This is a genomic window from Arenibacterium sp. CAU 1754, from assembly GCF_054482635.1.
On sequence record NZ_JBTLRG010000001.1, the window covers coordinates 563200 to 620333 of the forward strand.

The following is a 57134-nucleotide window of genomic DNA, read 5'->3' on the forward strand; positions in this document are numbered from 1 at the left end:
GCGACGGTCTATGCCAAACCCAAGGGCGAACCGCAGGTCGATACCTTTATCACCGGGGTCAGCCAGGACACCTGGATCTTTTTCCCGTGGGATATGGCGCTGCAATATGTCGAACCTTATCGCGGGACCGACTGATCACCAGCCGCCCCACCCTTGCACGTTCTGATCAGGCCGGAGTTTTGCGCTTCGGCCTGTTTGCATCTTTTCCTCCGCGGCGACCGTTGCTAGCGTTCTGCACTGACCGCTTCGGAGCGCCTGAATGACCCAATCCCGTACCGCTGCCACCTTTGCCCCGCCCATCACTGCCGCCCGGCGTTGGCTGGACGGGGTGGATTTCCCGTCGGACCGGCCGCTGATCAACGTGTCCCAGGCCGCCCCGGTCGCCGCGCCCCCCAAGGCGCTGCGCGAACATATTGCCGAAGTCGCGCTGACCGACGATAGCGCCCATCTCTATGGACCCGATCTGGGGCTACCGGCCCTGCGCCAAGAATTGGCCCGCCAGACCGGCGCGCACTATGCGGGCACAGTGACCCCCGATCAGGTTGCCATCACGTCCGGCTGCAATCAGGCCTTTGCCGCCGCGATCAGCGCACTGACCGGTCAGGGGGATGAGGTCATTCTGCCAACCCCATGGTATTTCAATCATAAAATGTGGCTGGATATGTCCGGCGTCACGTCAGTTGCCCTGCCGACGGGGGCCGGCATGCTGCCTGACCCGGACCAGGCGGCGGCGCTGATCACACCACGCACGCGGGCGATTGCGCTGGTTACACCCAACAACCCGGCGGGCGTCGAATACCCGGCCGATCTGGTGCGCGCCTTTTATGATCTGGCCCGCGATCGGGGTATCCGCCTGATCCTCGACGAAACCTATCGCGATTTCGACAGCCGCACCGGTGCGCCACATGATCTGTTTTCCGACCCGGATTGGGACCGCACCCTTGTCCATCTTTATTCCTTCTCCAAGGCCTATCGGCTGACCGGCCATCGGGTTGGTGCCTTGATCACGGCGCCCGCGCTGCTGGATGAGGTCGAAAAATTCATCGACACAGTCACCATCTGCCCCAACCAGATCGCGCAGCATGCCGCGCTGTGGGGGATGCAGAACCTGTCGCAATGGCTGGCTGGTGAACGCCAGGAAATTCTGGACCGGCGCGCCGCCATTACGCAGGGATTCCCAGCGCTGGACACTCAGGGCTGGAAGCTACGGGGCCTTGGCGCCTATTTCGCCTATGTCGAACATCCCTATGACATGCCCGCCGATCAGCTGGCCCAACGCCTGGTGAGCGACGCCGGGGTCCTCCTGTTGCCGGCCACCATGTTCGTTGCCCCCAATGATCCGACCGGACAACGCCATTTACGGATCGCGTTTGCAAATCTGGACCGGGACGGTATCGCAATGCTTTTTGATCGCCTCACATCACTGACTTATTAGGCAATCATCGGACCTTGCCCCCCTGTTGCGCGCATAATAGACAAGGGCGCAATCAACGGCAGATCATCGCCAGCAAGGGGGCACCATGGCCGCACGCGTCAAAAGTTTTTCCAAGACCTTTGTCTGGATCATTATGGGCCTTCTCATCGTCGGTCTGGCCGGCTTCGGTGCGACCAACATGGGCGGCACCATCCGCACCGTGGGCAAGGTCGGCGATCAGGCGATCAGCGTCGATGACTATGGCCGCGAACTGCAGCGCCAAATCCGCCAGTTCGAGGCCCAGACCGGGACTGCGCTGCCGATGGAGCAGGCCCGCGCATTGGGGATCGACCGGTCGGTTCTGTCCAGCCTGGTGACGATTGCCTCTCTGGATCACGAAACATCCGAACTGGGCCTGTCGATCGGGGATGAAAACCTGCAACGCGAAATCCTGGCAGTGCCGTCGTTTCAGGGGATCGATGGCAAATTCGATCGCGAAACCTATCGCTTCGCCCTCAATCAGGCCAACGTGAGCGAGGCCGAATTCGAACAGGATCTGCGCGCTGAATCCGCGCGCACCCTGGTTCAGAACGCCATCACCGCCGGCGTGCGTACCAGCCCGGCGCTGGCCGACATGTTTACGGACTATGTCGCCACGCGGCGCAGTTTCACCTGGGCCCTGATGGGTGAAGATGCGCTTGAAACACCGGTCGCAGAACCTGACGATGCGGCCTTGCAGGCGTATTACGATGCAAACCCCGATCAGTTCACACTGCCGGAAACCAAAAAGCTGACATATGCCCTGCTGACCCCCGCCATGATCATGGATCAGGTCGAACTGGACGAAGCTTCGGTGCGCCAGCTCTATGACGAACGCCGCGATGAATATGAACAGCCCGAACGCCGCCTGGTTGAACGTCTGGTGTTTGCCGATCAGGAGGCCGCCGCCAGCGCGCAGGCCCAGCTTGAGGTCAACGGCACAACCTTCGAGGCCCTGGTCGAAGATCGCGGCCTGTCCCTTGGGGATGTCGATCTGGGGGACGTGACCGTCGAAGATCTGGGCGAGGCCGCTGATGCGATCTTTGCCGCTCAGGTGGGCGATGTCGTCGGCCCGCTGCCGTCGTCGCTGGGCCCTGCCCTGTTCCGCGTCAACGGCATGCTTGCCGCCCGCATCACTACCTTCAAAGAGGTCGAAGGCGAGCTGCGTGACGAGCTTGCCGGTGCGGCCGCGGCCCGGCTGATCGAAACCAATGCAAACGGGATCGACGACCTGCTTGCCGGTGGCGCGACGCTGGAAGAGCTGGCACAGGAAACCGACATGGAACTGTCCACGCTGGACTGGACCACCCAATCGGATCAGGACGCCGCCGCCTATGCCGGGTTCAACGACGCTGCGGCCCAAGCCACCACCGACGATTACCCCGAGGTGAAATTCCTGGAGGATGGCGGCATCTTTGCCCTGCGCGTGGATGAGGTTCTGCCGCCGCGTCCCGAACCGTTCGAACAGGCCCGCGAACGCGTGGCCGAGGCCTGGAGCGCCGATCAGGTGCAGCAGGCGCTGACCGCGCGCGCCAACAAAATCGTGGCCGACCTTGCCACCAATGGCGATTTCACGAACACGGGGCTGGAATTCAAGGTCGAAAACGGCCTGACCCGGACCGCCTTTATTGAACGGACCCCGCCGAATTTCATGAACGAGGTGTTCGAGATGGCCATCGGCGAACTGCGGGTCGTACAGTCCGAAAACGGTGTGATCATCGTGCGCCTCGAAGACGAATTGCCGCCCGAGGAAACCGGCGAACTGGTCAACATGCGCAATGCGATGCAGATCCAGCAGGATCAGGCATTGGCGCAGGCGCTGTTCGCGGCCTTTGCGCGTGATGCCCAGCTGCGCGCGCGCCCACGCATCGATGAACGCGCGCTGAACGCGGTTCAGGCCTCGTTCCAGTAAGGACAGGATTGATGGCCCTGACCCCGGACTTTGACAGTTTTGCCCGCGCCTATGAGGCCGGGGAAAATCAGGTTGTCTACACCCGCCTTGCCGCCGACCTGGATACGCCGGTATCGCTGATGCTGAAACTAACCGGCGCGCGCAAGGATGCGTTCATCCTTGAATCCGTCACCGGGGGCGAGGTGCGCGGCCGCTATTCGATCATCGGCACCAAGCCTGATCTGATCTGGCGCTGCCGGGGCGAAGAGTCCGAGCTGAACCGGTCGGCCCGCTTTGACCCCGACACGTTCGAGGCACAGGCCGGCAATCCGATGGATAACCTGCGTGCCCTGATCGCGGAAAGCCGCATCAACCTGCCCGCCGATCTGCCACAGGCCGCCGCTGGTCTGTTCGGGTATCTGGGCTATGACATGGTGCGCCTTGTCGAACACCTGCCCGATGTGAACCCCGACCCGCTGGGCCTGCCTGATGCGGTGATGTTGCGCCCCTCGGTCGTGGCGGTTCTCGATGGCGTCAAGGGCGAGGTGACAGTGGTGTCCCCCGCCTGGGTCAGCGACGGGCAATCTGCCCGCGCCGCCTATGCGCAGGCCGCAGAACGGGTGATGGACGCGGTGCGCGATCTGGACCGGGCCATGCCCGCCGAAACCCGCGATCTGGGCGAAGCGGACGACATCGGCCCGCCAGTGTCGAACTTTACCCACGAGGGGTACAAACAGGCCGTTGAAAAGGCCAAGGAATACATCCGCGCCGGAGATATCTTTCAGGTCGTTCCCTCGCAACGCTGGACACAGGATTTCCCCCTGTCGCCCTTTGCGCTTTATCGCTCCCTGCGGCGTACGAACCCGTCGCCTTTCATGTTCTATTTTAATTTCGGTGGTTTCCAGGTGATCGGTGCCAGCCCTGAAATCCTTGTGCGCGTGTTCGGAAACGAGGTGACGATCCGCCCCATCGCAGGCACCCGCCCGCGCGGCGCGACGCCCGAAGAGGACCGCGCGCTTGAGGCCGATCTGCTGGCGGACAAGAAAGAGCTGGCCGAACATCTCATGCTGCTTGATCTGGGCCGCAACGATACGGCGCGCGTGTCCAGGATCGGCACGGTGCACCCTACCGAACAGTTCATTATCGAACGCTATTCCCATGTGATGCACATCGTCAGCAACGTGGTTGGCGAACTGGCCGAAGACAAGGATGCGCTGGATGCGTTTTTTGCCGGGATGCCCGCAGGTACGGTCAGCGGCGCGCCCAAGGTGCGCGCGATGGAGATCATTGACGAGCTGGAACCGGAAAAACGCGGTGTCTATGGCGGCGGCGTCGGATATTTCAGCGCCGGTGGCGACATGGACATGTGCATCGCCCTGCGCACGGCCGTGGTGCAGGATCAGAAGCTTTATATCCAGGCCGGTGGCGGTGTTGTCTATGACAGCGATCCCGAGGCCGAGTATCAGGAAACCGTGCATAAATCGAACGCGATCCGCCGCGCGGCGGCCGATGCGGCCCGGTTTGATCACGACGGAAACCGCTGACCCGCCGGATTGGCGACCATTTTCCAGCGCCCGGCATCCGGTCAAATGTTCCCCGATGGCCAGGCAAGCCGAAACATGCGTTCTGCTCCGAACCCACAAAGCCTTGAATTACAAAAGGTTTTCCCAAGAAGCAAACCGGCCTACGACTTTTGGTTGAATTGACCAAAGGGCAACGCATTCTGACCATGCCGGCGCGATATCGCAAAACTGGGAGGAAACGATGAAAAAATTTCTATTGGGCAGTGCCGCGGCACTGATGATGTCCGGAGCGGCCCTGGCGCAATCCGCCAATGTTCCGGACAATCTCGAAAAGCTCGGGAATTTTCAAACGACCGGCGTTACAGAGTTCACGTTTATCGACCAACAGGGTGCCTATGCCGACGGGATCCGGGAAACCCTGAAACGGATTAACCTGCCCGACGGGTTCAAGATCGACCTTTATGCGGTCGTTCCCGATGCCCGCCACATGGCGGTGGGGCCGCAGGGAATCGTCACCTTTGTCGGAACGCGCAAAGACAAGGTCTGGTCGGTGACTGACCGCAACAAGGACCGCGTGGCGGACGAGGTCAAGGATTTCGCCCCGTCGCTGACCTTTGCCATTCCCAATGGCCCCTGCTTTTCTAAGGACGGATTTCTTTATATTGCCGAGCAAAACCGCGTCTTGCTGTTCCCCGCAGCGGAATTTTTCTATGAAAGCCCCGATGTCGCGGCCTTCAACCTTGTGGCCAAGGGCGATCTGATCCCACCAGATGAAGAAAGCTATAACCATACCGCGCGCGTCTGCAAAATCGGCCCGGATGGCAAGATCTATATCTCGCTGGGTCAGCCGTTCAACGTCGCGCCCAAGGAAAAGATGGAGAAATACAAGAAACATGGAATCGGCGGTATCATCCGGATGAATACCGACGGCACCGGACGCGAGGTGTTCACATACGGTGTGCGTAATTCGGTTGGCCATGACTTCCATCCCGAAACGGGTGAACTGTGGTGGACCGACAATCAGGTCGACGGGATGGGCGATGGCATTCCCCCCGGCGAAATCAACCACCAGACCGCAGCGGGCCAGCATTTCGGTCACCCGTGGTTCGGTGGTGGCAGCGTTCGCACCAATGAATATGCCAACGAAGAAGTGCCCGTCGACGTCGTGATGCCCGCGGTGGAAACCGATGCGCATGCCGCCGACCTTGGAATGTCGTTCTATAGCGGGAAAATGTTCCCCGCCGAATACAAGAACGCCATTTTCTCGGCCCAGCACGGGTCGTGGAACCGCACGGATCCGATTGGCGCGCGGGTGATGGTCACCTTCATCGATGAAGAAGGCAACGCGACCACCAAACCCTTTGCCGAAGGCTGGCTGAACGAGGATGGCGAATACCTGGGCCGTCCCGTCGATATCGCGCAGTTGCGCGATGGCTCGATCCTCGTCTCGGACGATCTGGCCGGGGCCATCTACCGGATCAGCTACGGCGAATGATCCGGGTCCTGACATTGGTGCTTGGCGGTCTGATGATCGCCAACGCCGCCCCCGCCAGCGATATGCCCGAGGGCGATCGCGCGGCGGGGCGCAAACTGGCCGGTCAATGCCGTACCTGCCACGGGTTGGACGGCTATGCCAAAATTCCGATTGCCCCGCATATCGGCGGCGAACCGGCCCCCTATCTCGTCGCCCAACTGACCGCCTTTCGGGAGGGAACGCGCGAACATGAAATGATGAGCGTCGTCGCCCGCGGCTTGACCGATCAGAATATTGCCGATCTGGCCGCCTGGTTTTCCGGACATACGGCAACCCCGACCCTGTCCGCCGATCCCGAGGAAGCGCCAGATCTGTGCACAGCCTGTCATGGGGCGGATGGTATCGGTCTGGCCGAGGACGTGCCGAACCTCGCCGCGGAAACGAACATTTACATCGACACGCAACTCAAGGCGTTTCGCAGCGGCAAGCGCACGCATGACATCATGTCCGACATCGCCGCCGACCTGAGCGATGCCGACATCCGCGCGGTCGCAGATTGGTACGCCGCCATCGGCCTGAAGATCGAAATGGTCGAATAGTCCCGCAAAAAAGCAAAACGGCCCGCGCGACTGCGGGCCGTTGTTGTTCCTTTGGCGCTAAGGCGGAAAATGGGCGCCTCAGTTGCCCGCGACCGATTTCTCAAGAACCGCCGAGACCGGGGCCAGCGCCACGCGCGCGGCACGGTCCTGCAAGCCCCACAACAGCAGCGCCGAAACCGTATCGGGCCGCACACGGCCCATCATGATGACGGCCCCCTCCTGCCCGGCGCGGAATGCGGCCTGATCCAGGAAACGCCGCATCACGGATGGCGATTGTTCGGCGCCGTCAAAGTCCCGAAAGATCGGCGCAGCCCGCACACCTTCGCGCACGGCCAACTTTTGCACTGTGTTCAGACCATTGCCCTGCGTGATCAGACCGCGCCCGGTACTGCCGGCAAAGGCCGTGACCTGATCCGACAGGGTCCGGTTGCCCTGAATGCCGGTTCCGGTTCCCTCGAGCATGCCCACAGTTTCGGGCAGCGCCTCAAAGCTGGCTGCAAGGGCCACCTCGGCATCCTGGGCGGTGGCATTTTCCGGCAGGTCGATCAGGGCCACAACTTCGAACCCGGATTCACGATGGCGCGCCATTTTCTCGGCCGCGTCGGGCGCATTGGGATCGACCGCAAAGGTCAGCGGATAGGGAAAATCGCGCAGCGCCTCTACCCCGATGGCATCCTTATCGTCGATCAGCAGAATTGACATCAGTGGGCGATTTTCGGGGTTCTCGAACGGAACGGCGTAGCGTTTCAGCGGCTCAACACCGTCGCCGCCCTCTGCCGCTTTCACCGGTTCCACCGGAGCGACGGCGGTGATCTGACCGGGTTTGTCGCGTTCGGTCAGGGGGACGACACGCTTACCGATCTGGGGGCGCAAAACGTCCGTCGTTTCGTCATCCGTGTCCCCTTCTGGCAAGGCACTGATTTGTGGCGGCTGAAAACTTTGGGCCGGCTCCGCTTCGGGGTCTTCTGCCTCGGCTTCGGGCGCAACGCGGGCAATGACCACCGGTTCGGCCTCTGGCGCGCTGGTGTCCTCGTCCGCGACCTGATCGGACGCCGCCGGTGCATCGCTGATGTCCGGTGTGCCTGCCATTTCGGTCTCGGCCTCTTTCGGCGTTTCCGTCACGGCCGGTTCTTCGGCAACCGGTTCTTGCGCTGGTTCGGTCGAGGCCACAGGCAGGCTTTCGGTCGCGGGCGCGCTGACCACCGGCGCGACGGAGTCGGTTTCGTCGCGCGTCGGATCCGTTTTGGCAGCGATCTCGGGCGCGGCACCGGGCGCATCTGCCTGTTTGCCAAATTCGGTCAGTGTTTCGTTCAGTGTGGGCACCTCGGGGCGGTCCGGATCGTCCTGCGCCACACCCGCACTTGGGACCACGTCGGGCACCTTGGGCGGCTCAGCAGCAGCAGGAACACTGACCGGTGCATCGCCGTCGACCTGAACCTGCGCCGTTTCGGGGGGCTGTTCCGGTTCCGACATGGTCGCCATTGATTCGCTGACATCGGGCTGTTCGGCACTGGTGGTGTCGGCCGTCTCCATCGCCGTCAGTTGGTCGGCTTCATCGCTGACCGCCTCGGGCGCTGCGGGGGCTGCATCCACCAGATCGGCATCCGGTGTTTCAGTGACAGCGACATCGATGTCGGGCGCCTCGTTCACCTGGATGTCGGCAGTTGCGGGGGCTGTGCTCCCTACCTCGGGCCTTGGAGCCAAGGGGGTCAGCAACGAAAAAACGACCACGCCAATGGCGGACACGACACCGCCCCAAATCACTCCACTCAAAAAACCACGCATGAATATCCTGCCTTTTTCAAACTGCCCTATTCCCGCAACTGCCGTCTCGGCGGCCTTGATTGCGGATCGGGTTACGGCCCAAGCGCCCTTGACGCTGCCCCGCATCCCTGAACATGTAGTCGCCGACACTATACTGCGACCGGGGCCTTCGCCTCTAGCCCATATCGACCGATATATAAAATGCTGCTGCTGATCGACAACTATGACAGTTTTACATACAACCTCGTACATTATCTAGGCGAGTTGGGTGCCGACGTTCTTGTTCGGCGCAATGACGCTCTGGATGTGCAAGAGGCCATGGCCCTGCGCCCCGAAGGCATCCTTCTTTCGCCCGGTCCCTGTGACCCGGATCAGGCCGGTATCTGCCTTGCCCTGACACAGGCCGCGGCCGAAACCGGAACACCGCTCATGGGTGTGTGCCTGGGACATCAGACCATCGGTCAGGCCTTTGGCGGCAAGGTCGTGCGCGCCAGGGAAATCGTGCATGGCAAGATGGGTCTTGTGCATCACACGGGCAAAGGCCTGTTTGCCGGACTGCCCTCGCCATTCGAGGCGACGCGCTATCATTCGCTTGTGGTTGAGCGTGAAACCCTGCCCGATTGCCTGGAAATCACCGCCGAACTTGAGGATGGGACCATCATGGGACTGCAACACCGCACGCTGCCCATGCATGGTGTTCAGTTCCATCCCGAATCCATTGCATCCGAACATGGCCATGCCCTGTTGCAGAACTTCCTCAATGAAATGAAGGTCCCGGCATGAGCGACGCGCTGAAACCGTTGATCGGGACCGCAGCCGACCGTCCCCTGTCCCGTGTCGAGGCCGAGGCCGCCTTTACCATCCTGTTCGAAGGTGAGGCCACGCCGAGCCAGATCGGCGGATTGCTGATGGCCCTGCGCACGCGCGGCGAAACGGTGGACGAATATGCCGCCGCCGCCGCCGTGATGCGCTCGAAGTGCAACGCCGTGCGCGCGCCCGAAGGCGCGATGGACATCGTCGGCACCGGCGGTGACGGCAAGGGAACGCTGAACATTTCCACTGCCACCGCCTTTGTCGTGGCGGGTGCGGGCGTAGTCGTGGCCAAGCATGGCAACCGCAACCTGTCGTCCAAATCCGGCGCGGCGGATGCGCTGACGCAGATGGGGCTCGACGTTATGGTCGGCCCGGACGTCGTTGAAAAAGCGCTGAAAGAGGTCGGGATCGGCTTTATGATGGCGCCCATGCATCACCCGGCGACGGCCCATGTCATGCCGACGCGGGCCGAACTGGGCACGCGCACGATCTTTAATATTCTCGGCCCGCTGACCAACCCCGCCGGTGTCAAACGCCAGCTGACCGGCGCCTTCAGCCGCGACCTGATCCGCCCGATGGCGGAAACGCTGGCGCAGCTCGGATCGGACCGCGCCTGGCTGGTCCATGGCTCGGACGGGACAGATGAGTTGACCATCACCGGCGTCAGCTGGGTGGCCGCATTGGAAGACGGCGCCGTGAAAGAGGTCGAACTGCACCCCGAGGATGCCGGCCTGCCGGAACATCCGTTCGAGGATATCATCGGCGGCACGCCCGAAGAAAACGCAACCGCCCTGCGGGCGCTGCTCGACGGGGCGCCCTCGGCCTATCGCGACGCGGTCCTGCTGAACGCGGCCGCCGCACTGGTCGTGGCCGAGGCTGCCGCCGATCTGCGCGAGGGCGTCGCCATGGCCGCCGAAAGCATCGACAGCGGCAAGGCCCGCGAAAAAATCACCGCTTTGGCAAAATTGACGAAAGGCACGGCATGACCGCGACCATTCTTGAAAAGATCAAGGCTTACAAGCTTGAGGAAATCGCCGCAGACAAGGCCGCCAAACCAATTCAGGCGGTTGAGGCCGAAGCGGAAGATGCCGGTCCCGTGCGCCCCTTTGCCGAGGCCCTGTCACAGGCCAGCCGTACCGGCTATGGCCTGATTGCAGAAATCAAAAAGGCCAGCCCGTCCAAGGGGTTGATCCGCCCCGATTTCGATCCTCCCGCATTGGCCCGCGCCTATGAGGACGGTGGCGCGACCTGTCTGTCGGTGCTGACCGACACGCCCAGCTTTCAAGGCGCAAAGGAATACCTGACCCAGGCGCGGGGCGCCTGTTCCCTGCCCGCGCTGCGCAAGGATTTCATGTACGACACCTATCAGGTCGCCGAAGCGCGCGCGCTGGGGGCGGACTGTATCCTGATCATCATGGCCAGCGTCAGCGACGCACAGGCGAACGAGCTTGAAGACTGCGCCATTCACTGGGGTATGGACGCCCTGATCGAAGTGCATGACGAGGCTGAACTGGACCGGGCATCCCTGCTGAAAAGCCCGCTGATCGGCATCAATAACCGCGATCTGAACACGTTCGAAACCTCGCTCGACACAACGCGCAAGTTGTCGAAACTTGTGCCTGCGGATCGCATGATCGTGTCCGAAAGCGGCTTGAACACCCCCGAGGATCTGGCCGAGATGGCGCGCTTTGGCGTGCGTAATTTTCTGATCGGGGAAAGCCTGATGCGTCAGGAGGATGTGGCCTCCGCCACCCGGACCCTGCTGGCCAACCCGCTGACCGCAGGGGGCATGTGATGTCGCTGACCCATTTCGACAGCAAGGGCGATGCCCATATGGTCGATGTCTCGGACAAAGCCGTCACGTCCCGTGTGGCCACGGCGTCTGGTTACATCAAGATGGCGCCGGAAACCTTTGATATCATTTCAGAAGGCCGCGCCAAAAAGGGCGACGTTCTGGGCGTTGCGCGCCTTGCCGGAATCATGGGGGCAAAGAAAACGCCCGATCTGATCCCGCTGTGCCACCCGCTGCCGGTGACCAAGGTTGCAGTGGATCTGACGCTGGATGCCGACTTGCCCGGCGTGCGGATCAAGGCGACGGTCAAGACCACCGGGCAGACCGGGGTCGAGATGGAAGCGCTGACCGCGGTCAGCACCGCAGCTCTGACCGTTTATGACATGACCAAGGCCGTGGACAAGGCGATGGAGATCGGGGGCATTCACGTCACGCTGAAAGATGGCGGTAAATCAGGGCGTTACGAAGCACAATGATCACCGTTTCCGACGCACGCAGGTTGCTGTTCGAACTGGTTGCGCCGCTTGAGTCCGAGATTGTGCCCCTGGCCCAGGCCCATGGCCGTATCCTGGCCCAAGAGGTTACGGCGACCCGCAACCAGCCGCCCTTTGCCGCCTCGTCCATGGATGGCTATGCGCTGAAACGGGCCGAGGTCGAACGCCACGCCATGTTTCAGGTCATTGGCGAATCCGCAGCCGGACATGGTTTTGACGGGACCCTGAAAGCGGGACAGGCCGTGCGCATTTTCACCGGCGCCCCTGTGCCCGACGGCGCCGATTTCATCGTCATTCAGGAAGATGTGGATCGCAAGGGCGATCTGATCACCATCGTCGACGATCCCGGTGACAAGGACAACATCCGCCCCGCGGGCGGGGATTTCGCAATCGGAACGCCGATGTCCGCGCCGCGCCGCCTGCGCCCGCAAGACATTGCCCTGCTCGCGTCGATGAACATTGCCGAGGTTCCGGTCACACGCAAACCGGTGATTGCGCTGATTTCGACCGGGGATGAACTGGTCATGCCCGGCGAAACGCCGGGCCCGGATCAGATCATCGCCTCCAACACATTCGGTCTGCGCGCCATGCTGGACGAATTGGGCGCCGAGGTGCGCCTGCTCCCCATCGCGCGGGATACCGAGGCCTCGTTGCGGATGGCCTTTGGGTTCGCCAAAGGCTGCGATCTAGTGGTGACCATCGGCGGCGCATCCGTTGGCGATCATGATCTGGTCGGCGCGGTGGCCCAGGACATGGGCATGGATCGCGCGTTTTACAAAATCGCCATGCGTCCGGGCAAGCCGCTGATGGCAGGGCGCATGGGCGACGCGGCGATGGTCGGCCTGCCCGGCAATCCGGTGTCGGCGATGGTGTGCGGGCATCTGTTCGTTGCCCCCATGGTGCGCGCCATGCTGGGCCTTGGGGCCACGATGCCAGCGCTGCAAAAGGCCACGCTGGCGGCTGATCTGGGCCAGAACGGTCCGCGCGAACACTATATGCGCGCCGTGATCGAGGACGGCCGCGTCACCGCCTTTGACAATCAGGACAGTTCACTTTTGACCGTGCTGTCCCAGGCCAACGCCCTGCTGGTGCGCGCGCCCCATGACCCGCCACGCGTGGCAGGTGAAACGGTCGATTACCTCCCCCTCTGAGACAGCCGCGGCCTTTGCATACATGCACTGGCATCGCGCGCATTTTGGTGAACCTTGGTAAAAGCGTTGACACAAAACGGGAACATGCATAGAACAAATGTAAACAACCTAGTCCGAGGTATGAGCAATGCTGACCAAGAAGCAATTGGATTTGCTGGAATTTATTCACAAACGGGTGCAACGTGACGGCGTTCCGCCCAGTTTCGATGAAATGAAGATCGCGCTGGACCTGCGGTCCAAGTCCGGCATTCACCGCCTGATCACCGCATTGGAAGAACGCGGGTTCATCCGCCGTCTGGCCCACCGGGCCCGCGCCATCGAAATCCTGCGCCTGCCCGACTCGCTGGGCGGCGACACAGGTGGCTTCCGACCCCGTGTGATCGATGGGGATCGCCCATCGGGGCCGCGTCCGGCCAATGCGGATCCGGTTGAAATCAATGCTGTCGAACTGCCGCTGATGGGCCGGATCGCCGCTGGCGTCCCAATCGAGGCGATCAGCCAGGTCTCCCATCAGGTGGCCGTGCCGGGCAGCATGCTGTCGTCATCCGGCGAACATTACGCGCTTGAGGTCAAGGGAGATTCGATGATCGACGCCGGGATCAACGATGGCGACGTGGTGGTGATCCGCGAAACCTCGTCCGCCGATAACGGCGATATTGTCGTGGCCCTTGTCGAAGATCACGAAGCGACGCTGAAACGGTTCCACCGCAAAGGCAACGCCATTGCGCTCGAGGCGGCCAACCCGGCCTACGAAACCCGCGTCTTCCCCGAGGACAAGGTCAAGGTTCAGGGCAAACTCGTCGGGTTGATCCGCACCTATTGATCTGTCGGCCCCGCGTCATCGGGGCCGCATGTTCCATCGGCGCTGTCCCGACTGGCTGCGCGCCGTGACAATCCCCTCTTTCCCAATCGCAAGGCTGCCAGTGCCTCTGAGGCGGTCGGGATCATAGACATCGCACCCGCCCCGCAGATCAAGCGGCACCGAGGCGATGACCAGTTGACCGGCCGTGCATTCGCCAAACTGGGCCGCGCCGCGTTTGCCGATCACATGCACCACCTCGCGGGGGCCGATCTCGATCTTGCGGACCATGGCCTTGTCGGCCTGACCCGGCCAGCGTCGCGCCGCGTGGCCCTGATCCACCCCGTCGCCATCATTTTCCAGCCAGTTTGTTGCGATGAACCCCGCCCCGCGCGGTTTGCTCAGCGCACGGCCCTTGTCGGTCATCACCCCGACCAACCCGCCCGTGTCGGCCACCAGAACAGCGGGGCGTTCGGCCCCGCCCCAGAGGACAAAGGCCAAAACGGCCGGGGCCAACCCGGCCAGACGCGCCCGGCCCTGCCACAGAATCAACCACAACATTCCCAGCGCGAACATCGGCAACACCCATGGGCCCGGGCTGGCCACAAAGCCCTGCGCCCCGTCAAGGCCCGCTACCCAATGCGCCACGCCCAGGATCCAGCGCAGCCCCAATCCCATCAGATAAAGCCCGATGAATTCCAGCCCCAACGGGGCGAGACACAGCGCCAGAACCGCCGCCGGCACCACCAGCACCCCCATCAGCGGCACCGACACCAGGTTGGCCACAAGACCGTAATGCGACAGGCTGTTGAAATGCGCCGCGCCCACCGGCCCGGTTGCCGCCCCGGCCACGGCCGATGAAATGACGACGCCCAACACCGGCCGCATCCAGCCCGGCGCCTCCGGCAGGTCAGAATCGCGCATCCACCCAAACACCGCAACCAGCGCGGTCGTGGCCGCAAAGGACATCTGGAATCCGGGGCCCAAAAGGGCTTCGGGACGCATCGCCAGAACGATCAGGGCCGCCAGTGCAACGGCCCGAAGGGAAAAGGCGCGCCGGTCTACCAGAACCGCGCATAAAACGACCGAGACCATGACAAAGGCGCGTTCGGTCGCGACATTCCCGCCCGACAGGGCCAGATACCCCGCCGCCGCGATCAGCGCTCCGACGGCCGCTATCTTTTTCACAGGCGCGCGCAGGGCGATGGACGGCACCAGGGCCATGGCGATGCGCAACGCGGCAAAGACGAATCCCGCCAGCAAGCCCATGTGCAACCCGGAGATGGCCAACAAATGCGCCAGGTTGCTGGCGCGCAATGCCGCGAGGGTCGCCTGACCCACGCCGCTGCGGTCTCCGGTGGATACGGCTGCGGCGAACCCGCCGACATCACCAGGGATCAAGGTGCGGATATGGGTCGAAACCGCCATCCGCAGGGCAAAGGTGCGCAGGCCCGCCTGCCCTTCTTCGGCGGGGGTGACGGTCAGAACCGGGCTGCGCGTATATCCGACCGCGCCCAGCCCCTGAAACCAGGCGTGTCTGCGAAAATCGAACCCGTTGGGTTCAACCGGGCCCTGTGGCGGGGCAAGGTGCCCCGTTGTCATGATACGCTGTCCGGGGCGTAATACGACCGCTGCCCCGTGCAGGGAAATGCGCACCCGGTCTGGACGCTCCTTTGGCGCCATCCGGTCAAGAAAAACCTGCGCCAGCGTGACCCGGACCGCGTCCGAGGCGGACCGGTCCAGCGCCACGACCCGCCCTTCGATCGGGCCGTAATACCGCCACTCCAGTACAGGGGCGGCGACATATGCGGCGCGCGCACCGGCAAGGCAAAACCCGGATGCCGCCAGCGCCACCGCCCAGCCAAACGCGGACCAGCCGCCCGGCCAGCGCAGCGCCAATGCGGCCGCTGCAATGCCAATGCCGGCGAGCAGGCCATAGACGGTCCACCCCGGTTCTTCCATCAAGGCAAAATAGATGCCGATCCCGATCGCCAGGAACACCGGCGCCCAAGGGAACAGGTGGCCCCGCTGCGCCAGCAACGCGGTCTCGCCCCGTGTCATGACCCGCACCACCGCGCGCATGCTTGCCCCCTGCCGTTCGGCTCGTTAGACAGGCGCAAACCCTAGTTCCGTCACGGTTACCAAAAGGTAAATTCCCTTCATGTCCGACCCGGTCGTCACCCGTTTCGCCCCTTCGCCAACCGGCTATCTGCATATCGGTGGTGCGCGCACCGCCCTGTTCAACTGGCTCTATGCCCGTGGTCGCGGCGGCAAGTTCCTGCTGCGGATCGAAGATACCGACCGCGCCCGCTCGACCCCCGAGGCGACGGCGGCGATCCTGCAAGGAATGTCCTGGCTTGGGCTGGACCATGACGGCGATGTGATCAGCCAGTTCGAAGGCGCCCCGCGCCATGCCGAGGTTGCGCATCAGCTTCTGGCCGAGGGAAAGGCCTATAAATGCTTTTCGACACAGGAAGAGATCGCCGCGTTCCGCGACGCCGCCCGCGCCGAGGGGCGCAGCACCCTGTTCCGCTCACCCTGGCGCGACGCGGATCCTGACACCCATCCGGATGTCCCGTTTGTTATCCGCATCAAGGCCCCGCAGGAGGGCAGCACCGTGATCCGCGATCAGGTGCAGGGCGATGTCACGATCCGCAACGACCAGTTGGACGACATGGTCCTGCTGCGCGGCGACGGAACCCCGGTTTATATGCTGGCCGTTGTGGTGGACGATCACGATATGGGTGTGACCCATGTGATCCGGGGCGATGACCACCTGAACAACGCCGCCCGCCAGATGATGATTTACGAGGCGATGGGATGGCCCGTGCCGGTCTGGGCGCATATCCCGCTGATCCACGGCCCCGATGGCAAGAAACTGTCCAAACGCCACGGCGCCCTGGGCGCACAGGAATATCAGGCGATGGGATATCCCGCCGCGGGCATGCGCAACTACCTGGCGCGGCTTGGCTGGAGCCACGGGGATGACGAATTTTTCACCGATGAACAGGCCCGCGCGTGGTTCGATCTGGATGGAATCGGCAAAAGCCCGGCCCGGTTCGACCTAAAAAAGCTGGAAAACCTCTGCGGACAGCATATCGCGATCACGGATGATGCCGCATTGCGGCGCGAAATCGTTGCCTATCTTGCCGCGGCGGGCCAGCCTGCGCTTACGGAGACACAGGAAAATGATCTTGAACGGGCAATGTATTGTCTGAAAGATCGCGCCAAGACATTCCCGGAAATCATTGAAAAGGCTCATTTTGTCCTGACCTCACGCCCGGTTGAGCGGGATGAGAAGGCCAACAAGGCGCTGGAAACTGTATCCAATGGTATACTGTCTGAATTGACGCCGCACTTGCAAAGTGCTAGCTGGACGCGTGACGATTTGGAGGCGTCCCTGAACGCCTTTGCCGAGGCACAGGGAACAAAGTTTGGCAAGCTCGCCGGCCCGCTTCGGGCAGCCCTTGCCGGGCGCATGGTAACGCCTTCGGTTTTTGACATGATGCTCATTCTGGGTCGCGACGAAGTGCTTGCCCGCCTGAGCGACGCGACCAGCGCGACCTGACGTTCATATTCGGGTAACGCGGCACCGATACCACCTGTGCTGTGTGATAAACACGCAGCCAGGGTCAGAGCGAGACAGGGAACGCCTGCCCTCGCCCGTACGCAAGAAAGAGGGACATAAATGACCGAATCGACCAAGTCAGCCACGCTAAGCGTGAACGGCAAATCCTATGAACTGCCGATCTTTTCGCCAACGGCTGGTCCCGATGTTGTGGACATCCGCAAGCTCTATGCCCAGGCAGGCGTCTTCACCTACGACCCCGGCTTTACCTCGACGGCAAGCTGTGACAGCACCATCACCTTCATCGACGGCAACAAGGGCGAGTTGCTGCATCGTGGCTATCCGATCGATCAGCTGGCCGAAAAATCGCACTATCTCGAGGTCTGCTATCTGCTGATGAATGGCGAATTGCCCACCGCCGCCCAGCTGGAAGATTTCGAAACACGCATCACGCGCCACACGATGGTGCACGAACAGATGCACAATTTCTTCCGCGGGTTCCGCCGCGATGCGCACCCAATGGCCACCATGGTGGGCGTTGTTGGCGCGATGTCGGCGTTTTATCACGACAGTACCGATGTCAGCGACCCCTGGCAGCGCGAAGTCGCCGCGATGCGCCTGATTGCCAAGGTTCCGACCATCGCCGCGATGGCGTATAAATACTCGATTGGTCAGCCGTTTGTGTATCCGCGCAACGATCTGGATTATGCGGCCAACTTCCTGCACATGTGTTTCTCGGTTCCGGCCGAGGAATATGTCGTGGACCCGATCCTGGCCCGCGCGATGGATCGCATCTTTACGCTGCATGCGGATCACGAACAGAACGCGTCGACTTCGACCGTGCGTCTGGCGTCGTCTTCGGGGGCGAACCCTTTTGCCTGTATCGCGGCTGGTATCGCCTGTCTCTGGGGGCCGGCCCACGGTGGCGCCAACCAGGCCTGCCTTGAAATGCTGCAGGAAATCGGCACGCCCGACCGCATCCCCGAATACATCGCCCGCGCCAAGGACAAGGACGATCCGTTCCGCCTGATGGGCTTTGGTCACCGGGTTTATAAAAACTTCGACCCGCGCGCAAAGGTCATGAAGCAATCGGCTGACGAGGTTCTCGACCTGCTGGGCGTTGACGACAACCCCACCCTGCAGGTTGCCAAGGAACTGGAAGCCGCCGCATTGGCCGATCCGTATTTCGCCGACAAGAAACTGTTCCCGAATGTCGACTTCTACTCGGGCATCATTCTTGAGGCGATGGGTTTCCCCACCTCGATGTTCACCCCGATCTTCGCGCTGTCGCGCACCGTGGGGTGGGTCTCGCAGTGGAAGGAAATGATTGCCGATCCACAGAACAAGATTGGACGCCCGCGCCAGCTCTACCTCGGGGAAACCGAGCGAGATTACGTGGATATCGAAAACCGCAGTTAGATCGCGCGGCGAACGACCAAATAAAGAAACGCCCCGAGCCTAGCTTTGGGGCGTTTCTTATTCGGACACCGATTTTTCTGGCGAAGGTCCCGATCGACAGACGGTCCGTGACACCGCCCCACAGGGGCTCAACGGCCTTCAAAGACCGCTGGACGTTTTTCCATGAAAGCAACAACGCCTTCCTGAAAATCACGTGACGCGCCACACTTGCCCTGCAATTGCGCCTCGGTCGAAAGCTGGTCCTCGAGGGAGTTTTCAAAACTGCCGCGGATGGCCTGCTTGACGGCGGCATAGGCTTGGGTTGGCCCCTTGGCCAGCTGGTCGGCGCGGGCCCGCCAATGGGCGTCAAAGGCTTCGTCTGCCACCGCTTCCCAGATCATGCCCCAATCGTCGGCCTGACGGGCGCTGATCTTGTCGGCGAACAGGGCCGCGCCCATCGCCTTGGCCATGCCCATCTGACGCGGCATGAACCATGTGCCGCCCGCATCCGGGATCAACCCGATCCGCGTAAAGGCCTGCAGGAAATAGGCACTTTCGGCTGCAATCACCACGTCCGCAGACAGGGCAAGGTTCGCCCCCGCGCCGGCCGCGGGCCCGTTCACGGCCGCAATGGTCGGCACTGGGCAGTCATAGATCGCTTCCAGCATCGGCGCGTATTCGTCGCGCAGCGTACGCTCCAAATCCATCTTGGTGGCATCGCCCGTATCGCCCAGATCCTGCCCGGTGCAAAAGGCACGCCCCGCGCCGGTCATAACAATCACCCGGGCTGATTGCGCCGCGTCGCGCATGGCAAAGGCAACCTCGGCCCGCATCTGCGCCGTGAGGGAGTTCATCTTGTCCGGACGATTCAGCGTCAGAACGGCCACGCCATCCGTGATATCCAATGTGATTGTTTGATAGTCCATGTTGCGGCCTCCCGGTATGTATCAGGCGCAACCTGACGCAACCCGACGCAGGAGGGAAGAGAAACTGCGCGTCAATCCTTGAGAATCTGGCGCAGTCGTTCCTGCTCATCCGTGTTCAGTCCGGACTCGGGGCTGTTCGGCGCGCTTGCGCGGCCCCGCAGGTAAATCACCCCCACGCCTGCCGCCAGCAACAGCATCAACGGACCCGCCGCCCACAACAGCCAGTTGGCCCCGGTGGTCGTTGGACGCAGCAGAACGTATTCGCCATAGCGATCGACGATGAACGCAATCACCTCGGCGTCGGTGTCACCGGCGACCAGGCGTTCGCGCAGCAACAGGCGCAGATCGCGCGCCAGTTCAGCATTGCTTTCATCGATGCTTTCGTTGCGGCAGACCAGACAGCGCAGCTCTTTGCTCAGCTCCCGGGCCCGCGCCTCAAGCGCCGGATCCGAAAGCACTTCGTCAGGCTGTACCGCCGCCAGCGGCGCGGCCATCCCGGCCATCAGCACAGCAACCAGCGCCGCCCGCAACAAGGTCACAAGCCGGATCATTCTGCCGGGACCGGTTGCGCTTGATTGCGTGCGCCAGCGGCCACCCGGAACCGCCGGTCGCTCAGCGACAGACCACCGCCAAATGCCATCATCAGACACCCGGCCCAGATCCAGCCGGCCAGCGGCTTGATATAGGTACGCACGACCCAGCCGCCATTGTCCTGTTGATCCCCCAGCACCACGTAGACGTCGCGCAGGAACCGGTAATCGATGGCCGCCTCGGTGGTCGGCATGCGCGCCACCGGATACAGCCGTTTTTCCGGGTTCAGTTCGGCAATCGGGCTGCCGTTCTTGCTAAGGGTCACATCGCCCGTGGTCACAAAGTAATTCGGCCCCTTGCCCTCGGTGACATCGTTCAGTGTCAGGGTAAAGGCGCCGACCTCGAAACGTTCCCCGATCTGGGCGACGCGCGTATCTTCCATCTCCCACGCGGTCAGGCCCGCAATGGCGAACATGGTCACCCCCAGACCCGAATGGGCAAAGGCGCGGCCCCAGTCAGCCCGCGGCAGGCGCCGCAGACGGGCCGGTGTCCGCCCGGCACGAACCCACAGGTCCACCATGGCCCCGAATACGATCCAGGACCCAAGGAACAGGCCCGCGGGCCCCAGCGCACTGCGCCCGGTCTGCATGGCCCAAGCCAGCAGCCCCAGCGCCACGGCCAAGCCAAAGGCATAACGCAGCGACCACGCCGCCCGGCCAAGCCGCGCGCGTTTCCACGGCAGCAAGACGCCCAACGGCAGAATGATCCCCAACAGCACCATGAACGGCGTGAAGGCCATGTTGAAAAAGGGCGGCCCGACGCTCAGCTTGCGCTCGAACAGCATCTCCGCCACCAGCGGCCACATGGTTCCGACGAAGACCACAAAACTACTGACGGCCAAAAGGACGTTGTTCGCCAGCAGCGCGCTTTCGCGGCTGATCATGCTGAAGACGCCCCGTGCCTGCATTGCGCTGGCGCGCAGCGAAAACAGGATCAGCGCCCCGCCGGTGAAAAACGCCAGAATGAACAGGATGAACCTGCCGCGTTCAGGATCATTGGCAAAGGCATGTACGCTGGTCAAAAGGCCCGACCGCACGATGAACGTACCGGTCAGCGAAAACCCAAAGGCAAGGATGGCCAAAAGGATCGTCCAGCTTTTCAGCGACTCGCGCTTTTCGACGACAATGGCGGAATGCAGCAAGGCCGCCGCCAGCAACCAGGGCATGAAACTGGCATTTTCGACCGGATCCCAGAACCAGAAGCCGCCCCAGCCCAGTTCATAATAGGCCCACCAGCTTCCCAGCCCGATGCCGATTGTCAGGAAAATCCACGCCGCCAGCGTCCAGGGTCGCACCCAGCGCCCCCAGGCGGCATCGATCCGCCCCTCGATCAGCGCCGCGACAGCAAAGGAAAACGCCATGCTCAGCCCGACATATCCCAAGTACAGGAACGGCGGGTGAAATGCCAAACCGGGGTCCTGCAACAGCGGGTTCAGATCCTGCCCGTCAAAGGGCGGCACCGCAAGGCGGAGGAACGGGTTCGACGTGAACAGGATGAAGGCGAAAAACGCCACTGCAATCGCGGCCTGCACCGACAGGACACGCGCGCGCAAACCCGGCGGCAACCCGCCCCCGAACCAGGCGGCCATGGCACCGAACAGCGTGACGATAAGCACCCAGAGCAGCATCGAGCCTTCGTGGTTCCCCCAGGTTCCGCTGATCTTGTAGAGCAACGGCTTGGCCGAATGGCTGTTGTCGACCACCAGCTTGAGCGAGAAATCCGAGGTAATGAACGCATGCATCAAGGCCGCGAAGGAAAATGCCGTCATCAGGAACTGCATGTTCGCAGCAGGTTCGGCCACAGCCATCCAGCCCGGCCAGCGTTTCTGGGCGCCCACCATCGGCACGACCATCTGCACGATGGCGATCAAAAAGGCGAGAATAAGGGCGAAGTGACCGAGTTCTGTAATCATGCCCCACTATATGACAAACCTCTCCGCCGGAGCCAACGGATTTCACCACCCCTGCCTGTTCACATTGTCGCGCCTTGGCCTGATGTCAGGCCCGCCGCAGCGCCTTCCAATCCTCAAGCGCAGGGTTGGGTTCGGGCGTCACCGCGGCAACGGACAGGCGCGCATCGGCGCCCGTGTCAGCCCCCCCTATCCTCTCGCCCCGCAAGGCGTCGATGGTCGTGATATTCTCCATGACCTCAGGCACCCGCGCCATCGTCACGGCTATATCACGTTGAAAATCCTGCGCCTTGGTCTGATGCCGCGCCCCGAAATAAAAGGACACAATGACCCCCAGCAACCACCAGAGGGGTTCCGGAACCAGCGCGATCCCCTGCATCCGGGCCGCAAACCACAGCGGATCCACCATGGCCGCAACGAACAACCCCATCGTCCCCAGCGCCAGCGCCGGGCGTGGCAACCTGTTGACCCCGTCCATGAACCGATCAAACCCGCCTCGGCGCGGCACCGCGAATTCGGCCCCGAACTGGCTCATCGACTGGGCCTGAACCGTGGCCCCGCGCGCCGCGCCCGCCTCGGCATTCTCGATGAACACTTCGGCCGTTTCCCGCACCACGTTGCGCCCGTTGCCAAAGATCAACCCGAACAGCCCGTCGATTACCCCCATGCCGCAACCCTCCGCTGAAATTCAGCCGCACTCATATGATACCGGGGCGACATGAAATCTTCGGCCCGCCGTATCCATCCGCCCTTGGTGCCCTTGCGGGTCCGGGCGTATTTGCGGCTGGCCGGGCGCCCATCCGCAAGGCGGAAATAATAGTTGCGCCGCGCCACACCATAGGCATCCCGCAGCGCCATGACATCAGGCGCCGCCGCTTCCCGCGCGGCGCTCAAAGTCTGCATTCCGATCGCCCCGTCCACGGCCACCGCATATCCCATTTCACGCAGCAAACGCTGCAGGATCTTCACCGCGTTGGCGCCGGCATTTACGTACATGTCAAACAGGCTGGGCTGCAGCGCCCCCGGCACTTCCGCTATACGTGGGCGCTGAAAATAATGGGTGATGAAAATATCCACCGCCTGCGCCCGGCTCAACGCGCGCACATCCGCCGCACTCACCGCGCCATCCCCTGTCAGATCCAGCTTCAATCGCCGCATGGTGTGAATGGTGACGCCATATTTCGTCGCCCCTCCCGGATCGTCGGGATCATTCACATATCCACCTTCTCGGGCCACGATCTCTTCAGCAATCTCGCGCACGCTTTGCATCCCGGATCTCCATGTTGAACCATCAACAGGCTGTCAAAACCGGGTTAACACCGCTCAACTGATGCGCGCGCTCCCCGCAAGGGCGCGCCCATCCTCTTCATCTTGCCAGAAAAACTCCCGCCGGAGGCACGCCCGAAAGGGCGTTCAACCTTCTCCGGGTTCCTTGTAAACGCCCTGATCCTTCAGCGCATCCACCACTTCGGCAGGCATATAGTTCTCGTCATGCTTGGCCAGAATTTCCGAGGCCTCGAACACGCCGTTCACGAAAACGCCCGTGCCGATCATGCCTTGGTTTTCCGCAAAAAGATCCGGCAGCACACCGGCAAAAACCACAGGGACCGTCGCACCGCCATCGGTCACGCGAAACCGGACCGCCCGACCCTGCCCGCGCTCGATACTGCCCTCTTCGACCAGACCTCCCAGCCGGAAAACCTCGCCCGGCGCGGGCGGCTCGGCCATCACCTGGCTGGGTGCGCGAAAGAAATTGATCCCATCGCGCATGGCATAGCCGATCAACCCGGTACTCACCACCAATGCGACGACGGCCACTAAAATCACCTGAATACGACGTTGTTTCTTTAGGTTTTTCATCGTGTCCTCACCGGATTTCCAGCCTCAGGGAAACAGCGGCGCCATCATCAGACCCGCTGTTTCCTCTTCACCTAACATCAGGTTGGCGTTTTGCAACGCCTGCCCGCTGCTACCTTTTGTCAGGTTATCCAGCGCCGCGATCACGATGCTGCGGCCCTCGATCCTGTCACCGGCGACGCCGATATGACAGAAATTCGAGCCGCGCACGTGGTGGGTGCTGGGCGCCTCGCCAAAGGGCAACACCTGGATGAACGGTTCGCTCTCATAGGCCGCGTTGAACGTGTCCCAGATGGTCCTGGCATCGCCGCGCACATAGACGGTCGCCAGAATGCCCCGGTTCGCCGGGATCAGGTGCGGCGTGAACTGCACCTTTACGGGCCGCCCGGCAAGGGCGCTGAATTCCTGATCGAATTCGCCCAGATGCCGGTGCGTGCCACCAATGGCATAGGCGTTATAGCCTTCGCTCAGCTCTGCATGCAGCAGGTTTTCCTTCAGCGACCGGCCTGCGCCCGAGACGGCGCATTTCAGGTCCAGAATGATCTCATCCAAATCGATCACCCCGGCCGCAATCAGCGGACGCAGGGCAAACTGCCCCGTGGCCGCGTTGCATCCGGTTCCCGCCACCAGCCGTGCGGCGCGGATCTCGTCGCGGTAAAACTCGCTCAGCCCGTAGACCGCCTCACCCTGCTGCTCCAGCGCGGCATGGGGGTTTCCGTACCATTTTTCATACTCCGCCGGTTCCCTCAGGCGGAAATCAGCGCTCAGATCGACGATTTTCAGCGTCCTGGGCAGATCGCGGATCACTTCCTGGCTGGTCTTGTGCGGCAAGGCGCAAAAACACAAATCCACCCCGGAAAACTCAATTTCGTCGATCTTGCACAGGGTCGGCAGGGTCAGGTGACGCAGGTGAGGGAACACGTCGGCCATGCTCATCCCGGCCTTGCGCTCCCCCGACAGGGCGACGATCTCCATATTCGGGTGTCCCGCGATCAGCCGGACCAGTTCGGCGCCGGTATATCCGCTGGCGCCCAGAATTGCGATTTTATGGGTCATATCAGACCTCTTTCCCGTGTTCTTGATGTAAGTATCAGCGCGAATTTTTCTGTCCCGCCCGGGACCTTCCGCGCATCTTTTCAGGATTTCGTCGCGCCATGCAATGGGGATTGCACAGGTATGTTGCGGCCTCAGGCGGCGGTAAACGTCACTTGTCGTCGCAAGAACTGCGTTGCCCGGTCGCTGACCCGCTTGGGGTTGCCCGTGGTCAGATAGCCAGGCGCACCCGTGCCCAGCATGTCGGGGTGTCGCTCCAGGTAATCGGCAAGGCTCTCAGCCACCAGATTGGCCTGGCTGAACACTTTCACGTCCTCGCCCAGGGCGGCCTGAAATTCCTTTTCCATCAGCGGATAGTGGGTGCAGCCCAAAATCGCGGCCTCGGGATGGGGCATCTTGCGTTTCAGCGCATCCACATGGCTGCGCACCAGCGCCTCTGCCAGGATCATGTCGCCATCCTCGATCGCATCCACCACGCCGCCGCAGGCCTGTGCTTCGACATCCACGCCAATGGCGCGAAAGGCAAGCTCGCGCTGAAATGCGCGGCTTGCCACGGTGGCAGGCGTCGCAAACAGGGCCACGTGTTTGATGCCTACTTCGCGGGGCGGCGAATTATCGCCCCACTGGCGTTCGGTCAGCGCCTCGATCAACGGGACGAACACGCCCAGAACGCGCTTGCCCTTGGGCAGCCCCTCTTCCTGCATACGCCGCAGGGCCGCAGCACTTGCGGTGTTACAGGCCAGGATCACCAGATCGCACCCCGCCTCCCACAACCGCTCGACCGCGCGCATGGTCAGTTGATACACGTCATCGGCATCCCGCACCCCATAGGGCGCATGGGCGTTGTCACCGAAATACACGAAATCCACGTCCGGCAGACGTTTCTGCACGGCATCCAGGACGGTCAGACCGCCCAGTCCGGAATCAAAAATACCTATGGCCATAGTGTCTCAGGCGCGATGCCGTTCCTCGAATTCAAAGCCGATCTCGTCGGCCCGCAAAGGTGATGGAGAAAGCTCATACGTCGCTTTGCGCAGGAAATCCATCATCGCTTTGGAGTCTGCGCCCATTTCGGTCAAAACGTCACGCTGAATGGGAGTGCCGATCACCACTTCCACCGGCGTATCCACCCGTTTGCGAAATTCCTGGATCAGCAGGCCCACCCGCAACGTGCTGTGCAAATGGCTGGCAATCTGAAACAGGCGCGATGTGTGTCCGTCAAAGAAAACCGGAACTACAACCGCATCGGACTTGGCAATCATGCGCGCCGTGAACGCCCGCCACCCGGGGTCCATCGGGTGCGAAAAGGGTTTTGCGCCGGTGCTGACCGTGCCACCCGGGAACACACCGATCGCGCCGCCCTGCCCCAAATACCTCAGCGCGTCCTTGCGCGTCTGGACATTTTGCGCCACGGCCTCTTTCGTGTCATCAAAAGAAATTGGCAGGATCGCTTGGTTCAGATCGTCCGCCTTGCGAAACACCCGGTGCGCCAGAATGCGAAAATCACCGCGCGTCCGGGCCAGGATATGGCCCATCATCAGCCCATCCAGAATGCCATAAGGATGGTTCGCAATCAGGATCAGCGGTCCGTTGGCCGGAATATTCGCAAGCGATCCGCCCGTGACGTTCAGGGACAGCCCGTACCGGTCCACCATGACCGACCAGAAATCGCGCCCCGCGGCAAGATCCTGTTCATACCCGTCCGCGCGCCGGATCAGGCGCAGACGACCGGTTGAATTTTCCAGCAGCCGGATCACTGCCCGCCCACTCCGCGACCGGGCGGAATGGGCATAGCTGATCTCGCGCGCGATATGGCGTCTGGTAGGCATGGCGTTCTCCATCCTGCAGCCGCAAAATAGGCATGCAAAAGACCTTTGCCCAGCCTGCATGACATTGTCGTGACGGTCTTATTGCGCTGCGCGCGCCACCCCGTCGCCGCCCTGCCGGATCGCGGCCAGCAACTCTTCGCGCCTCTTGGCGGCCTTGGCCTCGTTGGCCTGTTTCACCGGTCCAAAGCCGCGAATATCAAGCGGCAATGCCGCCAGGGCCACAATCGCGTCCATCGTGTCAGGCGTGGCCTTGGGCAAAACCTCTTTCATGTCGGCCTCGTACTGAGCGATCAGCGCGCGCTCCATCTTGCGTTCGGCACTGTATCCGAACGGGTCCAGCGCCGTTCCGCGCAGTCCTTTCAAAGAACTCAAAACCCGAAGCGGCGTTGCCATCCACGGCCCAAAGGCGCGTTTCTTTGGGCGCCCATCCGGCCCCTTGCCGCCCAGAATGGGCGGGGCCAGATGGAACGTCATGCGGAAATCGCCGTCAAATTCGGCCGCGGCCTTTTCCTGACTAGTCAGCAACAGGCGGGCGACTTCGTATTCATCCTTATAGGACAACAGCTTGTGATATCCCTTGGCGACCGCCTCCTTCAGGCGCGGATCGCTGACCTGATCGACGATCGCGCGATAGCGTTTGGCCAGTCCTGCGCCTTGGTAGGCCACCAGATGGTCGGCGCGATAGGCGATCTTGTCCTCTGGTGTCTTGGGCAGTTCGACCACTTTGGGCTGCAGCAACGCCGCCGCCTCCTCGGGGTGCAGTACGGCCCAGCGTCCGATCTCGAACGCGCGCAGGTTTCGTTCCACCGCCGCCCCGTTCAGATCGATGGCCTGCGTGATCGCCTCATGGCTCAGCGGGATCAACCCACGCTGCCAGGCGCCGCCAAACACCATCATGTTCGAGAAAATGGAGTCGCCCAGCGTCGCCTTGGCCAAATCCGAGGCATCAAACAGATCGACCTTGTCTTGCAACCGCGCCTCAAGCGCCAGTTCCAGCCGGTCGGAGGGCAGCGAAAATTCAGTGTCGCGGGTGAAATCGCCGGTGATGATCTCATGACTGTTGACCACCGCGCCGGTCTGACCGGTGCGGGTCAGGCCCAGTGTCTTGGCCCCGGCCGAAACCACCAAATCCCCTCCAATCAGCGCATGCGCCTCGCCGGTGGCGACGCGAATTGCGCTGATGTCCTCGGGGCGTTCCGCCAGTCGGCAGTGGATGTGGACCGCGCCGCCCTTTTGCGCCAGTCCCGCCATTTCCATCATGCCTGCGCCCTTGCCGTCGATCTGAGCGGCCTGCGCCAGCACGGCCCCGATGGTCACCACGCCCGTTCCACCCACGCCGGTGATCACTACGTTATGGGTGCCGTCGATCTTAGGCAATTCGGGCTGCGGCAAGTCCGGCAGGTGCAGGTCGGTCGTCGCTTCCTTGCGGATGGTTGCGCCTTCCAATGTCACGAAAGACGGGCAAAAGCCCTTGAGACAGGAAAAATCCTTGTTGCACGAGGATTGATCGATCGCGCGTTTCCGGCCCAGTTCGGTTTCCTTGGGCACGATCGAAACACAGTTCGATTGCACCCCGCAATCGCCACAGCCCTCGCAAATGTCGGTGTTGATGAACACACGCTTGTCGATATCCGGGAAGGTGCCCCGCTTGCGGCGGCGGCGCTTTTCGGCGGCGCAGGTCTGAATATAAACAATGGCCGATACGCCGGGCACCTTGGTAAATGCCTTTTGCACGGTCATCAGCTCGGCGCGCTCATGTTTGGGCACGTCGGCGGGAAACGCGGCAAAATCGACGTCTTCCTTTTCGTCATAAACAACGGCCAGGTTCTTGATTCCCATCGCCTTGAGTTCGGCCACGATGCGCGGGGCGTCCAGATCCCCTTCGTTGTGCTGGCCACCGGTCATGGCCACGGCATCGTTGTACAGGATCTTGTAAGTGATGTTGGTCTTGGCGGCCACGGCGGCGCGGATCGCCTGAATGCCCGAATGGTTATAGGTCCCGTCGCCAAGATTCTGGAACACATGCGGGGTTTTCGAAAACGGCGCCTCGCCGATCCAGTTGGCCCCTTCGCCCCCCATGTGCGTATAGCCCAGAGTGTCGCGGTCCATCCATTGCGCCATGAAATGGCACCCGATCCCGGCATAGGCCCGGCTGCCTTCGGGCACCTTGGTGCTGGTGTTATGCGGGCATCCCGAACAGAAATACGGCAGGCGCGATGCGATCTCTTCGGCGTTGTCGTTTCGGCGTGCATCGCTCAGCGCCTGAAGGCTTATGCGAATTCCGTCGGTCTCGCGCCCCTCCTCGATCAGGATACCGCCCAATTTTTCGGCAATCATGATCGGGTCCAGCGCCCAACGGCTTGGGAACAGTTCGGGGCCATGCATCGACCCCGCACCGCCCCCCTTGTGCCAGCCCCAGACGCGCCGCCCCTGACGGTCGTCAAAGATCGCCTCCTTGATCTGCACCTCGATCAGCTTGCGCTTTTCTTCGACAACCACGATCAGGTCCAGGTCCTCGGCCCAGTCATGGAATCCCTTCATGTCCAGCGGGAACACCTGCCCCACCTTATACGTGGTTATTCCCAGCCGCTCGGCCTCGGCCTCGTCGATGTTCAGCAGGGACAGCGCATGCACCAGATCCAGCCAGTTCTTGCCCGCCGCGACAAACCCGATTTTGGCGCCAGGCTTGCCCCAGACCCTTTTGTCGATCTTGTTGGCATGCGCGAACGCTTCGGCAGCAAAGCGTTTGTAATCGATCAGCCGCGCCTCTTGTGGGACACGGTCATCCACCAGACGGATATTAAGCCCGCCCTCGGGCATGTCGAACGGCGGTTCGATCAGCTTCATCCGGTGCGGATCACCGTCAACGACCGATGTCGCCTCGACCGTGTCCTTCATCGTCTTCAAACCGACCCACAGACCGGAAAACCGTGACAGGGCAACACCATAGATGCCATAGTCCAGAATTTCCTGAACCCCCGCCGGGCTGACGATGGGCATATAGGCGTCCATCAGCGCCCATTCCGACTGGTGCAACGTGGTGCTCGATTCTCCGGTATGATCGTCGCCCATGGCCATGATCACGCCCCCCAGCGGACTGGTGCCCGCCATGTTGGCATGACGCACCACATCGCCGGACCGGTCGACGCCCGGGCCTTTGCCGTACCACAGGCCGAACACGCCGTCGTATTTGCCTTCGCCCCGCAACTCGGCCTGCTGCGCGCCCCACAGGGCGGTTGCGGCCAGATCCTCGTTCAACCCCAATTGAAAGGTCACATCATGTTCGGCCAGTTGCTTGGCGGCGCGGGTCATCTGCATGTCCACCGCCCCCAGGGGCGATCCACGATACCCGGTCACCAGCCCGGCGGTATTGAACCCGGCGGCGCGGTCCCGTTCCTTTTGCATCAGAACCAGCCGGACCAGCGCCTGGGTTCCGTTCAAAAGGACCGGGCTTTTGCTTAGGTCGAATCGATCATTCAGCGAAATTTTCTGAGTGCTCATCTGGCGCCTCCCAACGACGGACAAAGTACACGTGTTTGCCTATGTTAGGTCACAATGTCTGACCTGTATAGGAAAAAGGTAGCAACGAACTTGCATACAAGTCGTGCATAACCGGGGCTCATTCCATATATATAGGCAAAATTGTGACTTAATCAGTATGCAAACCATATGCCGAAAGAACAGAACATGGACTGGGACAAACTCCGAATCTTCCACGCGGTGGCCGATGCCGGCAGCCTCACCCACGCGGGTGACCGGCTGAATCTGTCCCAATCCGCAGTCAGCCGTCAAATCCGTGCCTTGGAAGATAGCCTGAACACCACGCTTTTCCACCGCCATGCGCGGGGCCTGATTCTGACGGAACAGGGCGAGTTGCTGTTTGACGCAACGCGGTCGATGTCCAAACGGCTCGAAGCCGCCGCCGCCCGCATTCGCGACAGCGAAGACGAGGTGTTCGGTGAATTGCGCGTCACCACCACATTCGGGTTCGGGACCCTCTGGCTCGTCCCGCGGTTGCCCAAACTTTATGAAAAATACCCCGGCCTCAAGATCGATCTCATGCTGGAGGAACGGGTCCTGGACCTGCCAATGCGCGAGGCCGATGTCGCCATCCGCATGAAGGAACCCAGTCAGGCCGACCTGATCCGCAAACGTCTCATGACGGTGCAGATGCTTCTTTACGCGTCGCGCGATTATCTCGATCGCAACGGCACGCCCACGCAGATGGAGGACATCGCCGATCACCGGCTGATCTGCCAGAACACGTCTTCGGCCCAGGTTGGCGCCGGTGCTTCGCTGGTGCAGCATCTGATGGCCTACAACCCGCATTCCCTGTTGAACGTGAACAACTATTTCGGGGTCCTGCAGGGCGTCATTCATAACCTCGGAATCGGCGTTCTTCCCGATTATGTGGTTGAGGATTTCCCGGATCTGGTTCGCATTCTGCCGGAAATAGAATCAGCCGATGTGCCCGTATTCCTTGCCTATCCCGAGGAATTGCGCCAATCAATGCGGGTTTCCGCCTTCCGCGATTTCGTTCAGGACGAGATTATTGCACATCGCAAGCAATTGAGACGGATAGGAAAAATCTAGACATGCAAAAAACGCATGGCGGCAATGCTGCATCTGCGGCATTTTGGTCCTTGAATGGCCACATTTCGCTGCCTAAATGAGCATCAGAAAGCAGATGTGCTTTGTTGTGCATCACTTTCTACCTCCCTGTTGGACTTCGGCCGAGCTTAGTGCTCGGCCTTTTTTTTACTGCATGGACTCATGCCTGCCATTGGCATTCTTTGTCCGCCGGTGAACGAAAAGGCGCGAAAAAACGTCGCCTATGCCCCCTGCCCACCTTCCCCCTTGCCACGGCTTGCCCTACATAGACGGCAAATTTCGCGCGCCGGGGGTACCTATGAACGAGCCGCAGATCACGACAGACCTGATTGCAGCACACGGGCTCTCGCCCGATGAATACGAACGTATTCTCGACATCATCGGTCGCGAACCCACGTTCACCGAGCTGGGAATTTTCTCAGCCATGTGGAATGAACACTGTTCCTACAAGTCCTCCAAGAAATGGCTGCGCACCCTGCCGACCGAGGGCCCGCAGGTCATTTGCGGACCGGGCGAAAACGCCGGCATCGTCGATATCGGCGATGGTCAGTGCGTGGTCTTCAAGATGGAAAGCCACAACCACCCCTCCTACATCGAACCCTATCAGGGTGCCGCGACCGGCGTGGGCGGCATTCTGCGCGACGTGTTCACCATGGGCGCGCGCCCGATCGCGGCGATGAACGCGCTGTCCTTTGGCGAACCCGATCACCCCAAAACCCGCCGCCTTGTGAATGGCGTGGTCGAAGGCGTCGGCGGGTATGGCAACTGCTTTGGCGTTCCCACCGTCGGGGGCGAAGTGCGGTTTCATCCGGCCTATAACGGCAACTGCCTCGTGAACGCCTTTGCCGCCGGTCTGGCCGACAGTGACAAGATTTTCTATTCCGCGGCCTCGGGTGTCGGAATGCCGGTCGTCTACCTGGGCGCAAAAACTGGCCGCGACGGGGTTGGCGGGGCCACCATGGCCAGCGCCGAATTTGACGACACGATCGAAGAAAAACGCCCCACCGTTCAGGTTGGCGATCCGTTCACCGAAAAACGCCTGATGGAGGCGACGCTGGAGCTGATGGCGACCGGCGCCGTGATCTCGATCCAGGACATGGGCGCGGCGGGTCTGACCTGCTCGGCCGTCGAAATGGGCGACAAGGGCGGCTTGGGCGTCAAGCTGAACCTCGATGACGTGCCCCAGCGCGAAGAAAACATGACAGCCTATGAAATGATGCTGTCGGAAAGCCAGGAACGCATGCTCATGGTTCTCAAGCCCGAGCTTGAGGCCGAGGCGCGCGCCGTGTTCGACAAATGGGACCTTGATTTCGCCATCGTTGGCGAAACCATCGCCGAGGACCGGTTCATCGTCGTCCACAACGGCAAGGTCATGGCTGACTTGCCATTGGCCACCCTGTCGGGGTCGGCCCCGGAATACGACCGCCCCTGGGTGGAAACCCCCGCCGCCGAACCGCTGGGCGACGTGCCGCAACTCGACCCCATTGATGCGCTGCGCGGTTTGCTGGCTTCGCCCAACTATGGGGCGAAACAGTGGGTCTATGAACAATACGACACCATGGTCATGGCCGACACCGCGCGCACTCCGGGCCTCGGCTCGGGTATCGTGCGGGTGCATGACACAGACAAGGCGCTGGCCTTCACGTCGGACGTGACACCGCGTTACGTCAAGGCGAACCCTTATCAGGGTGGCGCCCAGGCCGTGGCCGAGGCCTATCGCAACCTGACCGCAGTGGGGGCGAAACCGCTGGCCACCACCGACAACATGAACTTTGGCAATCCGGAAAAGCCCGAGATCATGGGCCAATTCGTTGGCGCAATCAAAGGCATAGGCGCGGCCTGTCTGGCGCTGGATATGCCCATCGTGTCGGGCAACGTGTCGCTCTATAACGAAACTGATGGCAAAGGCATCCTGCCGACGCCCACCATCGGCGCCGTTGGCCTGCTGGCTCATACCGATGACATTATCGGCGACGAGGTCCGCGAAGGTCACGTTGCCCTGTTGGTCGGTGAGACCAAGGGGCATCTGGGCCAATCCGCCCTGTTGGCTGAGGTGTTCAACCGCGAAGACGGCGATGCGCCCCATGTCGATCTGGACGCGGAAAAGCGCAACGGCGATTTCATCCGCGACAACCGCACCCTGATCAAGGCCTGCACTGACCTGTCGGATGGCGGTCTGGCGCTGGCGGCATTTGAACTGGCCGAGGGATCGGGCGTTGGCGTGCATCTTGACGATGCCCCGACCGAGTTCCTGTTTGGCGAGGATCAGGCCCGGTATCTCGTGGCATGCAACTTCGATCAGGCCGAGGCGCTGATGTCCGCCGCGTCGGCGGCTGGCGTGACCGTCACCAGCGTGGGTAAGTTCACCGGCGACACGGTCCGCATCGGCCACAGCGAGGCCCCCCTGAGCGATCTGGCTGATCTCTTCCGCACCAGCTTTGCCGCTGCGGTCGCTTGATCCGCAACATGTCCTGACCTTAGACATGCGGGGCGATATCGCCCCGCATCGAACGCCGCGCCAAAGGTTTGTAATGCAACGCTCCCTTGCGCCGCTGCAATCATCATCCTACATCTGATCCAAGACCTTCAGGAGAGCCACAAATGCCAATGCAAGCCCATGAAATCGAAGACCTCCTGCGCGAAAGCTTTCCGAATGCACAGATTGAGGTCGCCGGCGAAGACGGTGTTCACATGTCCGCCATGGTGATCGACGAAAGTTTCCGGGGCAAGAACCGGGTTCAACAGCAACGCGCCGTCTATGCCGCGCTCAAGGGCAAGATGGATGGCTCGGCTGGCGAATTGCACGCGCTGGCCCTGACCACCCGGGCCCCTGACTAAAGCCTATTCAACTCATTTCTTCGGATCGCGCGCTGCGCGCGCCTGCAACGAAAAACCGGACCAAAGGAAACCGCGAATGACCGACACAGCCACACAGATCAGCGACACGATCAAAGCAAACGACGTGGTGCTTTACATGAAAGGCACCAAGGAAATGCCCCAGTGCGGGTTTTCCTCCCGCGTGGCCGGCGTTCTGAATTACATGGGCGTGGATTTCGCCGATGTGAACGTGCTGGCCGACGAAGCCATCCGTCAGGGGATCAAGGATTTTTCCGACTGGCCGACCGTCCCGCAACTCTATGTCAAAGGCGAATTCGTGGGCGGGTGTGATATCATCACCGAAATGACCCTGTCGGGCGAACTCGACACGCTGTTTGAAGAAAACGGCGTCGCCTATGACAAGGACGCCGCCAACAAGATCCGCGAAGCCAACGGCTGAGCGTTTCCACGGCTCCAATCAGACATCTGCGGTCCCCCGGAAACCGGGGGGCCGCAAAGCGCCCCTGTCAGGGGTAAAAATCCCACGAGTGCACCCCGCAAAGACGGGCGCAAAGGCCGACGCATTGCATCGGCACTCAATCTTTCCAAATACCTAGAACGATTGCCGGGTCAGCCCTGCGCTGAGGTCTTTTCCTCGACCGCCGCTGCCAATGCTTCGGCGCGGGCGGCAAGTTCGGCCAGCGTATCTGTCACCGCAGGCGGAACCACGGGCACTTCGATCCGGTCCGGCGTCGGTGCCGGCTGATCCCGCAGCTGGTCCAGCTCGGCCTCTTTCTCGGCCAGTTTGGCCTCCATTTCGCGGATGCGATCCTCGACCGAGGCTGTTTTGTCCGCCAGCATCAACCCCGCCATCAGCAACATGCGCGATTCCGGCATGCGCCCGATCTGGTCGGACAGGACCTGGGCCTCGTCATCCAGCATCTTGGCAGCGGAATAAAGGTAGCTTTCTTCGCCCTCCTGGCAGGAGACGTCAAATCCACGGCCACCGATTTGAATTGTGACTTCGGGCATTATTGTTCCTCCCCTTCGGTCAGATGCGGGCTGTTCAGCATCGGTTCGAGCTTGGCCAGAACCGCCGCCACCTCGGCTGAATCGGTGGCCCGCGCGGCGCGCAGACCTTCCAGTTCAGACAACATCGCCTTGTTGATCAGATGCGGCTCCCCGACCCCGGCCTCATTCGCGTCGCGCAGCAATGCGTTGCTGTTGCGCAGCTGTTCATTGGCCTGGCGCAGGCGCTGAACGTCGCCGTCAAGTCGAACCATGGCTTCGGATTGCGTCTGCATCTCGGCACGCAGCCGGTCCAATTCGTCCGAGCGGTCCAGTTCAGCCCGCAAAGCGGCCATTTCATCGTCATGCTTGGTATGCAGGGCGCGCAACCGTTCCTCAAGCTGCGCATTGGCCAGCTTTTCCGCTTCCAGCGCCTCGGAAAGTGCGGTGGTGTCGCCGGCCTCGGCCGGGCGCTGCCCCATCAGTTCGATCCCGGCGCCAATCTTGTCCATGGCGGCGGTAATCCGGCTCTGCAATTCCTCGATGTTACTCATGCCCCTCACCATTTTGTCCTGTCAGACGCGGTAAACCGTTTTGCACCTGCCACCGCCGCAAAAAGCGAATCGGCGCGGCCTCCGGCCTTTGGCGCAGTTTAGCCAATGCGACGGACAAATTCCCACCCTTTGATTTCAGAGACTTGCGGCGCAGTCCTCAGGTAGCGGCGAAACCTTGCCGCGCTATTGCTTGATCTTTGGCAATCCGCTGCTATTCACCTCACAAACAGCCGCAAAAGCCAAAGGAAACAGTTCCGTGGACCTCTCAGACCTTCGCAAGAAAAATCCCGATCACTGGAAAAAGGCCGCCGCTATCCGCGCGCTGACGCTTGACGCCATTCACGCCGCCAATTCCGGCCACTCGGGCATGCCGATGGGAATGGCCGATGTCGCCACGGTCCTGTTCGAAAAACATCTCAAGTTTGATGCCTCTGCCCCCAACTGGCCCGACCGCGACCGGTTCATCCTGTCGGCGGGGCACGGTTCGATGCTGCTGTATTCGCTGCTCCACCTGACCGGTTATGCCGACATGACACTGGACGAGATCAAGAATTTCCGCCAGTGGGGCGCGCGCACCGCGGGCCATCCGGAATATGGCCATGCTTCGGGTGTCGAAACCACAACCGGCCCGCTGGGTCAGGGGATTTCGAATGCCGTCGGATTTGCCATGGCCGAAGAAATCCAACGCGCCCAGTACGGCAAGAAGGTCGTTGATCACTTTACCTATGTGATCGCGGGTGACGGTTGCCTGATGGAAGGGGTGAGCCAAGAGGCCATCACCCTGGCCGGGCGTCATCAGCTGGGCAAGCTGATCGTCCTGTGGGACAACAACAACATCACCATCGACGGCACCGTCGACATTGCGGACGCCACCAATCAGGCCATGCGGTTCAAGGCCTCGGGCTGGCATGTCATCGAAATCGACGGCCACGATCCGCAAGCCATCGACGAGGCGCTGACCGCCGCGCGCAAAAGCCGCAAACCCTCGATGATCGCGTGCAAGACGCATATCGCGCTTGGCTCGTCGGCTCAGGATACGTCAAAGGGGCATGGCGCCCTGACCGATCCACAACTGATTTCGGATGCCAAGGCCGCCTATGGCTGGACCACCGGACCTTTTGACGTGCCCACCGACATCAAGAAAGACTGGGAGGCCATCGGGTCGCGCGGCTCAGCGGCGCGTGCGGAGTGGGAAGAGCGGTTTGCCAGCATCAGCGAACGCAGGCAGGCCGAATTCAACCGCGCCTATGCCCGCGAAGCGCCCAAGCGTCTCTCCGCCGTGATCAAGGCGCTCAAAAAGCAGAACTCCGAAGCCGCTCCCAAGGTCGCCACGCGGAAATCCAGCGAAATGGTGCTTGAGGTCGTGAACCCGGTGATGGGCGAAACCGTCGGCGGCTCGGCCGACCTGACCGGGTCGAACAACACCAAGACCGGCGATCTGGGCGTGTTCCTGCCGGAAAACCGCAAGGGGCGCTATATCCACTACGGTATTCGCGAACACGGCATGGCCGCGGCGATGAACGGCATGGTCCTGCATGGCGGCATTCGCGCCTATGGCGGCACGTTCATGTGCTTCACCGACTATGCACGCCCGGCGATGCGTCTTGCCGCGCTGATGCGTATTCCCACCGTGTTCGTCATGACTCATGACAGCATCGGTCTGGGCGAAGACGGCCCCACCCACCAGCCGGTGGAGCACCTGGCCATTTCGCGCGCCACGCCCAACACCTGGGTTTTCCGCCCGGCCGACACGATCGAAACGGCCGAAGCCTGGGAACTGGCGCTGACCTCCAAGGAAACACCGTCGGTCCTGTCGCTGACCCGTCAGAACCTGCCGACCGTGCGCACCGAACATAAGCAAAAAAACCTGACCGCTCAGGGCGCCTATGTTCTGGCCGACGCCACGGCCAAGCGGCAGGTCATCCTGATCGCCACCGGGTCGGAGGTCGAAATCGCCCTTCAGGCGCGCGAAACGCTTGAGGCCGAAGGCATCGGCACCCGCGTCGTTTCCATGCCCTGCATGGAACTGTTCGCCGCGCAGGACGAAGCTTATCGCCGCAAGGTTCTGCCTGGCGGTGCGGTCCGCGTCGGGATCGAAGCCTCGGTGCGTCAGGGCTGGGATCGCTGGCTTCTGGGCGAGCGTGGCCGCGAGTCCAAGTCCGGGTTCATCGGGATGGACAGCTTTGGCGCCTCGGCCCCGGCCGAAGTTCTGTATGAAAAATTCGGCATCACCGCCGAGGCAACAGTTGCCAAGGTCAAGGACCTGATGGGCTGATCCACACCCCGGTCATACCATGATACTCAAGGGGGCCCGCAGGCCCCCTTATTTCATTGGGGCGCGCTGAAGTCAGCCAAACATCTCCCTGATTTCACTTGAAAACGTCGCTTCAACCTGGTTCATCTCGCCGCCCGACACATGGGCGCGCAACACGGCCATAACCGCGGCGATGAGGTCTGGCGCGTCATCTAGTGGGTCGGTGACGAAATCGGCCTGCACCCGCGCGATGAATCCATCCGATTTGCGCTCTTTCGCCGGTGTCTTGGACGGGTTCCACCCCTCGTAATAGATCCCGCGGATCAAGAGCGGCAGTTGCGCGGCAAGTTGCGCGGCTTCGTCCACGCTCAGATGATCCCGGATCACATGCATGACAGAGCGCAGCAACCGATAGGACCTCTGCTTGTGGTCCCAACCGATCCGTGCGTCCAGATCATTCAGCCATGCGTTCGTTGTGTGCACCGCATCGTCAATTATTTTCAGTCCATAGGCCGACATGTTCGCCTCCGTTTTGGATTTCAGACGTGCAATTGGACCCGATTTCGACGCTGCTGGCTTTGATGTGGGTCAGCCGTGGTCAATTTGACTCAAATCATCGCCAACCCGTTTCTTCCGGTCCAAGATTGGTTAAATCGCAGCTTCGAGGAAAGGCAATTCTATGGAACATGAACCGCAAATCTCGTTTCGGGGTCTGGACCCCACCCCCGATATTCTTGATGTGATCAAAGACAAGATCGCCAAACTGGAACAGGTGCATAACCGGATCACGTCGTGCCGCGTCATTGTGGAACAGCCTCATCAAAAGGGGACCAAGGGCCATATCCATCACGTCTCGATCGAAATCGAGGTGCCAACGGGCCGCGTGATCGTGAACCGTAAACCGGGTGACGTGAATGCCCACGAGGATCTGCGCGTTGCCCTGCGTGACAGTTTCAATACCGCCCGGCGTCAGTTGCTGGGCCAACTGCACCGCCACGATCCGGTTCAGGTCAAAAGCCATCCGGAAAAGGCACAAGGCACCGTTGTCGACGTCTTTCCCACCGACGGGTTCGGATTTCTCGAAACGCCCGGCGGTGAAGAGCTCTATTTTCAGCGCGACAGCATGGCGACCGAGGAATGGGATGATATTTCGGTCGGCAGCACGCTCCATTTCTCGCGAATGGATGGTGAAAAAGGGCCCTATGCCGTCAACCTGTCACTGCGAAGCTAAACAACCGGATGATCCGGCGCGCCGCGCGGCCGGATCATCCAGGGTATTCGGGATGGGCTGAGCGCGTCAGTGAGCGTCAGGTTTTGGCTTTCCAGCAACCATCAGGAACAGCGGCTTGATCACCTTGAGAGCGATGGGGATCAACAGCATCCCCAATACCAAACCGAAGAGCCCGTCCAGCGCTGCGGTCACCAGCCATTTCACAAAATCGACCGGGCCACTGACCATATGTGAAACCACCTCGGCCTGATGGTGAATCCACTCGTAGGGCAGATGCCAGCCCAATTCGTGGAACCCGTGGATGATGATCGATCCGCCCACCCAAAGCATTGCGGCGGTGCCGACCGTCGTCAGGACCTTCATCAACCCGGGCATCGCCCGAACGATGCCCATTCCGAACCGGCGGGTTGGTGAGAACCGCCCGTTTTCGGCAAGGTAAAGGCCAAAGTCATCGGCCTTCACGATCAGGGCGACGCTGCCATACACCGCGATCGTGATCCCGATTGCCACGATGGCCAGCGTCGCCGCCTCCATCCAGATGTTGCTTGGCGGGATTTCGGCCAGCGCGATGGTCATGATTTCGGCCGACAGGATGAAATCGGTCTTGATCGCGCCCGCGGCTTTCTGTTCTTCCAGATGCGCGGGATCGCCGGGTGCGTCCTCGGGAAAAACCTGATGCGTGTCATGCGGCACCAACAGGTGATATACCTTCTCCGCCCCTTCAAAGCACAGGTACGCGCCCCCCAGCATCAGCAGCGGCGCGATCAAAAACGGCGCGAACTGCGCCAGCAGCATCCCTGCGGGCAGCAAGTAAATCAGCTTGTTCTTGAAGGACCCCTTGGCAATGCGCCAGATGATCGGTAATTCGCGATTGGCCTCAAACCCGTGCACATATTTCGGTGTCACCGCGGCATCGTCGATCACCGCGCCGGCGGCCTTGGCCCCGGCCTTGGTCGCCTGCGCGGCAATGTCATCAACAGATGCGGCCGCGACCTTTGCAATTCCTGCCACGTCATCCAACAAAGCCAACAGGCCACTCATATGCTCATTCCCCAAACTTTTTTACGTTTCCAACATTACCTTATCCCCAATCAGGGGCAAGCGTTAGCGCAACCGGCCCAAGTTTGCGCTAACACGCTCATAATGCGTCGTTTTTTCCCTTTAGCCACACGGCGCGGATGTCTATATCCCGCACAACGCCAGTTCATTCGGAGTCTCATGTCATGACCATCAATGTCGGTATCAACGGATTTGGCCGGATCGGCCGTTGCACCCTGTCCCATATTGCGGCCAGCGGTCGAAACGACATTCGTGTGGTCAAAGCAAACGCAACCGGCCCGCTGGACACCGCAGCGCACCTTCTGCGCTATGACAGCATCCATGGCCGGTTCGGTCACGACATCCGCGTCGGTGATCGGACACTGGATCTGGGCCGGGGCGAGATCGAGATGTTCTCGACCTATGATCCCAAGGAACTGGACTGGTCCGGCTGTGACGTGGTGCTGGAATGCACCGGCAATTTCAACGACGGTGAAAAGGCCGCCGTTCATCTCGATCAGGGGGCCAAATCGGTTCTGATCTCGGCGCCGGCAAAGAACGTGCAGAAAACCATCGTCTATGGCGTCAACGACGATACGCTGGCCCACGGCGATACCATGGTGTCCAACGGGTCGTGTACCACAAACTGTCTGGCGCCGCTGGCCAAGGTGCTGGACGAGGCCATCGGCATCGAAAGTGGCATCATGACCACGATCCATTCCTATACCGGCGATCAGCCGACCCTGGACCGCCGTCACAGTGACCTCTACCGCGCACGGTCCGCCGCAATGGCGATGATCCCGACCTCGACCGGTGCCGCCAAGGCCCTGGGTGAGGTTCTGCCCAACCTCAAAGGGCGCCTTGACGGTTCAGCGATCCGCGTGCCCACGCCCAACGTCTCGGCCGTCGACCTGACATTCCGGGCCGCACGCGAGGTCACCGCGGAAGAGGTGAACGCAGCCGTGGCCGCCGCGGCCCTTGGCCCGATGGGCAAGGTTCTTGCCTATGATCCCGAACCCAAGGTGTCGATCGACTTCAACCACACCGAGGAAAGCTCGATCTTCGCGCCCGACCAGACCCGCGTGATCGACGGGCGCATGGTGCGTGTCCTGGCCTGGTATGACAACGAATGGGGCTTTTCGGTACGCATGGCCGATGTGGCCGCGGCGATGGGCCGTCTCAACCGCTAAGCCCTCTGGCCCCACTTGTGAAACACGGCCCCGTCAGGCATATCTGCCGGGGCTTTTTTCATGCGGGGGCCGAGATGACAAACCAGATCGCCTTTGTGCTGGGCGCGTTGATTTTGATTGCCGTTGTGGTCAGCGCCCTGCTGGCGGGATCCGACAATTTTGTCTTTCTCGGCAAAAAGCTGTTCGAACTGATCGAATGGATCGCGTTCTGGCGCTAAACCGCCACGGGATCCCACCGGTGACGCAAAAGACTTGCCCATCCGCTTGCTAATCAAGAAAGGGAATGCGTGCGCAGCACGCGCACTTGGGTCAGGTTAGCGCCGCGATCACTTGCCCAGACGTTTTTTCAGGGCTTCGTCGACCAGCGGGGTGACGAATTTCGACGTGTCCCCGCCAAGCCGGGCAATTTCCTTGACCAGCTTGCTAGCAATCGCCTGATGGCGCGCATCCGCCATAAGGAATACGGTTTCGACACTTTCGTCCAGAGCACGGTTCATGCCGACCATTTGAAATTCATATTCGAAATCCGCCACCGCGCGCAGACCGCGCACGATGATCTGGGCGCCGACATCATGGGCGCAGTCGATCAGCAGGTTTTCGAAAGGATGCGCAATGATTTGCGTGCCGGTCTGCTCGCTCAGCTTCGCGCATTCGGCCTCGATCATGGCAACGCGCTCTTCGAGATTGAACAAGGGGCCCTTGTCGCGATTGATGGCGACACCGATGACAAGCTTATCCACCAGCAAGGTTGCCCGACGAATAATGTCGATGTGCCCATAGGTTATCGGATCAAAGGTCCCTGGGTACAGCCCCACGCGCATGGCATCCTCCTGCCTTGAAAGTCATGCTGCGCACGCAAACATTCCTGACAGAAAAATGCAAGTGCCGGGCCGCCTCAATGGCCCATGATCATGTGTTCAAGCGCCTCTTTTTCCATCGAGATTTCCGACAGCTGCGCCTTGACCACGTCGCCAAGTGTGACCAGCCCGACCATCTTGCCCTCTTCCACCACGGGCATGTGGCGGAACCGGCCGTCGGTCATCATTCCCAGGATGTCCTGCGCGCTGGACTGGCTGGTGCAGGTCACGAGTTTGCGGGTCATAAAGGCGCTGACGGGCTGTTCCATGCAACTGGCCCCGCGTTTGGAAAGTTCGCGCACGATGTCACGCTCCGACAGGATGCCGATCGCGGTCTCACCGCCATCGTCCGAAACCACGACAGACCCGATCCGGTTTTCGGCCAGAACCTTGGCCGCATCGGCAACGCAGGCATCGGATTTTATTGTCAGAACACCCGAGGTCGACTTTGATTTCAGAATCTGTTGGACAAGCACGCCTTCTACCTCCGTAATTTTCATTCGCTGACCCAAGCGTTGCCGCAATAATTGCACCTGTCAAGTTAGGCTTTCCAGTCGGTTGACTTCGGCCTTCACCCCGTTGCTGAGCTGGGCCGCAAACCGGTTCAGCCGATCGCTGCGCTGATCACCCTGATGGCGCACCATGTAAAAGCTGCGTGACAGGCTGATTTGGTCGGCAAGAACCTTGCGCAGGCTCTTGTGCGAGGGCAGCGTGAAATCATGCGCAACGCACAGCCCTGTGCCCTGTTCGGCCAGTTTCAGCTGCACCGGAACGGAATTCGAGGCCAGAGGAACGCGGCTGACATTCAATTCGTTCAGGTAATCCAGTTCCGCATCGAAAATCATGTCCGGGATATAGCCGATCATGATCCGTCCCTTCAGGTCGCCCAACCCATGAATCGGCGCGCTGTCGCGCAGGTATCTATCGGCCGCAACAAGGTGAAGCCGATAATCGGTGAGCTTTTGCACCAGAAGTTGCCCGGCGGTGGGCGGGCTGACGGTTATGGCCATATCAGCCTCGCGCCGGGACAGGTTAACCACGCGCGGCAGGGCCACGATCTGGATATCCAGACCGGGGTTGCCCCCGGCAATCCGGGCGCAGACCTGCGGTAGAATATAGTTGGCGCAGCCATCCGGTGCGCCGATGCGGATTTGCCCGGTCAGCCCCTCGCTGGGGCCGGTCAGGGATTCGACACCTGCGCGCATGGCCTGTTCAGCCTGTTCCCCGTGGCTGAGCAGGCGTTCGCCCGCCGCACTCAGCGCATAGCCTTGGGGGGACTTCACGAAAAGCGGCACCTGCAACGCCGTTTCCAGCCGGGAAATGCGCCGCCCCACCGTCGCCGGGTCAAGTTTGAGCACCCTGCCCGCGCCCGACAAACTTTCGTGACGGGCGACGGCAAGAAAGATTTTCAGATCGTCCCAGTGCGGATCGAATGTCCCGGCCATTTTTACCCTTTGCAGAAATGCAAAACCTATTTGAATTGTTGCCTCTGTTCATGTGATTTTTGCAAGCCTATTCTGCGCACAGATTTTCCGGAGGAGTCTCAGAATGCAGGAATTGACACATTACATCGGCGGCGAGCACGTCAAAGGCACGTCGGGCCGTTTTGCAGACGTCATGAACCCCGCCACGGGCGAGGTTCAGGCAAAGGTACCGCTGGCCTCGTCGGCGGAGATGGACAAAGCCGTTGAAGTCGCGGCCGCTGCACAGCCGGCCTGGGCCGCGACAAACCCACAGCGCCGCGCGCGTGTTCTGATGAAATTCGTGGCGCTTTTGAACCGTGACATGGACAAACTGGCCGAGGCGCTCAGCCGCGAGCATGGCAAGACCCTGCCCGATGCCGCCGGTGATGTTCAGCGCGGTCTGGAAGTGGTTGAATACTGCATCGGCGCGCCCCATTTGCTGAAGGGCGAATATACCGACAGCGCCGGCCCCGGCATCGACATGTATTCCATGCGCCAGGCACTGGGCGTGACGGCGGGTATCACACCGTTCAACTTCCCGGCGATGATCCCGATGTGGATGTTTGCCCCGGCGATTGCCTGCGGCAACGCCTTCATCCTGAAACCGTCCGAGCGTGATCCGTCCGTGCCGCTGATGCTGGCCGAACTCATGGAAGAGGCCGGATTGCCCAAGGGCATCCTGCAGGTCGTGAATGGTGACAAGGAAGCGGTGGATGCGATCCTGCATCACGACGTGATCCAGTCGATCGGCTTTGTCGGATCGACGCCGATTGCCGAATACATCTATTCGACTGGCTGCGCCAACGGCAAGCGCGTGCAGTGTTTCGGTGGTGCCAAGAACCACATGATCATCATGCCCGACGCTGACATGGACCAGGCCGCCGATGCGTTGATCGGTGCGGGTTACGGTGCGGCAGGTGAACGCTGCATGGCGATTTCCGTGGCCGTGCCCGTGGGCGATGAAACCGCCGACCGCCTGATCGAAAAGCTGGTGCCGCGCATCGAAAAGCTGAAGGTCGGCCCATACACCGCGGGCAACGATGTGGATTACGGCCCCGTCGTCACAGCCGCTGCCAAGGCGAACATCGAACGCCTGGTGCAAACCGGTGTCGATCAGGGCGCCACGCTGGTTGTCGACGGCCGCAATTTCAATTTGCAGGGCTACGAGGACGGGTTCTTTGTCGGGCCGCACCTGTTTGACAACGTCACCAAGGACATGGACATCTACAAGCACGAGATCTTTGGCCCAGTCCTGAGCACCGTGCGCGCGCAAAGCTATGAAGAAGCCCTGAGCCTTGCGATGGACCATGAGTATGGCAACGGCACCGCGATCTTTACCCGTGACGGTGATGCGGCGCGCGATTTCGCCAGCCGGATCAACATCGGCATGGTCGGCATCAACGTGCCGATCCCCGTGCCGCTCGCCTATCACACCTTTGGCGGCTGGAAGAAGTCGATGTTCGGCGATCTCAACCAGCATGGGCCGGATGCCTTCAAATTCTATACCCGCACCAAGACCGTGACGGCCCGTTGGCCCAGCGGCATCAAGGAAGGCGGCGAGTTCAGCATTCCGGTGATGGAATAAACAGTGATGCGGGTATCCGGTTCGGGTGCCCGCCCCGACACTGAAAAGGGCGGTCCAATCGGACCGCCCTTTTTCATGTTGCGTCTGTCCGGGTCAGACCCGGAAATGGATCAGCTGCGTTTCTTGCGGCGCAGCGCCGCGAGGCCTGCCAAACCACCGACGAGAAGCAGTCCACCCGCAGGGAGCGGTACCGGGCTGATCGAGTCGTCGTAGGACACCATGATCTTCTTGATCTTGAAGTTGTCGCTCGAGTGATCTGCGCCAATGCCGAAGACATCGCTCAGAAATTTCTGACCCGCAGTCAGGATGGCGCGGCCACTGTCCTGCTTGGTGCCGTCGAAAACGCCGTCTGACGAATAGGTTGCGCTGATCGAAATATCCGAAAGCAGCGTGTCCAGACCCGTGCCGGTGTAGGTGGCCAGATCAAAGTCGTCCCCTTCGTCGTAGTAAGAGAACCAGATGGCTTCGACAGTCACTTCGCGATCGAAGGAGAACAGAAGCATTTCGTCGGGACCCGAACCGTCGACCAGGTGCGTGTCATCATTGACCGACGTTGCGCTCAGTCCCTTGAACCAGTTACCCACGGTGATCTGGTCGCCCAGCACCCCGTTGGTGTGATTGTAGCCGCTCACCGTCAGGTTGACACCTGCGGAGGAAAACGCATGAGACGATGACTGACCGTCCGATCCGGTCAGATCAAACAGATTGTAGACCGTGGATGCCTGTCCGGCGCCCGCAGTCGCCACAAAAATTGCAGATGCCGCCATCAATGACTTAAACATCATTCCGCTCCTTTACTCGGTAAATCCAAGTTAATTTGTCGCGCCCGATTGGTCGAATGCGAACGTATACCCCAATCAGCACTTTACGGATCCGCCCTGTCCGGCACAAGAGGTTAAACCGGGTTTCTGTTTTGCACTCCCCTGTTGGACAACAACAATTTCGCCGTAACGGCTATATTGTTTCCATTTCGACATCATTTCGAGGTGACATAGTTGAGCTATGGATGGGCGGGAATGAGACAAAGGGCAAAGCGCATATTGGACGCTTTCCTGTGCAAAGCATTCCGGATTAGTCTGCCAGCAGCAAAACGATCCGGGAGGCAACCATGCAGTCAGAGTTCACGCTGGGCATCGAAGAAGAATATCTGCTGGTGGATCGCGATAGTCTGGAACTGGCCGAGGCGCCCCCTGCCCTGATGGAGGCGTGCCAGAACGATCTGCAGGATCAGGTCAGCCCGGAATTCCTGCAATGCCAGATCGAGGTCGGAACACGTGTCTGCAGATCCATCGCCGAGGCGCGGGATGATCTCAGGCGGTTGCGGTCGGTCGTGGCACAGCACGCGGCGACCCACAATCTGTCTCCGATCGCGGTTTCCTGCCATCCTTTCGCGGATTGGAAAGACCAGCATCACACTGAAAAAGAAAGGTATTCCGATCTCAGCAAGGCGCTTGGCGGGGTGGCGCGCCGAATGCTGATCTGCGGAATGCACGTGCATGTCGGGATCGAGGATCCGGCCCTGCGGATCGACCTGATGCCGCAACTGTCCTACTTCCTGCCGCACCTTCTGGCGCTGTCCTCCTCCTCCCCGTTCTGGCAGGGCGACGATACCGGGCTGGCGTCCTATCGCCTGACGGTGTTCGACAACCTGCCCCGCACCGGTTTGCCGCCGAAATTCGAAGGCTGGGCCGAATATGAACGCACCACCGACACGCTGATCAAACTGGGTGTGATCGAGGATACCACCAAGATTTGGTGGGATTTGCGCCCGTCCCACAATTTCCCGACGCTGGAAACACGCATCATGGATGTCTCCCCGCGTCTGGAAGATGCGCTGACGATGGCGGCGCTGGTCCAGGCGCTGATCCGCATGTTGTGCCGTTTGCGCGACAATAACCTGCGCTGGCGGGTATATGACCGTTTCCTGATCGCCGAGAACCGGTGGCGCGCACAGCGCTATGGGGTCAGCGAAGGGCTGATCGATTTTGGAGACCGGTCGATAAAACCCTTCGAGACACTGGTCGAAGAGTTGATCGACATGCTGGCCGAAGACAGCGTCGTGCTGGGAACGACACGTGAAATCGAGGCGTTGCGCGACATGGTCCGGGTGGGCACCAGCGCATCCCGTCAACGCGATGTGCACGCGTCGGCACGGGCCGGCGGGCAGCCGCCCGGCCCCGCGGTTGTCCGCCATCTGATCGACGAATTTCACGCAGATCTCTAACCTCATCCAAGGCCCGTTTCCGGGGCTCGATTCGCCCCGAAATCCGTCAAGGTGACGCTAATGCGATTCGGTTTCGAAGCGGGTTTTCGCCACATTTTGGTGGCCGGTTCATGGAAACAATCGGGTAATCGGTGATCGTTTGGCTTGATTCTCGGCACAAATTTCCCGCCAGCGAAAAGTCGCGCAAAACGAGCGCAACCTGAAATTGCATAACTTGACGGGGCGCAACAAAGGTTTTGCGCGAACAGGCGAAAAATGGCAAAAATTGGTCTTAATACCCGTAGTGTATCCAGACCCCAATTTTAGGTTTGGCCCTGCATCACAAAGTCTGCAGAGACCATCTGTGTTTAAAATGACCAGTGTTAGGAGATACCGAATGTTAATAAGGAAATTGAAAGGGCTGATTGCAGTCGCGGCAATCGCTGCTCTGACTTCAATTGGCGCGACATCCGCAGAAGCGACGACAATTAAGGTCGAAACGATTTATCTGAGTTCCGGCAATGACTGCTCGGGCCTGTTTGGCAAGCCGTTCGACACCTGCGTTGACCCGGACGGATCGCCCGTTCTGGCCAAGACCAACGGGTCCGGAGATGTCATCGAAATCAATAGCAGCTTTACGAACATCACAGCTGACATGTTCAAAGTCACATTTGATGACGCCTCGATGAGTTCGGGCACGTGGTCGTACGATCCCTGCGGCACCTGCAAGGTCGTTACCAGCTGGGTGGCAAAGGCCGGTAACGGCTTCCTTTGGTTCCACACGGATCCGAAGACAGCCGTTTACTCCGGTGACTGGTACACGCCCGATGGAAAGGGCCTGTCGCACCTGACGTTCTATGACACGGCTGTTGCGCCTGTTCCGGTTCCGGCGAGCCTGCCCCTGCTTTTGGGCGCACTCGGCGCCGGTGCGTTCCTGCGCCGCTCGAAGAAAAAGCGCGCATAAACGCAGCGACCAATCAACAGAATGCAAAGGCGTCCCGCTTGGGGCGCCTTTTTTCTGTCCGCCCTGCCCTGTGACGATGTCCAAACTGGGGCTTGCCAGCGTGGGATGATTTCGGCCATAAATAAACAACCGTTCAATTAACCTGCGCCAAGGGGGATCGCCGCATGGATTTTGCGTTGACCGAGGAACAAACCGCCATTTTCGACATGGCCCATGATTTCGGGCAGGAAAACATCGCCCCCTATGCCCGCAAATGGGAGGCCGAAGGCACCATCCCAAAAACCCTCTGGCCCGAAATCGGCGCCCTGGGATTTGGCGGATTGTACGTGTCCGAAGACGGCGGCGGTTCCGGACTGTCCCGGCTGGACGCCACGCTTGTCTTCGAAGCGCTAAGCATGGCCTGCCCTTCGGTGGCGGCCTTTCTGTCGATCCACAACATGTGCGCCAAGATGATCGACACCTTTGGCGCAGACGAATTGAAGTCGCGGATCATGCCCGACGTTCTCGCGATGAACACAGTGCTGTCCTATTGCCTGACGGAACCGGGGTCCGGTTCGGACGCAGCGGCGCTCAAGACCCGCGCAGAACGGACCAATGAAGGCTATACCCTGAACGGCACCAAGGCGTTCATTTCGGGCGGCGGATATTCCGATGCCTATGTCTGTATGGTGCGTACAGGCGAGGATGGCGCCAAGGGTATCTCGACCGTTTATGTCGAGGACGGCACCAACGGGCTGAGCTTTGGCGGGCTTGAGGACAAGATGGGCTGGCGCAGTCAGCCCACGGCGCAGGTTCAGTTCGACGATTGCAAAATCCCTGCCAACAACCTCGTCGGGGTTGAGGGCGAAGGGTTCAAATACGCCATGATGGGTCTGGACGGTGGGCGTCTGAACATCGCCGCCTGTTCGCTTGGTGCGGCGCAAACGGCGTTGAACATGACGCTGGGCTATATGGGAGAACGCAAGGCTTTCGGCAAAAGCATCGATCAGTTCCAGGGCCTGCAATTCCGCTTGGCGGATATGGAGATCGAACTGCAGGCGGCGCGCACCTTCCTGCGTCAGGCAGCGTGGAAACTGGACACCGGCGCGCCCGATGCCACCAAGTTCTGCGCCATGGCCAAGAAATTCGTGACCGAGGCTGGCTCCAAGGTGGTCGACCAGTGCCTGCAATTGCACGGAGGATACGGCTATCTGGCCGATTACGGGATCGAAAAGCTGGTTCGCGATCTGCGGGTACACCAGATTCTGGAAGGCACCAACGAGATCATGCGCGTGATCGTCGCGCGCCAGATGCTGGCCGCGCGCTGATCATGGGCGATATCGATATCCGCATCCGGGGGTATGCCGGGCGCATCACCCTGACCCGCCCTGCGGCACTCAATGCGATGACCTACGACATGTGCATGGCGATCGACGCCGCGCTGAAGGCGTGGCGCAATGATGACGCGGTTGCGCTGGTCGTGATCGATGCCGCAGGCGACAAGGCGTTTTGCGCAGGCGGTGATATTGCTGAGCTTTATGCCACAGGCACGGCCGGAAACTATGATTATGGCCGCAAATTCTGGCACGATGAATATCGCCTGAACGCGATGATGGCGGAATATCCAAAACCCATCGTCAGCCTTCTTCAGGGGTTCACGATGGGCGGCGGGGTTGGCATCGGCTGCCACGGGTCACACCGGATTGTCGGGGAAACGTCGCGCATTGCGATGCCGGAATGCGGCATCGGGCTGGTCCCGGATGTGGGGGGCAGTTATCTTTTGGCCCGCGCGCCCGGTCACCTTGGTGAATACCTTGGCACCACGGCCGCGCGCATGGCGGCAGACGATGCAATTTATGCCGGTTTCGCAGATGTTTACGTGCCGCAGTCAAAGTGGAATGATCTGGTAGCGACCCTCGAAACGTCGGGCGATATCGCCGCGATCGAGGCGGCGTCCGAGGACGCGCCCGAAGGAACGCTACGCGCCCTGCAGGATGTGATCGACGCGCATTTTTCGGTCACTGATCTGCGGGAGGTCCTGACCTCGCTTGAAGCCGAAGGGAGCGATTTCGCGCAGGATACGCTCAAGGCGATGCGCCGCAATTCGCCCCTGTCGATGTCCTGCGCCATTGAAACCATCGCCCGTCTGCGCAAGGCTGGGCCGGACATGCGTCGCGCGCTGGAGCTGGAATACCGGTTCACATGGCGCGCGATGGAGCACGGCGATTTCCTGGAAGGGATCCGCGCCGCTATCATCGACAAGGACCGCGCGCCCAAATGGCAATATGCCGATGGGCAGGTTCCGCAGGACGCGATTGCATCCATGCTGGCGCCGTTGCGCGAAAACGAGCTGACATTCGAGGGGGAACAGCCATGAAAATCGGATTTATCGGACTGGGCAACATGGGCGCGCCGATGGCCGCCAACCTGGCCACCGCCGGGCACGACGTGACAGGCTTTGACATGAGCGAGGTCACGGTGAACGGGGTCACCATGTCCGACAGCGCCGCCGCCGCCGCCCGCGATGCCGATGTGGTCATCACGATGCTGCCCAACGGCCAGATCCTGCGCCAGGTCGCGGCGGAAATCATCCCGGCGATGAGCCAGGGCGCGGCCCTTGTCGATTGCTCGACCGTCGATGTGGACAGCGCCCGCACCGTCGCCGACCAGGCCAAAGCCGCTGGATTGCTGCCCGTCGATGCCCCCGTTTCGGGAGGCGTGGGCGGCGCATCCGCAGGGACGCTGACCTTCATGGCTGGCGGGTCCGAAGCGGCTTTTGCCAAGGCCGCACCGCTGTTTGACATCATGGGCCAGAAGGCCGTGCACTGTGGCGGATCAGGTGCCGGTCAATCGGCCAAGATTTGCAACAACATGATCCTGGGCGTGACCATGATCGCCACCTGCGAGGCCTTTGCACTGGCCGACAAGCTGGGACTGGACCGCCAGAAGATGTTTGACGTCGTCAGCACCTCCTCGGGAAGCAGTTGGAGCATGAATACCTATTGTCCGGCCCCCGGCGTCGGCCCGCAAAGCCCGGCGGACAATGACTATAAACCCGGTTTTGCCGCCGATCTGATGCTGAAGGACCTGCGCCTGTCCCAACAGGCGGCTGAAAGCGCGGATGCCGACACGCCGATGGGCGCGCTGGCGCAGGCGCTTTATGGGCAGTTCGTGGAACAGGAAGGCGGGTCCGGCATGGATTTCAGCGCGATGTTGCCGAGGTTTGAGAAACGCGGCCACGAAAAGTGACGCAGGTCTGGTGTCAGTCGCCAAGCGTGCCCATGTTGGAAACAACAAAAAGCAGCAAGCAAGGCGACTGACATGATCGCAGTAAAATTGATTGTCCCCGCTCTGACTGCCGTTGCGCTGATCGTACCCGGTGTCGGTTTGGCCAAGGACAAACCGAACAAAGGTGGCAAACCCGCCGTTGTGGCGCAAATGCAAAAGCACGGCAAAGGCGGCAAACCGTCGAAGCCCGGCCGGGGTGCAGGACCCGGAAACGCCATCAGCCCCCCTGGCCTTGCGGCGCCCTGCCCGCCGGGACTGGCCAAAAAGAACCCGCCCTGCATTCCGCCAGGACAGGTGAAGAACCGGGCGCGCCACCGCTATACCGTCGGGCAAAACATTCTGAATGACTATGTGATCATCCGAAACCCGATGCTGTACGGGCTGGATCGCTATGCGCTCTATTATCTTGTCGGGAACGAGATTTACCTGATGGACCGCGACACACGCAAAATCTTGGCCTTTGTCGGGTTGGCATCGGTGCTTTTGCAGTAACGGCATTTGTGGTGATGACAAAATGAAAACCCGGCCAACGGTGGCCGGGTTTTTCTTTTCTGGCACAGGTCTTTATTCGGCGGCGACCTGACGCCCATTCAGCATATCCTTGAGGTACCGTCCCGTGTGGCTTTCCCCGACTTCGGCCACCTCTTCCGGGGTGCCCACGGCCACGATCCGTCCGCCGCCATCACCGCCCTCGGGGCCGATGTCGATGATATGGTCGGCGGTTTTGATCACGTCGAGGTTATGTTCGATCACCACGACCGAATTGCCCTGATCGACCAGTTCGTGCAGCACCTCAAGCAGCTTGCGTACGTCTTCGAAATGGAGGCCCGTTGTGGGTTCGTCCAGGATATATAGCGTGCGGCCCGTGGCCCGTTTGCTGAGTTCCTTTGACAGTTTCACGCGCTGCGCCTCGCCCCCCGACAGGGTCGTGGCCTGTTGGCCCACCTTGATATAGCCAAGACCGACACGCGCCAGTGCATCCATCTTGTCCCGGATGCTGGGCACGGCCTTGAAAAACTCCTGTGCGTCCTCGACCGTCATGTCCAGAACATCAGCGATGGATTTGCCTTTGAACTTGATCTCAAGGGTTTCGCGGTTGTAGCGCGCGCCTTTACAGGTTTCGCAGGTCACGTAAACGTCGGGCAGGAAATGCATCTCGATCTTGATGACACCATCGCCCTGGCAGGCCTCGCACCGGCCACCCTTGACGTTGAAACTGAACCGGCCCGGCTTGTACCCGCGCGCCTTGGCCTCGGGCAGACCGGCGAACCAGTCGCGGATCGGGGTGAAGGCGCCGGTATAGGTCGCCGGGTTGGACCGCGGCGTGCGACCGATGGGGCGCTGGTCGATGTCGATCACCTTGTCGAGGAATTCGAGCCCCTTGATCGTTTCGCATGGGGCTGGCGTCTGGCGCGCGCCGTTCAGGCGCATCGAGGCGGTCTTGAACAGGGTCTCGATGGTCAGGGTGGATTTCCCGCCGCCCGAGACACCTGTCACGCAGACGAATTTGCCCAGCGGGAATTCGGCGGTGACGTCCTTGAGATTGTTGCCGGTGGCTTTGACCACGGTGACGGATTTGTTCTTTTTGCCCGCACGCCGTTCGGTCGGAACGGTGATTTCGCGGGTACCGGACAGGTATTGCCCGGTGACCGAGGCCGCATCGCCCGCGACCTGTTCGGGCGTGCCGTGGCTGACCACCTGACCACCGTGCACACCGGCGCCAGGGCCAATGTCGAACACGTAATCCGCCTCGCGGATGGCCTCTTCGTCATGTTCGACGACGATGACCGTATTGCCCTGATCGCGCAGGTTTTTCAGCGTTTGCAGCAGGCGCCCGTTGTCGCGCTGGTGCAGCCCGATGGACGGCTCGTCCAGCACATAAAGCACCCCGGTCAGGCCCGAGCCGATCTGGCTGGCCAATCGGATGCGTTGGCTTTCGCCCCCCGACAAGGTGCCGCTTGAGCGTGACAGGGTCAGGTATTCAAGCCCGACGTTGTTCAGGAACCCCAGCCGTTCGCGGATTTCCTTGATGATCGCACGGGCGATTTCGTTTTTCTGTTTGCTCAGGTGGTCCGGTACGCTTTCGCACCAATCGAATGCCTCGCGGATGGACATCTGCACCACCTGCCCCACGTGCAGGCCCGCGATCTTGACAGCAAGCGCCTCGGGGCGCAGACGAAAACCGCTGCATGTGCCGCAGGGGCGGTTGTTCTGATAGCGTTCGAATTCTTCACGGATCCAGTTGCTGTCGGTTTCGCGATAGCGGCGTTCCATGTTTGGAATCACGCCCTCGAACACGCGCGAGACCTGATAGACCCGGCCGCCTTCGTCATAGCGAAAGGCGATTTCCTCATCGCCGGATCCATAGAGGAACACCTGTTGCACCTTGGCGGGCAGATCTTTCCACTTGGTGTTTTTGTCGAACTGGTAATGTTTGGCGATCGCCTCGATCGTCTGCAGGAAATAGGGCGACTTGCCCTTGCGCCACGGCGCCAGCGCCCCGTCATAGATTTTGAGATCCGCATCCGGCACGACCAGCCGTTCGTCAAAGAACAGCTCCATCCCCAACCCGTCGCATTTCGGGCAGGCCCCGAAGGGCGCGTTGAACGAAAACAGGCGCGGTTCGATTTCCGGGATAGTGAACCCGCTAACCGGACAGGCGAAATTTTCGGAAAAGGTCAGACGCTCGGGATCACCCTCTTTCGGAGCGGTTTCCAGGATGGCGATGCCATCTGCCAGGTCCAGAGCGGTGCGCAGGCTGTCGGCCAGACGGGTTTCCAGCCCCTCGCGCACAACGATCCGGTCCACGACGACATCAATGTCATGGCGGAATTTCTTGTCGAGCGTGGGCGGTTCGTCAAGTTCATAGAATTCACCATCCACCTTGACCCGCTGGAACCCCTGCTTGCGCAGATCCAGAAATTCCTTGCGGTATTCGCCCTTGCGGTCACGCACAATCGGGGCCAGCAGATAGGCGCGTGTGCCCTCTTCCATCGCCGTGATCCGGTCGACCATGTCCTGCACCTGTTGCGCCTCGATCGGTTTGCCGGTGGCCGGGCTGTATGGGGTGCCGGCACGCGCAAACAGCAGACGCATGTAATCATAGATTTCGGTCACGGTGCCCACGGTCGAACGCGGGTTTTTCGACGTGGTTTTCTGTTCGATGGAAATGGCCGGGGACAGACCGCTGATGTGATCCACGTCGGGCTTTTCCATCATGTCCAGAAACTGGCGGGCATAGGCGCTCAGGGATTCAACATACCGGCGCTGCCCTTCGGCATAGATCGTGTCGAAGGCCAGCGAAGATTTCCCCGACCCGGAGAGGCCGGTGATCACCACCAGCTGGTCGCGCGGAATATCCACGTCGATGTTTTTCAGGTTATGTTCGCGCGCGCCGCGCACTTCGATGTTCTTAAGCTCGGCCATGGTGCCCCCGTTAACGGTTTAGACATAGTGGAGCGAGGGCGAGTCTCCAATAGAAAAATGCGAACGTTTAGGGAACATTCAGGGTGCGACGTGGCTACGCCGGCGCGCCATGATCAAATGCACGCAAAAGCCGCAGGAAAAGAGCAGCGCCGCAAACAGCAGAAAGCCGCCGATCCCGCCCTGCCCGACCGCTGCCGCCAGCATCGGTGTGCCGGACGTGGTGCCGACATTGCCCATCTGTGCCAAGGCGCCATTGGCCTGTGCCTGCCCCTGCGGTGTGGCGTTCAGCTGGGGAATGGCGGCAAAGCTGGAGCCCTGAACCAGCCCCATGGCCAGCGCCAGCGCGATGTAGGGCGCGGGATGTTGGGGCAGTGCCCACAGGGTGACGGCGGCCAGCAAACAACAGAGAAACCCGGCCTGAACGACGGCGATCGCAGGCAGGCGGCGCAGGAACCAAACGCCAAGCGTCATGGAACTGGCAATCCCCGCCAGCGGCATCGCCCCCACCACCGCGTCACGCGCCGCATCCGGCAGGAACTGAGGCATGATCGTCAAAATGGCCACAAAGGAGGCCGCATAACAGAACCACCCCAGCGCAGGCGCGCTCAGCCAGGGGGAGCGATAGATGCGGATGTGGTCCTGCACCACGTCCGGCAGATTCAACCGCCCCTGTCCGGGCCCGACGACATCGCGGGGCAGCAAAAAGGCGATCAGGATCGCCATTGCCGCCATGTATCCGCCATGCGCCGCGAACAGTGCGCCGACCCCGCTGGCCCGCACCAAAGGCAGCCCCAGCCAGACCAGCAGCGCAAAGGCGACTCCGAAAAACGTCGACCACAGCGACAGGGTCAGCCCGCGATGGCGCGGCAGGCTGAGTTGCGCGATCAGCGTGGGGGCCGCCACGACAATGGCCAGATGCGAGGCCCCCTCGATGGCCCGGCTGAACAGGAACAGCGGCAGCGCCGGCAATGTTGCCTGATAGGCCGACAACAACGCCCCCAAAAGCAAGGCCGCGATCAGGGCCCGGCGCGCTCCGACCCGCGCCACGATCAGCCCGGCGGTGACACCGAACAGGATGCCGACAAAGCCCACCAGGGACACGGCAAAGCCAAGGACGGGACCGGCGGCGCCATAGATACCGGACAGGTCGTCAAACGTCACCGCCACCTTGCCGAATTGCGCCGCAGCCCCCAGCCCTGCGGCCCAGAGACCGATCACCGTGCCAAAGGCCGTGCGCTCCATTCAGGTTCTCCGCGCCAGCGCCCAGGCGCAGATCGGCATGTCGGGGTCGTCGTCCAACGGATCCTTGTCCGGGTCATAGGTGGGGGGCCATTTTTCTTCCATGTTGCGCAGGGCGGCGTTTCGGTTGCCCCATTGATGGGCTTCAATCGCATCCTCTTCGAACCCGCATTCGATCAGCAGGTTTTTCAGCCCCCGTGCGGACCAGCGCGAACAATCCATCGGCGCTGCGTGGAAGGGAACGAAGAACGGCACCGCAAGCCAGAAATGCCCGCCCTTTTTCAGCATACGGCGCACGTTGCGCGTGGCCTGATAGGGGCGGTCCAGATGCTCCCAGACCTGATTGGCCAGGATCAGGTCAAATTTCCGGACCTTGCCGTTTTCGGCCTCGAACGGTCCGGTACAAATATCAAACTCGGGGTACAAAAACCTCTGATAGCTTTGAAAGGGAAATTGCTGGCCCCATTTGCCCGAGATTTCGGCAACGCTCAGAGCCTCTGGCTTCAGCGCGCGGATCATCCGGCGGCTGGATTTCTGCATTAC

At 61.1% G+C, this 57134-nt stretch carries 52 protein-coding genes (1 of these 52 running past the window's edge); 29 read left to right on the forward strand and 23 right to left on the reverse strand.

The features are described from left to right. From gpt to ACXYMO_RS02795, 6 genes are all read left to right on the forward strand, one after another. Positions 1–135, forward strand: partial view of a xanthine phosphoribosyltransferase gene (gpt, locus tag ACXYMO_RS02770; RefSeq protein WP_458877124.1) — the 3' end only. Its footprint begins 369 nt before the window's first position; only the last 135 of its 504 coding nucleotides appear in the window; the start codon falls outside the window, past its left edge; it ends in the stop codon at positions 133–135. A 124-nt stretch (positions 136–259) separates the two neighbouring features. Further along, complete coding sequence (locus tag ACXYMO_RS02775; RefSeq protein WP_458877125.1) at positions 260–1435, forward strand: aminotransferase; 1176 nt, start codon at positions 260–262, stop codon at positions 1433–1435. Between the two features lie 85 nt (positions 1436–1520). Beyond that, positions 1521–3365, forward strand: a complete 1845-nt coding sequence (locus ACXYMO_RS02780) for a peptidyl-prolyl cis-trans isomerase (protein WP_458877126.1) — start codon at positions 1521–1523, stop codon at positions 3363–3365. An 11-nt stretch (positions 3366–3376) separates the two neighbouring features. Further along, positions 3377–4888: an anthranilate synthase component I gene (gene trpE, locus ACXYMO_RS02785; protein ID WP_458877127.1), complete on the forward strand. Its 1512-nt coding sequence runs from the start codon at positions 3377–3379 to the stop codon at positions 4886–4888. Positions 4889–5108: 220 nt separating this feature from the next. Beyond that, on the forward strand, positions 5109–6362 hold the full coding sequence (locus ACXYMO_RS02790) for a PQQ-dependent sugar dehydrogenase (RefSeq protein ID WP_458877128.1): 1254 nt from the start codon (positions 5109–5111) through the stop codon (positions 6360–6362). Continuing rightward, on the forward strand, positions 6359–6940 hold the full coding sequence (locus tag ACXYMO_RS02795; protein ID WP_458877129.1) for a c-type cytochrome: 582 nt from the start codon (positions 6359–6361) through the stop codon (positions 6938–6940). The genes ACXYMO_RS02790 and ACXYMO_RS02795 overlap by 4 nt, the downstream gene beginning before the upstream one ends. 78 nt (positions 6941–7018) lie before the next feature. On the opposite strand, the gene ACXYMO_RS02800 is transcribed toward ACXYMO_RS02795, so the two are convergent. After that, a complete protein-coding gene (locus tag ACXYMO_RS02800; protein WP_458877130.1) occupies positions 7019–8725 on the reverse strand; it encodes a divergent polysaccharide deacetylase family protein in 1707 nt (568 codons plus the stop codon). A gap of 180 nt (positions 8726–8905) precedes the next feature. Here ACXYMO_RS02800 and ACXYMO_RS02805 point away from each other — a divergent pair, with 180 nt between their 5' ends. The 6 genes from ACXYMO_RS02805 to lexA all read left to right on the forward strand — a co-directional run bounded on the left by ACXYMO_RS02805 (position 8906) and on the right by lexA (position 13777). Next, positions 8906–9487, forward strand: a complete 582-nt coding sequence (locus ACXYMO_RS02805) for an anthranilate synthase component II (RefSeq protein WP_458877131.1) — start codon at positions 8906–8908, stop codon at positions 9485–9487. After that, positions 9484–10503 carry an anthranilate phosphoribosyltransferase gene (gene trpD / locus ACXYMO_RS02810; RefSeq protein WP_458877132.1) on the forward strand — a complete coding sequence of 340 codons (1020 nt, stop codon included), beginning with the start codon at positions 9484–9486 and terminating at the stop codon, positions 10501–10503. Before ACXYMO_RS02805 ends, trpD begins: the two co-directional genes overlap by 4 nt. Then, a complete protein-coding gene (gene trpC / locus ACXYMO_RS02815) occupies positions 10500–11312 on the forward strand; it encodes an indole-3-glycerol phosphate synthase TrpC (RefSeq protein WP_458877133.1) in 813 nt (270 codons plus the stop codon). Before trpD ends, trpC begins: the two co-directional genes overlap by 4 nt. Continuing rightward, entirely contained in the window at positions 11312–11785 is a 474-nt protein-coding gene (gene moaC, locus ACXYMO_RS02820) for a cyclic pyranopterin monophosphate synthase MoaC (RefSeq protein ID WP_458877134.1), read from the forward strand. Before trpC ends, moaC begins: the two co-directional genes overlap by 1 nt. Then, positions 11782–12954 (forward strand): molybdopterin molybdotransferase MoeA, encoded by a 1173-nt coding sequence (locus ACXYMO_RS02825; RefSeq protein WP_458877135.1) that lies wholly within the window; start codon positions 11782–11784, stop codon positions 12952–12954. The genes moaC and ACXYMO_RS02825 overlap by 4 nt, the downstream gene beginning before the upstream one ends. 127 nt (positions 12955–13081) lie before the next feature. Then, on the forward strand, positions 13082–13777 hold the full coding sequence (lexA, locus tag ACXYMO_RS02830) for a transcriptional repressor LexA (RefSeq protein WP_458877136.1): 696 nt from the start codon (positions 13082–13084) through the stop codon (positions 13775–13777). A gap of 15 nt (positions 13778–13792) precedes the next feature. Here the strand turns inward: lexA and ACXYMO_RS02835 are convergent, their stop codons facing one another. Next, entirely contained in the window at positions 13793–15835 is a 2043-nt protein-coding gene (locus ACXYMO_RS02835; RefSeq protein WP_458877137.1) for a ComEC/Rec2 family competence protein, read from the reverse strand. A gap of 79 nt (positions 15836–15914) precedes the next feature. Here ACXYMO_RS02835 and gltX point away from each other — a divergent pair, with 79 nt between their 5' ends. Together gltX and gltA are read left to right on the forward strand one after the other, a co-directional pair. Further along, positions 15915–17321 carry a glutamate--tRNA ligase gene (gltX, locus tag ACXYMO_RS02840; RefSeq protein ID WP_458877138.1) on the forward strand — a complete coding sequence of 469 codons (1407 nt, stop codon included), beginning with the start codon at positions 15915–15917 and terminating at the stop codon, positions 17319–17321. A 120-nt stretch (positions 17322–17441) separates the two neighbouring features. After that, a complete protein-coding gene (gltA, locus tag ACXYMO_RS02845; RefSeq protein WP_458877139.1) occupies positions 17442–18740 on the forward strand; it encodes a citrate synthase in 1299 nt (432 codons plus the stop codon). Positions 18741–18868: 128 nt separating this feature from the next. Here gltA and ACXYMO_RS02850 read toward each other — a convergent pair whose 3' ends face one another. From ACXYMO_RS02850 to ACXYMO_RS02895, 10 genes are all read right to left on the reverse strand, one after another. Beyond that, positions 18869–19645, reverse strand: a complete 777-nt coding sequence (locus tag ACXYMO_RS02850; RefSeq protein WP_458877140.1) for an enoyl-CoA hydratase-related protein — start codon at positions 19643–19645, stop codon at positions 18869–18871. Positions 19646–19716: 71 nt separating this feature from the next. Then, positions 19717–20196: a cytochrome c-type biogenesis protein gene (locus ACXYMO_RS02855; RefSeq protein WP_458877141.1), complete on the reverse strand. Its 480-nt coding sequence runs from the start codon at positions 20194–20196 to the stop codon at positions 19717–19719. Then, positions 20193–22148, reverse strand: coding sequence for a heme lyase CcmF/NrfE family subunit (locus tag ACXYMO_RS02860; RefSeq protein WP_458877142.1), 1956 nt, complete (start codon positions 22146–22148; stop codon positions 20193–20195). Before ACXYMO_RS02860 ends, ACXYMO_RS02855 begins: the two co-directional genes overlap by 4 nt. A gap of 85 nt (positions 22149–22233) precedes the next feature. Beyond that, on the reverse strand, positions 22234–22812 hold the full coding sequence (locus tag ACXYMO_RS02865) for a holin family protein (protein ID WP_458877143.1): 579 nt from the start codon (positions 22810–22812) through the stop codon (positions 22234–22236). Further along, complete coding sequence (locus ACXYMO_RS02870; protein WP_458877144.1) at positions 22803–23414, reverse strand: holin-associated N-acetylmuramidase; 612 nt, start codon at positions 23412–23414, stop codon at positions 22803–22805. Before ACXYMO_RS02870 ends, ACXYMO_RS02865 begins: the two co-directional genes overlap by 10 nt. 144 nt (positions 23415–23558) lie before the next feature. Then, positions 23559–24005 carry a cytochrome c maturation protein CcmE gene (gene ccmE, locus ACXYMO_RS02875; RefSeq protein WP_458877145.1) on the reverse strand — a complete coding sequence of 149 codons (447 nt, stop codon included), beginning with the start codon at positions 24003–24005 and terminating at the stop codon, positions 23559–23561. Positions 24006–24029: 24 nt separating this feature from the next. After that, a complete protein-coding gene (gene argC / locus ACXYMO_RS02880) occupies positions 24030–25058 on the reverse strand; it encodes an N-acetyl-gamma-glutamyl-phosphate reductase (protein WP_458877146.1) in 1029 nt (342 codons plus the stop codon). 131 nt (positions 25059–25189) lie between these two features. Beyond that, the gene (gene murI, locus ACXYMO_RS02885; RefSeq protein ID WP_458877147.1) at positions 25190–25999 is read right to left on the reverse strand and encodes a glutamate racemase; all 810 of its coding nucleotides are present in this window, start codon (positions 25997–25999) and stop codon (positions 25190–25192) included. A 6-nt stretch (positions 26000–26005) separates the two neighbouring features. Then, on the reverse strand, positions 26006–26884 hold the full coding sequence (locus ACXYMO_RS02890) for a lysophospholipid acyltransferase family protein (protein ID WP_458877148.1): 879 nt from the start codon (positions 26882–26884) through the stop codon (positions 26006–26008). 78 nt (positions 26885–26962) lie between these two features. Then, entirely contained in the window at positions 26963–30385 is a 3423-nt protein-coding gene (locus ACXYMO_RS02895) for an indolepyruvate ferredoxin oxidoreductase family protein (RefSeq protein ID WP_458877149.1), read from the reverse strand. Positions 30386–30571: 186 nt separating this feature from the next. On the opposite strand from ACXYMO_RS02895, the gene ACXYMO_RS02900 reads away from it, so the two are divergent. The 4 genes from ACXYMO_RS02900 (at position 30572) to grxD (ending at position 34772) form a co-directional block, all read left to right on the forward strand. After that, a complete protein-coding gene (locus ACXYMO_RS02900) occupies positions 30572–31477 on the forward strand; it encodes a LysR family transcriptional regulator (RefSeq protein ID WP_458877877.1) in 906 nt (301 codons plus the stop codon). A 316-nt stretch (positions 31478–31793) separates the two neighbouring features. Then, positions 31794–33953 carry a phosphoribosylformylglycinamidine synthase subunit PurL gene (gene purL / locus ACXYMO_RS02905; protein ID WP_458877150.1) on the forward strand — a complete coding sequence of 720 codons (2160 nt, stop codon included), beginning with the start codon at positions 31794–31796 and terminating at the stop codon, positions 33951–33953. 143 nt (positions 33954–34096) lie between these two features. Then, positions 34097–34333: a BolA/IbaG family iron-sulfur metabolism protein gene (locus ACXYMO_RS02910; RefSeq protein ID WP_458877151.1), complete on the forward strand. Its 237-nt coding sequence runs from the start codon at positions 34097–34099 to the stop codon at positions 34331–34333. 76 nt (positions 34334–34409) lie between these two features. Then, positions 34410–34772: a Grx4 family monothiol glutaredoxin gene (gene grxD, locus ACXYMO_RS02915; RefSeq protein ID WP_458877152.1), complete on the forward strand. Its 363-nt coding sequence runs from the start codon at positions 34410–34412 to the stop codon at positions 34770–34772. A gap of 170 nt (positions 34773–34942) precedes the next feature. Here grxD and ACXYMO_RS02920 read toward each other — a convergent pair whose 3' ends face one another. Together ACXYMO_RS02920 and ACXYMO_RS02925 are read right to left on the reverse strand one after the other, a co-directional pair. Further along, positions 34943–35344, reverse strand: a complete 402-nt coding sequence (locus ACXYMO_RS02920) for a cell division protein ZapA (RefSeq protein WP_458877153.1) — start codon at positions 35342–35344, stop codon at positions 34943–34945. Then, entirely contained in the window at positions 35344–35874 is a 531-nt protein-coding gene (locus ACXYMO_RS02925) for a hypothetical protein (RefSeq protein WP_458877154.1), read from the reverse strand. The genes ACXYMO_RS02920 and ACXYMO_RS02925 overlap by 1 nt, the downstream gene beginning before the upstream one ends. A gap of 256 nt (positions 35875–36130) precedes the next feature. Between ACXYMO_RS02925 and tkt the strand changes: the two genes are divergently transcribed. Beyond that, a complete protein-coding gene (tkt, locus tag ACXYMO_RS02930; protein WP_458877155.1) occupies positions 36131–38149 on the forward strand; it encodes a transketolase in 2019 nt (672 codons plus the stop codon). A 72-nt stretch (positions 38150–38221) separates the two neighbouring features. Here the strand turns inward: tkt and ACXYMO_RS02935 are convergent, their stop codons facing one another. Further along, a complete protein-coding gene (locus ACXYMO_RS02935; protein ID WP_458877156.1) occupies positions 38222–38647 on the reverse strand; it encodes a DUF2267 domain-containing protein in 426 nt (141 codons plus the stop codon). A gap of 160 nt (positions 38648–38807) precedes the next feature. On the opposite strand from ACXYMO_RS02935, the gene ACXYMO_RS02940 reads away from it, so the two are divergent. Further along, on the forward strand, positions 38808–39359 hold the full coding sequence (locus ACXYMO_RS02940) for an HPF/RaiA family ribosome-associated protein (RefSeq protein ID WP_458877157.1): 552 nt from the start codon (positions 38808–38810) through the stop codon (positions 39357–39359). Positions 39360–39425: 66 nt separating this feature from the next. Here the strand turns inward: ACXYMO_RS02940 and ACXYMO_RS02945 are convergent, their stop codons facing one another. After that, positions 39426–40400: a DUF808 domain-containing protein gene (locus tag ACXYMO_RS02945; RefSeq protein ID WP_458877158.1), complete on the reverse strand. Its 975-nt coding sequence runs from the start codon at positions 40398–40400 to the stop codon at positions 39426–39428. Between the two features lie 182 nt (positions 40401–40582). Here ACXYMO_RS02945 and gap point away from each other — a divergent pair, with 182 nt between their 5' ends. Both gap and ACXYMO_RS02955 read left to right on the forward strand, forming a co-directional pair. Beyond that, positions 40583–41587 carry a type I glyceraldehyde-3-phosphate dehydrogenase gene (gene gap / locus ACXYMO_RS02950; RefSeq protein WP_458877159.1) on the forward strand — a complete coding sequence of 335 codons (1005 nt, stop codon included), beginning with the start codon at positions 40583–40585 and terminating at the stop codon, positions 41585–41587. A gap of 74 nt (positions 41588–41661) precedes the next feature. Then, entirely contained in the window at positions 41662–41805 is a 144-nt protein-coding gene (locus ACXYMO_RS02955; RefSeq protein WP_458877160.1) for a hypothetical protein, read from the forward strand. A 108-nt stretch (positions 41806–41913) separates the two neighbouring features. On the opposite strand, the gene coaD is transcribed toward ACXYMO_RS02955, so the two are convergent. The 3 genes from coaD to ACXYMO_RS02970 form a co-directional block, all read right to left on the reverse strand. Then, complete coding sequence (coaD, locus tag ACXYMO_RS02960) at positions 41914–42408, reverse strand: pantetheine-phosphate adenylyltransferase (protein ID WP_458877161.1); 495 nt, start codon at positions 42406–42408, stop codon at positions 41914–41916. A 74-nt stretch (positions 42409–42482) separates the two neighbouring features. Further along, entirely contained in the window at positions 42483–42920 is a 438-nt protein-coding gene (locus ACXYMO_RS02965) for a CBS domain-containing protein (protein ID WP_458877878.1), read from the reverse strand. 60 nt (positions 42921–42980) lie between these two features. Continuing rightward, positions 42981–43889 carry a LysR family transcriptional regulator gene (locus ACXYMO_RS02970; RefSeq protein WP_458877162.1) on the reverse strand — a complete coding sequence of 303 codons (909 nt, stop codon included), beginning with the start codon at positions 43887–43889 and terminating at the stop codon, positions 42981–42983. 103 nt (positions 43890–43992) lie between these two features. Here ACXYMO_RS02970 and ACXYMO_RS02975 point away from each other — a divergent pair, with 103 nt between their 5' ends. Next, positions 43993–45492 (forward strand): CoA-acylating methylmalonate-semialdehyde dehydrogenase, encoded by a 1500-nt coding sequence (locus ACXYMO_RS02975; RefSeq protein ID WP_458877163.1) that lies wholly within the window; start codon positions 43993–43995, stop codon positions 45490–45492. A 110-nt stretch (positions 45493–45602) separates the two neighbouring features. On the opposite strand, the gene ACXYMO_RS02980 is transcribed toward ACXYMO_RS02975, so the two are convergent. Continuing rightward, a complete protein-coding gene (locus ACXYMO_RS02980) occupies positions 45603–46274 on the reverse strand; it encodes a VPLPA-CTERM sorting domain-containing protein (RefSeq protein WP_458877164.1) in 672 nt (223 codons plus the stop codon). Positions 46275–46600: 326 nt separating this feature from the next. On the opposite strand from ACXYMO_RS02980, the gene ACXYMO_RS02985 reads away from it, so the two are divergent. The 6 genes from ACXYMO_RS02985 to ACXYMO_RS03010 all read left to right on the forward strand — a co-directional run bounded on the left by ACXYMO_RS02985 (position 46601) and on the right by ACXYMO_RS03010 (position 52418). Next, positions 46601–47716 carry a carboxylate-amine ligase gene (locus tag ACXYMO_RS02985; RefSeq protein WP_458877165.1) on the forward strand — a complete coding sequence of 372 codons (1116 nt, stop codon included), beginning with the start codon at positions 46601–46603 and terminating at the stop codon, positions 47714–47716. 376 nt (positions 47717–48092) lie between these two features. Beyond that, positions 48093–48659, forward strand: a complete 567-nt coding sequence (locus ACXYMO_RS02990; RefSeq protein WP_458877166.1) for a PEP-CTERM sorting domain-containing protein — start codon at positions 48093–48095, stop codon at positions 48657–48659. 164 nt (positions 48660–48823) lie between these two features. Further along, the gene (locus ACXYMO_RS02995; protein WP_458877167.1) at positions 48824–49966 is read left to right on the forward strand and encodes an acyl-CoA dehydrogenase family protein; all 1143 of its coding nucleotides are present in this window, start codon (positions 48824–48826) and stop codon (positions 49964–49966) included. A 2-nt stretch (positions 49967–49968) separates the two neighbouring features. After that, entirely contained in the window at positions 49969–51015 is a 1047-nt protein-coding gene (locus tag ACXYMO_RS03000; RefSeq protein WP_458877168.1) for an enoyl-CoA hydratase/isomerase family protein, read from the forward strand. Then, complete coding sequence (gene mmsB, locus ACXYMO_RS03005) at positions 51012–51887, forward strand: 3-hydroxyisobutyrate dehydrogenase (RefSeq protein WP_458877170.1); 876 nt, start codon at positions 51012–51014, stop codon at positions 51885–51887. Before ACXYMO_RS03000 ends, mmsB begins: the two co-directional genes overlap by 4 nt. 72 nt (positions 51888–51959) lie before the next feature. Next, positions 51960–52418 (forward strand): hypothetical protein, encoded by a 459-nt coding sequence (locus tag ACXYMO_RS03010; protein WP_458877171.1) that lies wholly within the window; start codon positions 51960–51962, stop codon positions 52416–52418. Between the two features lie 72 nt (positions 52419–52490). Here ACXYMO_RS03010 and uvrA read toward each other — a convergent pair whose 3' ends face one another. The 3 genes from uvrA to ACXYMO_RS03025 form a co-directional block, all read right to left on the reverse strand. Continuing rightward, positions 52491–55352 carry an excinuclease ABC subunit UvrA gene (gene uvrA / locus ACXYMO_RS03015; RefSeq protein ID WP_458877172.1) on the reverse strand — a complete coding sequence of 954 codons (2862 nt, stop codon included), beginning with the start codon at positions 55350–55352 and terminating at the stop codon, positions 52491–52493. 78 nt (positions 55353–55430) lie between these two features. Next, a complete protein-coding gene (locus ACXYMO_RS03020) occupies positions 55431–56594 on the reverse strand; it encodes an MFS transporter (RefSeq protein ID WP_458877173.1) in 1164 nt (387 codons plus the stop codon). After that, complete coding sequence (locus ACXYMO_RS03025) at positions 56595–57131, reverse strand: methyltransferase domain-containing protein (protein WP_458877174.1); 537 nt, start codon at positions 57129–57131, stop codon at positions 56595–56597. It abuts the gene before it with no gap. Positions 57132–57134 lie beyond the last annotated feature (3 nt).

What these genes read in the sequence shown, in the direction of transcription:
- ACXYMO_RS02890 (WP_458877148.1), bottom strand. Translation starts at nt 26,884, where the DNA reads ATGCCTACCAGACGCCATATCGCGCGCGAGATCAGCTATGCCCATTCC.
- ACXYMO_RS02805 (WP_458877131.1), top strand. Translation starts at nt 8,906, where the DNA reads ATGCTGCTGCTGATCGACAACTATGACAGTTTTACATACAACCTCGTA.
- ACXYMO_RS02790 (WP_458877128.1), top strand. Translation starts at nt 5,109, where the DNA reads ATGAAAAAATTTCTATTGGGCAGTGCCGCGGCACTGATGATGTCCGGA.
- ACXYMO_RS02995 (WP_458877167.1), top strand. Translation starts at nt 48,824, where the DNA reads ATGGATTTTGCGTTGACCGAGGAACAAACCGCCATTTTCGACATGGCC.
- uvrA (WP_458877172.1), bottom strand. Translation starts at nt 55,352, where the DNA reads ATGGCCGAGCTTAAGAACATCGAAGTGCGCGGCGCGCGCGAACATAAC.
- ACXYMO_RS02780 (WP_458877126.1), top strand. Translation starts at nt 1,521, where the DNA reads ATGGCCGCACGCGTCAAAAGTTTTTCCAAGACCTTTGTCTGGATCATT.
- ACXYMO_RS02900 (WP_458877877.1), top strand. Translation starts at nt 30,572, where the DNA reads ATGGACTGGGACAAACTCCGAATCTTCCACGCGGTGGCCGATGCCGGC.
- ACXYMO_RS03020 (WP_458877173.1), bottom strand. Translation starts at nt 56,594, where the DNA reads ATGGAGCGCACGGCCTTTGGCACGGTGATCGGTCTCTGGGCCGCAGGG.
- ACXYMO_RS02990 (WP_458877166.1), top strand. Translation starts at nt 48,093, where the DNA reads ATGTTAATAAGGAAATTGAAAGGGCTGATTGCAGTCGCGGCAATCGCT.
- moaC (WP_458877134.1), top strand. Translation starts at nt 11,312, where the DNA reads ATGTCGCTGACCCATTTCGACAGCAAGGGCGATGCCCATATGGTCGAT.
- ACXYMO_RS03025 (WP_458877174.1), bottom strand. Translation starts at nt 57,131, where the DNA reads ATGCAGAAATCCAGCCGCCGGATGATCCGCGCGCTGAAGCCAGAGGCT.
- ACXYMO_RS02945 (WP_458877158.1), bottom strand. Translation starts at nt 40,400, where the DNA reads ATGAGTGGCCTGTTGGCTTTGTTGGATGACGTGGCAGGAATTGCAAAG.
- ACXYMO_RS02935 (WP_458877156.1), bottom strand. Translation starts at nt 38,647, where the DNA reads ATGTCGGCCTATGGACTGAAAATAATTGACGATGCGGTGCACACAACG.
- ACXYMO_RS02895 (WP_458877149.1), bottom strand. Translation starts at nt 30,385, where the DNA reads ATGAGCACTCAGAAAATTTCGCTGAATGATCGATTCGACCTAAGCAAA.
- ACXYMO_RS02775 (WP_458877125.1), top strand. Translation starts at nt 260, where the DNA reads ATGACCCAATCCCGTACCGCTGCCACCTTTGCCCCGCCCATCACTGCC.
- argC (WP_458877146.1), bottom strand. Translation starts at nt 25,058, where the DNA reads ATGACCCATAAAATCGCAATTCTGGGCGCCAGCGGATATACCGGCGCC.
- ACXYMO_RS02825 (WP_458877135.1), top strand. Translation starts at nt 11,782, where the DNA reads ATGATCACCGTTTCCGACGCACGCAGGTTGCTGTTCGAACTGGTTGCG.
- trpE (WP_458877127.1), top strand. Translation starts at nt 3,377, where the DNA reads ATGGCCCTGACCCCGGACTTTGACAGTTTTGCCCGCGCCTATGAGGCC.
- ACXYMO_RS02865 (WP_458877143.1), bottom strand. Translation starts at nt 22,812, where the DNA reads ATGGGGGTAATCGACGGGCTGTTCGGGTTGATCTTTGGCAACGGGCGC.
- ACXYMO_RS02910 (WP_458877151.1), top strand. Translation starts at nt 34,097, where the DNA reads ATGCCAATGCAAGCCCATGAAATCGAAGACCTCCTGCGCGAAAGCTTT.
- ACXYMO_RS02795 (WP_458877129.1), top strand. Translation starts at nt 6,359, where the DNA reads ATGATCCGGGTCCTGACATTGGTGCTTGGCGGTCTGATGATCGCCAAC.
- ACXYMO_RS03010 (WP_458877171.1), top strand. Translation starts at nt 51,960, where the DNA reads ATGATCGCAGTAAAATTGATTGTCCCCGCTCTGACTGCCGTTGCGCTG.
- gltA (WP_458877139.1), top strand. Translation starts at nt 17,442, where the DNA reads ATGACCGAATCGACCAAGTCAGCCACGCTAAGCGTGAACGGCAAATCC.
- lexA (WP_458877136.1), top strand. Translation starts at nt 13,082, where the DNA reads ATGCTGACCAAGAAGCAATTGGATTTGCTGGAATTTATTCACAAACGG.
- ACXYMO_RS02940 (WP_458877157.1), top strand. Translation starts at nt 38,808, where the DNA reads ATGGAACATGAACCGCAAATCTCGTTTCGGGGTCTGGACCCCACCCCC.
- gap (WP_458877159.1), top strand. Translation starts at nt 40,583, where the DNA reads ATGACCATCAATGTCGGTATCAACGGATTTGGCCGGATCGGCCGTTGC.
- ACXYMO_RS02975 (WP_458877163.1), top strand. Translation starts at nt 43,993, where the DNA reads ATGCAGGAATTGACACATTACATCGGCGGCGAGCACGTCAAAGGCACG.
- trpC (WP_458877133.1), top strand. Translation starts at nt 10,500, where the DNA reads ATGACCGCGACCATTCTTGAAAAGATCAAGGCTTACAAGCTTGAGGAA.
- ACXYMO_RS02800 (WP_458877130.1), bottom strand. Translation starts at nt 8,725, where the DNA reads ATGCGTGGTTTTTTGAGTGGAGTGATTTGGGGCGGTGTCGTGTCCGCC.
- coaD (WP_458877161.1), bottom strand. Translation starts at nt 42,408, where the DNA reads ATGCGCGTGGGGCTGTACCCAGGGACCTTTGATCCGATAACCTATGGG.
- ACXYMO_RS02920 (WP_458877153.1), bottom strand. Translation starts at nt 35,344, where the DNA reads ATGCCCGAAGTCACAATTCAAATCGGTGGCCGTGGATTTGACGTCTCC.
- murI (WP_458877147.1), bottom strand. Translation starts at nt 25,999, where the DNA reads ATGGCCATAGGTATTTTTGATTCCGGACTGGGCGGTCTGACCGTCCTG.
- ACXYMO_RS02955 (WP_458877160.1), top strand. Translation starts at nt 41,662, where the DNA reads ATGACAAACCAGATCGCCTTTGTGCTGGGCGCGTTGATTTTGATTGCC.
- grxD (WP_458877152.1), top strand. Translation starts at nt 34,410, where the DNA reads ATGACCGACACAGCCACACAGATCAGCGACACGATCAAAGCAAACGAC.
- mmsB (WP_458877170.1), top strand. Translation starts at nt 51,012, where the DNA reads ATGAAAATCGGATTTATCGGACTGGGCAACATGGGCGCGCCGATGGCC.
- ccmE (WP_458877145.1), bottom strand. Translation starts at nt 24,005, where the DNA reads ATGAAAAACCTAAAGAAACAACGTCGTATTCAGGTGATTTTAGTGGCC.
- ACXYMO_RS02980 (WP_458877164.1), bottom strand. Translation starts at nt 46,274, where the DNA reads ATGTTTAAGTCATTGATGGCGGCATCTGCAATTTTTGTGGCGACTGCG.
- ACXYMO_RS02985 (WP_458877165.1), top strand. Translation starts at nt 46,601, where the DNA reads ATGCAGTCAGAGTTCACGCTGGGCATCGAAGAAGAATATCTGCTGGTG.
- ACXYMO_RS02860 (WP_458877142.1), bottom strand. Translation starts at nt 22,148, where the DNA reads ATGATTACAGAACTCGGTCACTTCGCCCTTATTCTCGCCTTTTTGATC.
- ACXYMO_RS02835 (WP_458877137.1), bottom strand. Translation starts at nt 15,835, where the DNA reads ATGCGCGCGGTGGTGCGGGTCATGACACGGGGCGAGACCGCGTTGCTG.
- trpD (WP_458877132.1), top strand. Translation starts at nt 9,484, where the DNA reads ATGAGCGACGCGCTGAAACCGTTGATCGGGACCGCAGCCGACCGTCCC.
- ACXYMO_RS02925 (WP_458877154.1), bottom strand. Translation starts at nt 35,874, where the DNA reads ATGAGTAACATCGAGGAATTGCAGAGCCGGATTACCGCCGCCATGGAC.
- ACXYMO_RS03000 (WP_458877168.1), top strand. Translation starts at nt 49,969, where the DNA reads ATGGGCGATATCGATATCCGCATCCGGGGGTATGCCGGGCGCATCACC.
- purL (WP_458877150.1), top strand. Translation starts at nt 31,794, where the DNA reads ATGAACGAGCCGCAGATCACGACAGACCTGATTGCAGCACACGGGCTC.
- ACXYMO_RS02855 (WP_458877141.1), bottom strand. Translation starts at nt 20,196, where the DNA reads ATGATCCGGCTTGTGACCTTGTTGCGGGCGGCGCTGGTTGCTGTGCTG.
- gltX (WP_458877138.1), top strand. Translation starts at nt 15,915, where the DNA reads ATGTCCGACCCGGTCGTCACCCGTTTCGCCCCTTCGCCAACCGGCTAT.
- ACXYMO_RS02970 (WP_458877162.1), bottom strand. Translation starts at nt 43,889, where the DNA reads ATGGCCGGGACATTCGATCCGCACTGGGACGATCTGAAAATCTTTCTT.
- ACXYMO_RS02850 (WP_458877140.1), bottom strand. Translation starts at nt 19,645, where the DNA reads ATGGACTATCAAACAATCACATTGGATATCACGGATGGCGTGGCCGTT.
- ACXYMO_RS02870 (WP_458877144.1), bottom strand. Translation starts at nt 23,414, where the DNA reads ATGCAAAGCGTGCGCGAGATTGCTGAAGAGATCGTGGCCCGAGAAGGT.